Annotated in this window: 41 protein-coding genes and 6 pseudogenes; 20 read left to right on the forward strand and 27 right to left on the reverse strand. The window is 68.6% G+C overall.

The window, feature by feature from the left end:
• Window positions 1-172: 172 nt before the first annotated feature.
• Window positions 173-733, reverse strand: a complete 561-nt coding sequence (locus tag ACFYY6_RS35065; protein WP_389197306.1) for a hypothetical protein — start codon at window positions 731-733, stop codon at window positions 173-175.
• 210 nt (window positions 734-943) lie between these two features.
• Between ACFYY6_RS35065 and ACFYY6_RS35070 the strand changes: the two genes are divergently transcribed.
• The 3 genes from ACFYY6_RS35070 (at window position 944) to ACFYY6_RS35080 (ending at window position 4,668) form a co-directional block, all read left to right on the forward strand.
• A complete protein-coding gene (locus tag ACFYY6_RS35070) occupies window positions 944-2,224 on the forward strand; it encodes an endonuclease domain-containing protein (protein WP_389197308.1) in 1,281 nt (426 codons plus the stop codon).
• Between the two features lie 363 nt (window positions 2,225-2,587).
• Window positions 2,588-4,441 (forward strand): glycosyl hydrolase family 18 protein, encoded by a 1,854-nt coding sequence (locus tag ACFYY6_RS35075; protein WP_389197310.1) that lies wholly within the window; start codon window positions 2,588-2,590, stop codon window positions 4,439-4,441.
• Window positions 4,438-4,668 (forward strand): hypothetical protein, encoded by a 231-nt coding sequence (locus ACFYY6_RS35080; RefSeq protein ID WP_388653506.1) that lies wholly within the window; start codon window positions 4,438-4,440, stop codon window positions 4,666-4,668. The genes ACFYY6_RS35075 and ACFYY6_RS35080 overlap by 4 nt, the downstream gene beginning before the upstream one ends.
• A 358-nt stretch (window positions 4,669-5,026) precedes the next feature.
• Here the strand turns inward: ACFYY6_RS35080 and ACFYY6_RS35085 are convergent, their stop codons facing one another.
• The 4 genes from ACFYY6_RS35085 to ACFYY6_RS35100 form a co-directional block, all read right to left on the reverse strand.
• The gene (locus ACFYY6_RS35085; RefSeq protein ID WP_388653504.1) at window positions 5,027-5,323 is read right to left on the reverse strand and encodes a hypothetical protein; all 297 of its coding nucleotides are present in this window, start codon (window positions 5,321-5,323) and stop codon (window positions 5,027-5,029) included.
• Window positions 5,324-5,359: 36 nt separating this feature from the next.
• Window positions 5,360-5,752, reverse strand: coding sequence for a hypothetical protein (locus ACFYY6_RS35090; protein WP_388653501.1), 393 nt, complete (start codon window positions 5,750-5,752; stop codon window positions 5,360-5,362).
• Between the two features lie 38 nt (window positions 5,753-5,790).
• A complete protein-coding gene (locus ACFYY6_RS35095) occupies window positions 5,791-7,941 on the reverse strand; it encodes a DUF6351 family protein (protein ID WP_389197312.1) in 2,151 nt (716 codons plus the stop codon).
• 104 nt (window positions 7,942-8,045) lie between these two features.
• Window positions 8,046-9,188, reverse strand: coding sequence for a mandelate racemase/muconate lactonizing enzyme family protein (locus ACFYY6_RS35100; RefSeq protein WP_388653495.1), 1,143 nt, complete (start codon window positions 9,186-9,188; stop codon window positions 8,046-8,048).
• A gap of 236 nt (window positions 9,189-9,424) precedes the next feature.
• Here ACFYY6_RS35100 and ACFYY6_RS35105 point away from each other — a divergent pair, with 236 nt between their 5' ends.
• The 8 genes and pseudogenes from ACFYY6_RS35105 to ACFYY6_RS35140 all read left to right on the forward strand — a co-directional run bounded on the left by ACFYY6_RS35105 (window position 9,425) and on the right by ACFYY6_RS35140 (window position 20,511).
• Complete coding sequence (locus tag ACFYY6_RS35105; RefSeq protein ID WP_073791210.1) at window positions 9,425-10,426, forward strand: LacI family DNA-binding transcriptional regulator; 1,002 nt, start codon at window positions 9,425-9,427, stop codon at window positions 10,424-10,426.
• 123 nt (window positions 10,427-10,549) lie between these two features.
• Complete coding sequence (locus ACFYY6_RS35110; protein ID WP_388653492.1) at window positions 10,550-11,890, forward strand: ABC transporter substrate-binding protein; 1,341 nt, start codon at window positions 10,550-10,552, stop codon at window positions 11,888-11,890.
• Window positions 11,862-12,845 (forward strand): carbohydrate ABC transporter permease, encoded by a 984-nt coding sequence (locus ACFYY6_RS35115; RefSeq protein ID WP_199883382.1) that lies wholly within the window; start codon window positions 11,862-11,864, stop codon window positions 12,843-12,845. Before ACFYY6_RS35110 ends, ACFYY6_RS35115 begins: the two co-directional genes overlap by 29 nt.
• Window positions 12,842-13,720, forward strand: coding sequence for a carbohydrate ABC transporter permease (locus ACFYY6_RS35120; protein WP_073791207.1), 879 nt, complete (start codon window positions 12,842-12,844; stop codon window positions 13,718-13,720). Before ACFYY6_RS35115 ends, ACFYY6_RS35120 begins: the two co-directional genes overlap by 4 nt.
• A 103-nt stretch (window positions 13,721-13,823) precedes the next feature.
• The gene (locus tag ACFYY6_RS35125) at window positions 13,824-16,115 is read left to right on the forward strand and encodes a hypothetical protein (protein ID WP_388653489.1); all 2,292 of its coding nucleotides are present in this window, start codon (window positions 13,824-13,826) and stop codon (window positions 16,113-16,115) included.
• A gap of 12 nt (window positions 16,116-16,127) precedes the next feature.
• Window positions 16,128-18,350: an FAD-dependent oxidoreductase gene (locus tag ACFYY6_RS35130; RefSeq protein ID WP_388653486.1), complete on the forward strand. Its 2,223-nt coding sequence runs from the start codon at window positions 16,128-16,130 to the stop codon at window positions 18,348-18,350.
• Window positions 18,351-18,376: 26 nt separating this feature from the next.
• Complete coding sequence (locus ACFYY6_RS35135; RefSeq protein ID WP_388653483.1) at window positions 18,377-19,243, forward strand: NAD-dependent epimerase/dehydratase family protein; 867 nt, start codon at window positions 18,377-18,379, stop codon at window positions 19,241-19,243.
• 370 nt (window positions 19,244-19,613) lie between these two features.
• Window positions 19,614-20,511 (forward strand): annotated as a pseudogene (locus ACFYY6_RS35140) (IS5 family transposase).
• A gap of 10 nt (window positions 20,512-20,521) precedes the next feature.
• Here the strand turns inward: ACFYY6_RS35140 and ACFYY6_RS35145 are convergent.
• The gene (locus ACFYY6_RS35145) at window positions 20,522-20,953 is read right to left on the reverse strand and encodes a transposase (RefSeq protein ID WP_388653480.1); all 432 of its coding nucleotides are present in this window, start codon (window positions 20,951-20,953) and stop codon (window positions 20,522-20,524) included.
• Between the two features lie 465 nt (window positions 20,954-21,418).
• Here ACFYY6_RS35145 and ACFYY6_RS35150 point away from each other — a divergent pair, with 465 nt between their 5' ends.
• Window positions 21,419-21,676 carry a hypothetical protein gene (locus tag ACFYY6_RS35150; protein WP_388653478.1) on the forward strand — a complete coding sequence of 86 codons (258 nt, stop codon included), beginning with the start codon at window positions 21,419-21,421 and terminating at the stop codon, window positions 21,674-21,676.
• Between the two features lie 37 nt (window positions 21,677-21,713).
• On the opposite strand, the gene ACFYY6_RS35155 is transcribed toward ACFYY6_RS35150, so the two are convergent.
• The 3 genes from ACFYY6_RS35155 to ACFYY6_RS35165 are packed head-to-tail and all read right to left on the reverse strand — an operon-like array spanning window position 21,714 to window position 24,804.
• Window positions 21,714-22,823, reverse strand: coding sequence for a hypothetical protein (locus ACFYY6_RS35155; protein ID WP_388653476.1), 1,110 nt, complete (start codon window positions 22,821-22,823; stop codon window positions 21,714-21,716).
• Window positions 22,824-22,834: 11 nt separating this feature from the next.
• Window positions 22,835-24,088: a CynX/NimT family MFS transporter gene (locus ACFYY6_RS35160; RefSeq protein ID WP_388653475.1), complete on the reverse strand. Its 1,254-nt coding sequence runs from the start codon at window positions 24,086-24,088 to the stop codon at window positions 22,835-22,837.
• Window positions 24,079-24,804 carry a FadR/GntR family transcriptional regulator gene (locus ACFYY6_RS35165; RefSeq protein WP_073791144.1) on the reverse strand — a complete coding sequence of 242 codons (726 nt, stop codon included), beginning with the start codon at window positions 24,802-24,804 and terminating at the stop codon, window positions 24,079-24,081. Before ACFYY6_RS35165 ends, ACFYY6_RS35160 begins: the two co-directional genes overlap by 10 nt.
• 201 nt (window positions 24,805-25,005) lie before the next feature.
• On the opposite strand from ACFYY6_RS35165, the pseudogene ACFYY6_RS35170 reads away from it, so the two are divergent.
• Window positions 25,006-25,669, forward strand: a pseudogene (locus tag ACFYY6_RS35170) (transposase).
• Here the strand turns inward: ACFYY6_RS35170 and ACFYY6_RS35175 are convergent.
• The 4 genes and pseudogenes from ACFYY6_RS35175 to ACFYY6_RS35190 form a co-directional block, all read right to left on the reverse strand.
• Window positions 25,670-25,984, reverse strand: a complete 315-nt coding sequence (locus ACFYY6_RS35175) for a hypothetical protein (protein WP_389197314.1) — start codon at window positions 25,982-25,984, stop codon at window positions 25,670-25,672.
• A 67-nt stretch (window positions 25,985-26,051) separates the two neighbouring features.
• A complete protein-coding gene (locus ACFYY6_RS35180) occupies window positions 26,052-26,822 on the reverse strand; it encodes a transposase (RefSeq protein ID WP_389197316.1) in 771 nt (256 codons plus the stop codon).
• A 12-nt stretch (window positions 26,823-26,834) separates the two neighbouring features.
• On the reverse strand, window positions 26,835-27,014 hold the full coding sequence (locus ACFYY6_RS35185) for a hypothetical protein (protein WP_389197318.1): 180 nt from the start codon (window positions 27,012-27,014) through the stop codon (window positions 26,835-26,837).
• Between the two features lie 222 nt (window positions 27,015-27,236).
• Window positions 27,237-28,468, reverse strand: a pseudogene (locus tag ACFYY6_RS35190) (IS4 family transposase).
• 92 nt (window positions 28,469-28,560) lie between these two features.
• On the opposite strand from ACFYY6_RS35190, the gene ACFYY6_RS35195 reads away from it, so the two are divergent.
• The gene (locus tag ACFYY6_RS35195) at window positions 28,561-28,944 is read left to right on the forward strand and encodes a transposase family protein (RefSeq protein ID WP_389197320.1); all 384 of its coding nucleotides are present in this window, start codon (window positions 28,561-28,563) and stop codon (window positions 28,942-28,944) included.
• Window positions 28,945-28,998: 54 nt separating this feature from the next.
• Here the strand turns inward: ACFYY6_RS35195 and ACFYY6_RS35200 are convergent, their stop codons facing one another.
• The gene (locus ACFYY6_RS35200) at window positions 28,999-29,232 is read right to left on the reverse strand and encodes a hypothetical protein (RefSeq protein ID WP_389197322.1); all 234 of its coding nucleotides are present in this window, start codon (window positions 29,230-29,232) and stop codon (window positions 28,999-29,001) included.
• Window positions 29,233-30,062: 830 nt separating this feature from the next.
• Between ACFYY6_RS35200 and ACFYY6_RS35205 the strand changes: the two genes are divergently transcribed.
• Window positions 30,063-30,335, forward strand: a complete 273-nt coding sequence (locus ACFYY6_RS35205) for a hypothetical protein (protein ID WP_351635654.1) — start codon at window positions 30,063-30,065, stop codon at window positions 30,333-30,335.
• Window positions 30,336-30,385: 50 nt separating this feature from the next.
• On the opposite strand, the gene ACFYY6_RS35210 is transcribed toward ACFYY6_RS35205, so the two are convergent.
• From ACFYY6_RS35210 to rpmF, 5 genes are all read right to left on the reverse strand, one after another.
• Window positions 30,386-30,574 carry a hypothetical protein gene (locus ACFYY6_RS35210; RefSeq protein ID WP_351635652.1) on the reverse strand — a complete coding sequence of 63 codons (189 nt, stop codon included), beginning with the start codon at window positions 30,572-30,574 and terminating at the stop codon, window positions 30,386-30,388.
• Window positions 30,575-30,997: 423 nt separating this feature from the next.
• The gene (locus tag ACFYY6_RS35215; RefSeq protein WP_388653716.1) at window positions 30,998-32,011 is read right to left on the reverse strand and encodes an alpha/beta hydrolase; all 1,014 of its coding nucleotides are present in this window, start codon (window positions 32,009-32,011) and stop codon (window positions 30,998-31,000) included.
• 370 nt (window positions 32,012-32,381) lie between these two features.
• Entirely contained in the window at window positions 32,382-33,989 is a 1,608-nt protein-coding gene (locus tag ACFYY6_RS35220; protein ID WP_389197324.1) for an ABC-F family ATP-binding cassette domain-containing protein, read from the reverse strand.
• Window positions 33,990-34,017: 28 nt separating this feature from the next.
• On the reverse strand, window positions 34,018-35,100 hold the full coding sequence (locus ACFYY6_RS35225; RefSeq protein WP_351635642.1) for a radical SAM protein: 1,083 nt from the start codon (window positions 35,098-35,100) through the stop codon (window positions 34,018-34,020).
• Window positions 35,101-35,129: 29 nt separating this feature from the next.
• Window positions 35,130-35,441 (reverse strand): 50S ribosomal protein L32, encoded by a 312-nt coding sequence (gene rpmF / locus ACFYY6_RS35230; protein ID WP_388653719.1) that lies wholly within the window; start codon window positions 35,439-35,441, stop codon window positions 35,130-35,132.
• 849 nt (window positions 35,442-36,290) lie between these two features.
• On the opposite strand from rpmF, the gene ACFYY6_RS35235 reads away from it, so the two are divergent.
• Both ACFYY6_RS35235 and ACFYY6_RS35240 read left to right on the forward strand, forming a co-directional pair.
• Window positions 36,291-37,463, forward strand: a complete 1,173-nt coding sequence (locus ACFYY6_RS35235; protein WP_389197326.1) for a serine hydrolase domain-containing protein — start codon at window positions 36,291-36,293, stop codon at window positions 37,461-37,463.
• Window positions 37,464-37,694: 231 nt separating this feature from the next.
• Complete coding sequence (locus ACFYY6_RS35240) at window positions 37,695-38,678, forward strand: IS3 family transposase (protein ID WP_389197328.1); 984 nt, start codon at window positions 37,695-37,697, stop codon at window positions 38,676-38,678.
• 28 nt (window positions 38,679-38,706) lie between these two features.
• On the opposite strand, the pseudogene ACFYY6_RS35245 reads toward ACFYY6_RS35240, so the two are convergent.
• The 4 genes and pseudogenes from ACFYY6_RS35245 to ACFYY6_RS35260 all read right to left on the reverse strand — a co-directional run.
• Window positions 38,707-39,055, reverse strand: a pseudogene (locus ACFYY6_RS35245) (transposase); the annotation flags it as partial.
• 15 nt (window positions 39,056-39,070) lie between these two features.
• A complete protein-coding gene (locus tag ACFYY6_RS35250) occupies window positions 39,071-40,273 on the reverse strand; it encodes an IS110 family transposase (protein WP_389197330.1) in 1,203 nt (400 codons plus the stop codon).
• Between the two features lie 203 nt (window positions 40,274-40,476).
• Window positions 40,477-40,662: pseudogene (locus tag ACFYY6_RS35255) on the reverse strand (IS630 family transposase); the annotation flags it as partial.
• Window positions 40,659-41,198 (reverse strand): winged helix-turn-helix domain-containing protein, encoded by a 540-nt coding sequence (locus ACFYY6_RS35260; protein WP_389197332.1) that lies wholly within the window; start codon window positions 41,196-41,198, stop codon window positions 40,659-40,661. The gene ACFYY6_RS35260 and the pseudogene ACFYY6_RS35255, both read right to left, overlap by 4 nt.
• Before the next feature lie 112 nt (window positions 41,199-41,310).
• Between ACFYY6_RS35260 and ACFYY6_RS35265 the strand changes: the two genes are divergently transcribed.
• On the forward strand, window positions 41,311-41,907 hold the full coding sequence (locus ACFYY6_RS35265) for a TetR/AcrR family transcriptional regulator (protein ID WP_388653734.1): 597 nt from the start codon (window positions 41,311-41,313) through the stop codon (window positions 41,905-41,907).
• Window positions 41,904-42,269 carry a DoxX family protein gene (locus ACFYY6_RS35270; protein WP_351525422.1) on the forward strand — a complete coding sequence of 122 codons (366 nt, stop codon included), beginning with the start codon at window positions 41,904-41,906 and terminating at the stop codon, window positions 42,267-42,269. The genes ACFYY6_RS35265 and ACFYY6_RS35270 overlap by 4 nt, the downstream gene beginning before the upstream one ends.
• Window positions 42,270-42,854: 585 nt before the next feature.
• Here the strand turns inward: ACFYY6_RS35270 and ACFYY6_RS35275 are convergent.
• Window positions 42,855-43,370, reverse strand: coding sequence for a hypothetical protein (locus tag ACFYY6_RS35275; protein ID WP_351526137.1), 516 nt, complete (start codon window positions 43,368-43,370; stop codon window positions 42,855-42,857).
• A gap of 278 nt (window positions 43,371-43,648) precedes the next feature.
• Here ACFYY6_RS35275 and ACFYY6_RS35280 point away from each other — a divergent pair, with 278 nt between their 5' ends.
• The gene (locus ACFYY6_RS35280; protein ID WP_351526138.1) at window positions 43,649-43,858 is read left to right on the forward strand and encodes a DUF6207 family protein; all 210 of its coding nucleotides are present in this window, start codon (window positions 43,649-43,651) and stop codon (window positions 43,856-43,858) included.
• 181 nt (window positions 43,859-44,039) lie between these two features.
• Here the strand turns inward: ACFYY6_RS35280 and ACFYY6_RS35285 are convergent, their stop codons facing one another.
• From ACFYY6_RS35285 to ACFYY6_RS35295, 3 genes and pseudogenes are all read right to left on the reverse strand, one after another.
• The gene (locus ACFYY6_RS35285) at window positions 44,040-44,876 is read right to left on the reverse strand and encodes a purine-cytosine permease family protein (RefSeq protein WP_388653738.1); all 837 of its coding nucleotides are present in this window, start codon (window positions 44,874-44,876) and stop codon (window positions 44,040-44,042) included.
• Window positions 44,870-45,115 (reverse strand): hypothetical protein, encoded by a 246-nt coding sequence (locus ACFYY6_RS35290; RefSeq protein ID WP_388653740.1) that lies wholly within the window; start codon window positions 45,113-45,115, stop codon window positions 44,870-44,872. The genes ACFYY6_RS35285 and ACFYY6_RS35290 overlap by 7 nt, the downstream gene beginning before the upstream one ends.
• Window positions 45,112-45,307, reverse strand: a pseudogene (locus ACFYY6_RS35295) (hypothetical protein); the annotation flags it as partial. The gene ACFYY6_RS35290 and the pseudogene ACFYY6_RS35295, both read right to left, overlap by 4 nt.

Below are 45,307 nucleotides of genomic sequence, written 5' to 3' on the forward strand. Positions count from 1 at the left end.
TGTTGCAGGCCAGCGCCCGTCGTTCGTGGGTGCTGGCCTGCGTCATCGTGTTCACCAGGGGTCGAGTCAACAACAAGCAAAGAAAGCTACATAACCGCGGAACTGGACTCCGTCCTCAAGGGCTTCGACCACGGCTTCGACGAGACCTGAAGGGTAGGTCAGCAAGGGCAGGTCAGCGTCGAGTGACGGTGAAACCCGCGTCGTTGACGGCGGCGGTCCACACGTCGCGGTCGAACCACTTGGTGATGTTCGGCTGCATCTCTGTGATGGTGTGCATCCGGGCTTCCCAGTCGTGTCCGGCCGGGCCTCGGCTGTCGTCGCATCCGGCACAGCCGTCCTCGCCGTGGATGTGGCCGGCCATCCAGGCGTTGACAGCCACGTTGACGATGACCGCGTACAGGTCGCCGCCGGTCTGGGCCAGCGAGTCGGGCACCCCGGCGAGGACCAGGGCGAGCTCCGGATTCCCGATCGGCGGCATCGGAGGCTGCCCGGCGCCCTTCTCGTTGCTGCTCTCCTCGAAGGAGGCCAGGCTTTGCGCTAGGCGATCTGCCGTGACGGAGGCGTCGAAGTACCGCCAGGCGGAGCGCACCTGGATCCCGAGCCGGTCGGCCACAGTGTTGATGTTCTTCTCGATGGTGTCCTCAACGGTCGACGGCGCGAGCGTCACCCCTCGGTGGGCCAGCTCCGCGAGCGTCTGGGCAACGGCTTCCTTGAACGCCTTCGTGTTCCGCACGAGAGCATCGTAGGCAGGCAGGAGCAGCCGCCCGACGACTTCGCCTGAACCGACCGCCTGAGCGGGAGTGCCCCGCCGTAGAAATTCTGGCCCGTGTCAAGCCGACGGGAATCGGGAAAGCAGACCCGCACTCGCACGGCCACACGGTCACTCGTTCACGCATCCGAGTGGACGGTGGAGGCTGTCAGACCCCGCTGTCACCATCCGGGCATGACTCCGATCAGCCCCCAGCTCGCCCGCACATACTTCGCGGAGATTTCCGCCGGCTCCGCGATCCCACTCGATCCGGACGACCTTGTGCGGATGACGCGGGTACGCCAGCACGGCCACGTCGTCATCGGTGATGTCGCGATCCGCTGCTACAAGAACAAGTCGAAGTGGAGGTACGACGAACGCGACATCCGCCGCGCTGCCCAGGTGTTCGCCGACCTTCGCCTGGACCCCGACGATGTCGTCGAGATCCACTTGCCTCCCTACCGCGACCACGATGAGCGAGACCCGGAGGAATGGGGCGGGGCCGACTGGCGGAGGAGGATCGCCTACCGGATGTACCGGCACGCCCGCGTCAAGCACCAGAAGGAGCGGCACTACGAAGAGCGGGACGACAGCTGGCGGCGGATCGGGGCCGACGGGCTGCCCGGCGAGCTGACCTGGGAGGAGTTCACCACGGTCTGCGCCGGAGATCGGCAGAACGTCGCCAACACCCGGCCGCTGGAGCTGATGACCCACCGCGGCGGGAATCTGTTCCTGCCCAGGGCCTACGTCGAACTTCTGGACCGCTGGGAACAGGTGACGGAAAGCTTGCTCGCCCGGGCCCGGATCTGCAGCCGCTGCCGCGCCCAGGGCCCACGCTGGGGCGCCTGGCGCGCACCGAGCCCGCTCGGGTACGTCACCTTGTGCCCGCCGTGTGCGGGAGCGGCCTTCCAGCGGTACACCGGGCACCTGCGAGGCGTGCTGTACGAGTCGGCCCGCACACGCAGCACCCGCGCCGACGGCTACCTGTGCCGCCTGTGCGCGGAATCTCGGGCGGCGGCCTGGGATCACTGCCACGATCACGGCTACATCCGCGGCCCGCTGTGCGACAGCTGCAACACCTACGAGGGAAAGAGTACCGCGCATTCCTTCCTGCAGGACAAGGAGGGCGCCGCATTGCACCTGCTGGAATGCCGCAGCTGCCTGGACCGGCGCACCCTGCCCGCCCGCTACCACGCTGCCCTCGCCCGGATGCACGTGGAGGCAACCGAGCGCCACACCGTCCATACCCGCCGCTGCAGGCACGAGCCGTGGATCGAGCGGGTGGAACTCGTCCACGGCACGTACCGCTTCGAGCTGTCCTGCTGGTGGCACGAGGACACGTGGACGAAGGACATCACGGTCGCCGAGGCGTCGGCGCTCGTGCGGGACTTCGTCGACCAGGCGCTCGCGGCCGCGCAGCCTGACGGCAGGGTGCCGACCTCTCGCTCGGCGTCAGACACGACGTCCCGCGCGTGACCACCCCGCGATACGCCAGCGAGCCCCGGACCACTGGTCGGGTAGCCGCAAACCACTGCTGATCTCCGGCTACCCGACCACACCTGGGTGTGACTTAGCACTTCACTTGGCCGGTTGAGCGACTTGCCCGGGCGGTACCGGAGAGTCGTTCTTTCGAGTGAAGATCGAACTTCGGGCCGAAACGCTGATGTTTCGTCATCGACGATGCCTGGAACACGTCGCTCGGCGGTCCGGCAGACCATCACGCGAGCGGAACGGATCCGGGCACATATTCCCCCGGCCCGGCTGCCCCTGTCGCGGTCTGCCCGGTGCCCGGCGGCCGACGTCCGCATCGTGTGCAGCCGAGAGTATGAGGATTTCGTCATGAGTGAGCTGGTCAATGCCTCCGACCCGGGTATCGAGGTCAACGGCGAGGTACTGGGCAAGGGCGCGGCCGAGAAGACCTACCAGGAGAACGGCTTCGACCCCTCGAGGGAGGACAGCAGGCTGTCCTACACCCCGCGCCGGGCGGCGAAGACGGTCTTCAACACCTACCAGGGCGGCAACGGTCTGGCCCTCTCCGGCTACGTCGCGTCGGACTCCGCCTACGACTCCCGACTCGACGGCGACTTCAGCCAGGGCGGGCAGGGCGCGGACATCGCCCGTATCCCGGCCGGTGCCTTCGACGAGCTCGTCATCGGCGGCGTCGGCATCGTCGGCGACCAGGGCGAGCGGAAGGATCAGATCGACCGCGCGGCCCAGGACTTCAAGCTCGGCACCGACAGCGGCCAGGCCACCTTCACCGACAGCTGGGGCGACGTCCTCGCCTACATCGGCTACGGCTTCGACGGCTACCTCGGCGACGACGCCGCCGCGAACTTCACCCAGGACAAGGCCCACGGCCTGCTCGGTGCCGTCGCCGGCCTGAAGAAGAAGAACCCGAACCTGAAAATCGGACTCAACATCGGCGGCTGGGAGATGAGCGAGGCCTTCCACCACATCGCCAAGGACGCCGCCTCGCGTGAGCGGTTCGCCGATTCCCTCGCCCGGATCTTCACGGCCTTCCCGATGTTGACCGCCGTCCACCTCGACTGGCAGTACCCGAACTCCGCAGGCGCAGCCAGTAACGAGTACGGGCCCGAGGACACCCAGAACTACGCCGAGCTCATCAAGGCGGTCAAGCAGAAGCTCCCCCAGGCCACCATCGCCATCACCGCCCCCGCCGACACCGACGAGATCAAGGCCATGAACATCCCGCTGCTCATCGACGCCGGCGCGCAGCGCATCGACCTCCTCGCCTTCGACAGCTTCGGCACCCTCTGGGCCCCCGCCCTGGACCACCACACCCCACTGCGCCACGCCTCCGGTACGCAGGAGCCGCGCAGTGCGGACGCCGCGGTGACGTACCTGGTCGACGAGCAGAGGGTCGCCCCGGGCGTCATCCATCTCGCCTACGCCACCCACACCCGTAACGCCCGGCAGGCGAAGGTCCAGCAGACCTCCCCGCTGAAGGGCACCTACGACCCGAGCGCGGACACCACGGTCGGCTCGTTCGAGTCGGGCAAGAGCGAGCTGGCGGACGTGCTGCGCAACTACCTTGACCTGCAGGCAGGCAAGGGCCGAAGCGGCTTCACCCTCTGCACCGACACCGCCGCCGACGCCGACTTCCTCCACAACCCCGACAACGGCGTGTTCATCTCGCTGGACACCCCGCGCACCGTGAAGGCCAAGGCCGAGTACGCCCGCGCCAAGAACCTCGGCGGCCTGTACGCCTACCGCGCCGACGGCGACACCGGCCTGCTCGCCAACGCCGCCCGCGAAGGGCTCGGCCACACCGCCACCACCACCGTCATCGACATGAAACCCCACTGTCCGCGCCGCGCGGGCCGCATGGCCCGACGCCCTGCCCCTCGCCGTACGCCTGTCCGTCACGGACTTCGTCCATGGCGGCTGGACCCTCAAGGACACCATCCGTCTCGTGCCGCTGCTCGCCGCCGACGGCGCCGACCTGATCGACTGCACCTCCGGCGGCATCACCCGTCCCGAAGCCCGCCCCACCGGCCCGGCCTGGCAGGCCCCCTACGCGGCCATCGTGGACGAGGTCCCGGTGCTCGCGATGGCGGCCGCCGTCGCGGAGGGAACCACCATCATCTCCGGCGCTGGGGAACTGCGCGCGAAGCGAGTCGGACCGGATTGCCTCCACCACGCGGATGCTGCGGGCGTTCGGGGTGCCGGTGAGGGAGACCGACGACGGCATGGTCATCGAGGGGGCCGCGCGGCTGCGGCCGGCGCGGGTGGACTCGCACGGTGACCACCGCATCGCGATGACGGCGACGGTCGCCGGAGCGTGCGCGGCCGTGGGGACCACTGTGACCGACGGCTGGGATTCGGTGGCGACCAGCTACCCGGGCTTCGCCGCGGATCTGGTGCGGCTGACCGGGGCGTGTGCCGGTCCTGGCGCGTAGAGGGGTAGTCGTTGAGGCGGTCCGCTCCCACGATGCGTGGGAGCGGACCGTTCCTGTTGCCGGGGGTCTACCAGGTGTACCGATGGTACTCGAACTCGGCGGCGAACGTCTCCTCGACGGCCTTGCGTGCGAACGGGTGCTCCGGTGCATCGTCGGCCCGCTCCCGGTGTCGAAGTAGACCGGGCCCGGTTCGGTGCCATCGGCCAGCAGGACGCCGGGCCGGCCCTCGTGCTCGGGATGTGCCAGCGGGCGTTGGCAAGGCCCCCGGGCCCGGCTTGGTAGGTGCTCATGGCGGGCAGGCCGAGCCGGTTACGCAGCTCGACATCCCGCAGCCGTAACGGCGTGAACAACGAGTCCATCAGTGTTCGCCTTCCGGTGAGGTCGGTGTGGCGGTGAGGTGCTCGGCTGCCGTGGCGAGCGCGCGGTCGTAGGGGTCGGGGTCGCCGTCGGGCAGCGGTTCGTACAGGTCCCGGGTGTCGAGTTCCACCAGTGCGTCAAGAAGCCGGGCGGTGCCGGGGAAACTGTCCGGGGCAGGCACCGGCAGCCGGGGCAGTCGGAGGAGGGAGCCGAGTCCATGGTCGGTGAACAGCGGCATCTCGTGAAGCGGCCGGGCAGGCAGCCCGGCCCGGACTCCGGCGGCGCGCAGCGCCTTCACGGCATCGTTCGCCGTGTGGCCGGGGCAGGTCAGCTGTCAGTGCGCCTTGTAGAGTGCGCCGGCTGTCCGCCCGGCCGGCTCCGGCAGCGGGGTCAGGGCGGGCAGGTGCGTGGCGAGCAGGGTCTCGACGGCGGCCAGGCGTTCGTTCTTGGTGGCCAGCGTGTGCGGCAGGCGTCGCAGGTGGTCGGCGACCAGGACGGCCGCGGCCGGGGTGGGGCGGCGGTTGTGCCCGGCGCCGGTCACCGCGAGAGCCCGCAGTCCTGTGGCGTGCACCCGGGCCAGGGCCCGGTGCTTGGGCTGGGCCAGGACCTGGGCCCGCTCCCACACCTCGCGGTCGCGGGCGCTGAGCAGGCCGGCCTCCCCGCCGACGGGGCGGTAGCGTTCATACCAGCCGTGCGCCCACGCCCCACGTCCCGTACGCGCACTCAATAACCTGCCCCCGTTTTGGCTCACCTGCCGCGATCCTGTCACTTCCGGTCGAAGGAGAGCCATGTACCGGCGAGGTCCTGCTGGCCCACCCCGGGCTTGGACCAGTCGCAGACACCGTCCCGGAAGATCGCCGTAAGATCCTTCAACTCGCCTTCGGTGACCGGCACTCGGTAGTCCGATCGGTCCACGGGACGCTTGCGGCACTTGACGATGTCGTTGTCCACATCGGCCCCGGCCACCATCCGCGGCGAGGTCCACACCGGGTAGAGGGTGTTGCACTCGGTGTTGTCGATGCCCTCGACCTGGGGCTCCTCGATCTTCTTCGCACCGATGCCACGGGTCCAGCAGGCGTCGGTAAGACCTTGCGGCTTGTTGCGGACGATCTTCTCGATGGGCGTCTCGTCGCCGGGGTCCGCCTTGATGCCGGTGAGCCACTGGTCCATGTCAGACAGCATCCCGGCAAGCGTGAATCCGTGCCCGCTGGAGCGGGTGAGCATGATCTGGTTGGCGTGGGTGCCGTTGGCCTTGTCCAGGCGCGCCCGGGTGGAGAAGGAGTGGAAACGCATGTGCATGTCGCCGGTGGCCGCGTCGTCGGTGTAGTCGCGGTAGTCGATGATCGGGACGTCGGCAAGGCCACCACCGCCGTTCAGCATGCGGCCCGTGCGGTAGGCGAGCCGTACCGCCTTGAGATCGGCGACGGTGCGCGCCGCGGCGGGCTTGGCGTCGTCGTCGAGGCCGCCGATGCGCCGGTTCAGGTCGATGAACTGGGCCATGTCGATGGTCCCCTTGTTCAGGGCCTCAAGTCCGTACTGGATACCGGTGTTGTCGAGCGGCCTGCGCGCCTTCCCGGTCTCCGGTACCTCGCCGTAGACGTTCACGGTGTGGCTGTAGACATCACAGCGGGCACCGTCCGGGTTGGTGCCGGGGTTGTAGCGCTGTGCCGCGGGCAGCTGGGACGGGCAGTACACCGTGGGGTCGATGCGGCCGGCGGCGCGGGCCAGGCTGCCGATGCTCTCCCACTTGCCGAACCCGGAGACCGCCCGCTGCTGCTCCTCGGTGAACGCGTCCGGCGCGACATCCTTGAAGTAGTGGTTCAGGAGCTGGGCGTCGCTGAGCGTCTGTATCGTTCCGAAGCCGACATCGGGAAAGCTGCAGCCGGAGAGGATGCCGTCCAGCAGACCCGGGTAGTTGTCGGCGATCTGATGAGTCTGGTACGAGCCGCCGGAGCAGCCGTTTCCGATGGTGAAGGCCGGTTCGCCGTACGTCTCCACGAAGCGTTCCTTGACCATGCTCATGGTCTCGGCCGCCAGCACATCGTTGCAGTTGTTGCCGAACACGTTGAGCGTGGACGAGGCGACGCCGTAGCCCTTGCTCAGATACGCGTCGTTCATGATACCGACGGTGTTTCGGCCCTGGACGTACCAGCCACCGTTGCAGCCCCCGCCGAAGCCGTACACGAGGCGCCCGTTCCAGCCCGGCTCACGTTGCAGCGGGTCGGGGGCGGCGGACTGCGGATCGTGCAGCACGGCCGTCTCGTAGATGCCGCGGTTGATGGTGCCGGTCTCGACGCGGACGATGTACGGCACCTTCTTGCCCGTGCTCGTCGTGGCCGTGGCCAGGTCTGCGGGGCGGGCGCTCTCGTCGGGCAGCGGAACGAACTTGCCGGCCGTGGTGCGGTACATGTAGTCGACGCGAGTGCTGACCGAGCAGTCCTTGTCGAGCGGCTGCCCGAGGGTGTCGCCGGTCACCGTCTTGAACTCGGCGGTGTCGCAGACGAACGGCTGCTCGTGCGGCCCGGAGAACATCGGCCCCGTGATGGGGTGGTTCTTCAGGGTCAGCTGTCCGGCGTCGGCGCCCGGAGCCCGGGCCGTCAGTGTGTTGTCGCCCTTGGACAGCTCCTTCACCACGCCCATCAACGCATGGTCGCCGGAGGGCCGGAAGCTCGACGTCACGTCCCGGCCCGCCACCTCGACCCGGACTCCGTCGGCCGCTACGGAGGCGGGCACCTCGACACGTATCAGGGCGTCGTCTCCCGACACCATGCCGGGCCGCGACGACACGGCCGTCACCTGTAGCTTCTCGCGTTCCTGACTGCCGGCCGGCGTCGCCGAAGCGCCGATCAGCACACCCATGAACGCTGTGCCGACAAGGACCAGTTCGACCGGTCTCGCGGCTCGTGTGAATGACACCACGGAATTACCCTCGCTTCTGAAGTCTGAGGTCGTGCTCGGAGATGGTGCTCGCAGTACGGACACGGGCTTCGGGCCCGCGCGGCCGACCGGCTCCGGCCCGGCTACCAGTTGGTGAACGCACCGTCCGTCGTGCGCAAGTGCGGGCGCTCGGCCGCCGTGGCCTGGTAGCGGCGTGCCGCCTCCCGGTCGATGTCGACGCCGATGCCCGGCAGTTCGCTCAGCTCCACCCGTCCCGGCACGATCGTCGGCCTCGCGGTGAAGAGGGCGGCGATGGCCGGGTCGGGGTCGGTCTGGTGCTCCTGGATCGCCATATTGGGGCAGGCCAGGTTGAGTTGGAGCGAGGAGGCGGCGGTGACCGGGCCGAGCGGGTTGTGGGTGGCGAGCTTGATGTGGTGGGCCTCCGACATCGCCGCGATCTTCTTCGCCTCGGTCAGACCCGCGGCCACCCCGACGTCCACTCGCGCGTAATCGATGAGGTCGTCCTCGATGAGTGTCCTGAACTCCCATTTGGATCCGTACTGCTCACCTGCGGCCAGCGGCACACCCGTGCGGGCCCGCAGCATGCGATAGCTGTCCGGGTTCTCACAGCGCAGTGGGTCCTCGACGAAGTACGGGCGGGCCGCCTCGATCTCTCGGCACAGGGTCAGCGCCTCCGGCGGATCCAGGCGGGTATGGACGTCGAGGATCAGCTCCACCTCGTCGCCGACCGCGTCCCGGACCTCGTGGAAGAGGCCGACCGAGTCACGCAGGCAGCGGCGGGCGTCGAGCGTGCCGTCGGCGTCGTGCGGCGAGGCGAACCGCAGATGGCGCCAGCCCTCGGCGACCAGGCCGCGGCAGCGGTCCAGGAACCGAGCGCGGTCGTCGTAGCCGTCACCGACATGCACATAGGCGGGCACGTGATCACGCACCCGGCCGCCGAGGAGTTCGTGCACCGGTACGCCGAGCGCCTTGCCGCGGATGTCCCAGAGGGCCACGTCCACCGCCGCGATGGCGGCTCCGAGTATGCGGTCGGCGGGGAAGAACCCGCGCCGGAACATCACCTGCCAGAGGTGCTCGATGCGCCGTGGGTCCTCGCCGGCGATCAGCTCCGCGAGGTGGTCGAGACCACCCGCGACCGCTCGCTGACGCGACCTGATGCCGACCTCGCCCAGACCGTGGATGCCCTCGTCGGTGTCGACCACGACCAGCATCATGCTGTCTCCGTGGTCGGGGAGAGTCAGCACTTCCAGGCCGGTGATCTTCATGCCACTCCTCTATGAAAACGTTCCCGCAATTTCAGTGCCGTTCTTGAGAACACATCATTGGCAGCAGTTCGGCCGCAAGGCAAGACCCATGCATGCAGCAGGTTTTCCTCGGCGAAATACTCCTGACACATGTCTTGACACGCACCGGGAACGTTCGCAAACATCAACCGCATTCGCAGGATCCAGATGCGAGAGGACCGGGATCCCCCGGCTCAGGACGACGAGGAGGCCCACCCGTGGCAGTAACGATCCGGGAGGTGGCGAGCGCCGCGGGCGTCTCGGTGTCGACGGTGTCCCGTGCGTTCACCGCACCCGACCAGGTGCAGCCGACGACCCGGCAGCGCATCCTCGACGCCGCGGCCGAGCTCGGCTACTCCCCCAACCCGGCGGCCCGTTCACTGCGCGGCAGCGGCACCGGTACGCTCGGCCTGATCGTCCCGGACATCGCCAACCCGTTCTTCCCGCCGATCATCAAGGCGATGCAGGCCCGCGCCCGGCACCTGGGCTACACGGTTCTGGTCGCCGACAGCGACGAGCGCGAAGCCGACGAAATGGCGGCCATCGCGGCCGTGTCGAAGCGGGTCGACGGCCTGATCCTGTGGGCTTCCACCCTCACCGAGGACCGGCTCCACGAACTCGCGGGCCGGATGCCGCTGGTGGTGGTGAACCGTCACGTACCGGGCATCCCCGAGGTCCGGATCTCACTGGCCGCCGGCATCGCGCAGGCCGCCGAACAGCTGAAGGCGTACGGCCACCGGCGCTGCGTCTTCATCAACGCGTCCCGCGCCGAGCTGAGCCGCGGCAAGTCCATCCAGGAGTCCTTCGAAGCGCTCGACCTCTCCCTGTCCGAGCTCGGGCCGTACGAACCACGGTTCGAGACGGGCGTGCACGCCGCCACCCTCGTCGCCGCCCACGAGGCGACGGCCGTGATCGCCCACAACGACGTTGTCGCCCTGGGCGTGCTGCACCAGATGGCCAACCTCGGTGTGAGCGTCCCGCGCGACGTCAGCGTCATCGGCATCGACGACACACTGCTCGCCTCCGTCTCCACCCCCAGCCTCACCACGATCCGGATCGACCCCGAAGAGATCGCCACACGTGCGGGGGATCTCCTGATCGAGACGATCGCGAACACAACAGGCCGCACCGGACGGGGTCCCGATGCCGCCTCCCCCATCGTGGAGATCGGCTCCCGCCTGATCCCCCGCGCCTCGACGGGCCCCGCACCCGCCCACTGACCCACCCGCGGCGCACACCACCGCAACGACCAAAGCACTGCACAACGCCGCACCGAACCCACTCCTGCCCTTCTTGGAGCCGTTATGCCCAGAAACTCCCGCTGTGCGGCCATACTTGGCTGCATGGCGCTGACCGCGACCCTCGCGGGCTGTTCCTCCCTCACTCCGAGCAGCGCCGGCGGGGACGGCGATCTCGTACTGCGGGTGCAGGGCATGCCGCCGGCCACCGACAAGCCGGGGGTCGCCCTGTTCAAGAAGCAGGTGGCCGACTTCGAGAAGGCCAACCCGGGCATCAAGGTCAAGGGTTCGACCACGGTCTTCGACCCGCTGACGTTCTCCGCGAAGCTGTCCGGCGGCAATGTCGAGGACGTCATCAAGGTGCCGCTGACCGAGCCGCAGCGGCTCATCCAGCAGAAGCAGGTGCAGCCGATCACCGGGCAGCTCAAGGAGTGGGAGCACTTCAAGGAGTTCAACCCCCAGGTGCTCCAGCCGCTGACCGACAGCGCCGGCGACGTGTACGGCGTACCGCAGAACCCGTACGCCCAGGGGCTGGTCTACAACCGCGAGCTCTTCGAGAAGGCCGGCCTGGACCCCGACCGCCCGCCGACCACCTGGGCGGGGGTCCGTACCGCCGCCAAGAAGATCAGCGACAAGACCGGCAAGGCGGGGTTCGTCCATGAATCCAAGGACAACCAGGGCGGCTGGCAGCTGACGATGCTGTCGTACGCCTTCGGTGGTGAGCTACAGAAGGAGCAGGGTGGCAAGTACACCGCCACGCTCACCGCGGAGCCGACGAAGCAGGCGTTGCGGCTGCTCAAGGACATGCGCTGGAAGGACGACTCGCTCGGCAAGACCCTGCTCAACAATCAGAACGACGTGATCAAGCAGTTCTCGGCCGGGCAGGTCGGCATGTTCATGGGCAGCCCGGGGACGTACCGGCTGGCGAAGATGCAGTTCGGCATGGAGAACACCGACGCCTTCGGAGTGGCCCCGATGCCGCAGTCCGGCGGCGACGCGACGCTCACCGGCGGCGACATCTACATGGTTCCGAAGTCCGCCGACAAGAAGCACGCGGCAGCGGCCGTGGAGTGGCTGACGTTCGCCTATGCCAAGCCGCAGTACAGCACCGACATCGCCGCCGAGCAGGCCAAGACGCTGTCCGCCGACCCGAAGTCCGCGGTGGGCGTGCCGACGCTGCCGGTCTTCGACAGGAAGCGGCAGACCGAGATCGATGCCGCGATCAAGCCGTACGTCAATGTGAAGCTTCAGCACTTCAAGCCGTACATCGACGGCCTCTCCACACTGAAGCTGAAGCCGGAGCCGCCGTACCAGGCACAGAAGCTGTACACCGTGCTCGACCCGGTGGTCCAGGCAGTGCTCACCAAGCGCGACGCCGACATTGACGCCCTGCTGCCCGCGGCCGAGAAGGACGTCAATGCCAAGCTCGCCGCGGACCAGAAGTAGCCGGCCCGTGGCTCTGCTCACTCCGTCGCGGCGCCCGGCCGCCGTGTCCAAGGAGCCCGTGCCGCGCGCCCTGCCTCGGCAGCGTGGCACCGGCGCCCGCAAACAGTTCACCGCCTGGCTGTTCCTCGTCCCCGCACTGCTGATCTTCGGGCTCTTCGCCTGGTGGCCGATCGCGCGCAGCCTGCTGCTCAGCTTCCAGAAGACCAACCTCGTCGAGCCCGCGGTCTGGATCGGCCTGGACAACTTCCGTGCCCTGTTCGACGATCCGCTGCTGGGGACCGCCGTCGGGAACACCCTGTTCTTCGTGGCCCTCGGCCTGCTGATCGGGTTCCCGGCGCCGCTGGTCCTGGCCGCGATCATGTCGACGGTGCGGCGCGGCGCGGGCGTCTACCGCTTCCTGGTGTATCTGCCGGTGGTCATCCCGCCGGTCGTGGCGATCCTGCTCTGGAAGTGGTTCTACGATCCCGGGAGCGGGCTCTTCAACAACGCCCTCGGCAAGATCGGGCTCGGCCCGTACTCGTGGCTGGAGTCCTCCGACAGCGCCATGCTCTCGCTGGTCCTGGAGGCCACCTGGGCGGGCATGGGCGGTGCCGTTCTGATCTACCTCGCGGCGATGGTCGGCATCCCCGGCGAACTCTATGAGGCCGCCGAGATGGACGGTGCCGGGATCTGGCGGCGCATCTGGCATGTGATGCTGCCTCAGCTCCGTTCCGTCATCGGGCTGTTGCTGCTGGTCCAGCTGATCAACACGGTGCAGGTCTTCACCGAACCGTATGTCTTCACCGGCGGCGGGCCCGAGAACTCCACCCTCACGGTCCTGCTGCTGATCTTCCGGTACGCCTTCCAGGACGGCGAGTACGGCCAGGCCGCCGCGCTCTCCTTCCTGATGGTGCTCGCCCTCGCCCTGCTCTCCGCGGTCTATCTGCGGGCCACCCGCAGCTGGAGCACGTCATGACCACGCTCACCACCTTCGTCTCCACCAACGACCGCCAACGCCCCGGCGTGCGCGCGGCAGTGCGCTCCGTCCAGGTGTTCACCCTGATCCTGCTGCTGCTCATCGGCATCGGACCGCTGTACTGGATGGTCAAGGGCGCGGTCTCCCCGCCCACCGAGCTCACGACCCAGCCCCTGGCCCTCTGGCCGGACCGGCCGGCTCTGGGCAACTTCTCGACGGCGTACACCGATCTGAGTGTCGGCCGCTATCTGATGAACACCCTCCTGGTGGTCGGCGGATCGTGGTTCGTGCAGCTCTTCGTCTCGGCCACGGCGGGCTTCGCGCTCTCGGTGCTCAGGCCGAAGTTCGGCAAGGTCGTCTACGGGGCGATCCTCGCCACGATGTTCGTGCCGTACACGGTGAACATGGTCAGCCTCTTCATGACCATGATCGATGTACCGTTCCTCCACCTCAACCTGGGCGACACCTACTGGGCGATCTGGCTGCCGGCCGGCACGAACGCCTTCACGGTGCTGCTCGCCAAGCAGTTCTTCGATGCCCTCCCGAAGGAGCTGTTCGACGCGGCGCGGGTCGACGGGGCAAGTACCCGGCAACTGCTCACCAAGATCGTGCTGCCCATGAGCAAGCCGGTGCTCGCCGTGATCAGCCTGCTCGCGGTGATGCACTCCTGGAAGGACTTCATCTGGCCGCTGGTGGCCATCACCGACCCCGAGCGGCAGCCGATCAGCGTCGCGCTGTCCCAGCTCGCCACGCAGGCCCCGCAGGACCAGCTGATCGCCACGATGGTGCTCGCCGTCGCCCCGCCGGTGCTCGTCTTCGTCGTCTGCCAGAAGTACATCGTCGCCGGGCTCGGCTTCACCGGGGTCAAGGGCTGACTTCCGCCGGAGACGGCGGCCGAGCCCCGGCTCCCCCACCGCACCTTCCGCTCCGAAATCTCCGGAGCATCCGGAACACCCAGACCAAGAGAAGGGCACCTCCATGTCAGTCGCCCGGCGCAGATTCATCCAGGGCACGGCCGTCGCCACCGGCGCCGCACTGTTGCCCGCCGTTCCCGCGTACGCCGCGGACCCGGTCACCATCGAGGCCGACGGCATCACCCTGGTCGGCCGTGGCGACGGCAGCGTCCTCGTGCGGGACGGTGCGGGCACCGACCGCATCCTGCTCAGCCACTTCATGATCAAGGACACCTCGCTCGGCCAGCAGCGCACCTTCGGCGGCACCCCCGCCCGGATCACGCTCCCGGACGGGCGGCCCGCGATTCAGGTCACGTACACGATGGGGAGCAGCGCGTCCGGAGTCACGGTGCGCGGCACCTTCGACGTCACCTCCCGCAAGGCACACATGAAGTGGGAGGTCGGCGGCTCCGGCACGCTCACACCGGCCGGCTTCATGTTCTCCCGCACGGTGTACGGAGCGAGCGCGGCGGAGTCGTACGAAGCCCTGACCGTCTGGGAGAAGGACCCCCGGGGCGGCATTCCGTACGAGGTGAACGCGGGCGGCGCGTACGTGGAGACGTGGGCCGGGTCGAAGGGCTTCTTCTGCCTCCCGTCCACCAACCCCGCGAACACGAACGCCACATGGGTCCATTCCCCCGGCACCTCGACCGGCGCGGGCACCGCGGTCACCGAGGCCGATCTGGTTCTGGGCGATCTACGGCCGCGCGGGGCGGGAACGCTCGCCGCCGAGCGCCCGCTCGGCGTGGAGGTGTGGACCGACCAGCCGTTCAACCTCTACAAGGCGGCCGGGCAGACGATGACGCTGAAGGCGCAGGTCGTCAACGGCTCCGCCACGGCCAGGAAGGTGACGCTCACCTGGTGGGCGCGGGACTTCGGCGGCAGAAGGATCGCCGGGGGGACGCTCCGCAGGAGTCTCGCGGCGGGCGCGGCCTGGAACGCCTCCTTCGCTCTGACCGCGCCCTCGCAGAACATCGTGTTCACCGGGGTGGAGGTGGTCAGCGGCAACGACCGGGCGCTGGCCCGCACGAATCTGAGCGTGCTCCCGGAGTTCGCGTACAAGGCGGGCAAGGAGTCGATGTTCGGCCTCGCCAACTACCCCTGGCTGCTCGAACCCGACAAGGACGCCGTACTGGGGCTGGTCAGGACGCTCGGCATCAAGTGGATCCGCATCGCCTACGCAGGCGCCCCGGGCATCGACACCGCGACCCTGGACGCGAACGGCATCGGGCACAACGTGGAGCTGAGCGGCATCCCCGTGGGCGGCAGCCCGGAGCAGATCGCGGCCTGGGCCGACACGAATGTCGCCAAGGCCCTGGCCGCCGAGGCCGCGTACTTCGAGGTGAGCAACGAGGTCAACCAGCCCTGGATGTCGGGCCGCGGCGCCGACGCCTACGTCCGGGACGGTCTGCGCCAGGTCACCACGCGCCTCGACGCGGCGGGCTCGCGGATGAAGGTCATGAACGCCGGCCTCGGCGGCATGGACTACGTATGGACCGAGAACTTCCGTGCCGCGGGCGGCTGGGACCTCATCGACGCCTTCGCCTTCCACCCCGGTCGCGGCAACTTCACGCCCGATTTCGCGCCGCCGCCCGAGGAGTGGACGCAGGGACCGTCCGGCTCGTACTGGAACTTCCTCGGCGCGCTGCGCAAGGCGAACCAGGTCCTTCAGGAGTACGGCGGCGACAAGGAGCTGTGGCTGACCGAGGCGTACGCACCGACCCGGCCCAACACGTGGTGGAGCGACACCTACCGGCACGCCGCCGAGAACACACTGCTCACGCTCGCGCTCGCCAAGTCCGAGAACGTACGCGCCGTCAACTGGTACCAGCTGCACGACTCGGTGCTCTACCACCCGCAGGAGGCCGACCCCGCCAACCCCGAGTACCACTACGGCCTGATGAACCGCGACACCAGCGCCAAGCCCTCGCTCCTCGCCTACGCGACCGCCGCCCGGGTCTTGGACGAGGCCGAGTTCGTCCGGCATCTCGCCTTCGCCGACCAGGACATCAAGGGACTCCTCTTCACCACTCCCGGCGGACCGGTCTCGGTCATCTGGAGCCGCAAGGACGGATACGTCCTCAACTCCGAGCACGGCGAGGACCCCTGGTTCGCGTCGCCCGAGCCCTGGGTCGACACCTGGACGACCAGGACCCCGGTCGTGGCCCACGCGGGGACGGTCGACGGCACGGTGCGGGAGCTGAACTGCATCGGCCAGGAACGCTCCCTGAAAGCCTCCGACGGCAAGGTCACCCTCACCCTCGACGGTGCCCCGCGCATCTACTACGGCCTCGCCACCAATCCCGACTGGAAGTAAGTGACGTTCGACATGAGGAACGAAACCGCACGGCACGACATCACCGTCGTCGGCGGCGGCCTGGCCGGGGTCTGCGCGGCGATCGCCGCCGCCCGGCTGGGCCGTACCGTGGCACTCGTCAACAACCGGCCGGTGCTCGGCGGCAACGCGAGCAGCGAGGTCCGGGTCTGGGTGTGCGGCGCGACCGGCCACGGCAAGAATCACCATGCCCGTGAGGGCGGCATCATGGGCGAGCTGCTCGTGGAGAACCAGTTCCGCAACCCGGACGGGAACCCCTACTACTGGGATGCCGTGGTCCTGGACGCCGTGCGCGCCGAGCCCGGCATCACGCTCTATCTCAACACCGACGTGCGCGAGGTCGACGCCGAAGGTCCGGACGAGGCCCGGCGAATCACCTCGGTCACCGGTTGGATGATGGGCTCGGAGCGGCGGATACGCTTCGAGAGCCCCCTCTTCCTCGACTGCACGGGGGACGGCCTGATCGGCCACCTTGCGGGCGCCCACCACCGCATCGGCCGGGAATCCCACGCCGAGTACGGCGAGTCATGGGCTCCGGAGGCGGCCGACGACATCACCCTGGGATCGACTCTCCTCTTCTACACGAAGGACGCCGGCCATCCGGTCAAGTTCGTGCCGCCGGACTTCGCCAAGGACATCACCCGGACCTCCATCCCGCAGCGCCGCGTCATCAAGTCCGGTGACAACGGCTGCGCGTACTGGTGGATCGAGTTCGGCGGCGAGCTCGACACCGTCCACGACAACGAACGCATCCGTGACGAGCTGTGGGCGGTGATCCACGGCGTCTGGGACCACATCAAGAACTCCGGCGAGTTCGACGCGGCGAACATGACGCTGGAGTGGGTGGGTTCGGTGCCCGGCAAGCGCGAGTACCGACGCTTCCTCGGCGACTACGTCCTGCACCAGGGCGACATCCTCGGCCAGACCGAGTTCGACGACCGGGTCGCGTTCGGCGGCTGGTCCATCGACCTGCATCCGCCCAAGGGCATGTACGCCGACGAGGGCGGCGCCAAGCAGCGCTACGCGGACGGGATCTACCACATCCCCTACCGCAGCCTGTACTCGGTGAACACGACGAACCTGCTCTTCGCCGGACGCAACATCTCCGCCAGCCACGTCGCCTTCGGCTCGACCCGCGTCATGGCGACCTGCGCCACGATCGGACAGGCGGCCGGCACGGCGGCGGCACTCTGCGCCACCGGAGATGTCACCCCGCGCGAACTCCCCGTACCCGAGCTGCACCGGGCGCTGCTGCGCCAGGATGCCTCGCTCATCGGCCTCGCCTCGACGGACCCGGAGGACCTGGCCCTGCGGGCGAGGGCCACCGCCTCATCCACCTTGAGCGGCTTGGCAGTCGAGGACTCCGACGAGCTATGGCCGCTCGCGGCGGACGCCGGACTCGTCCTCCCCGCGGACCCGGACCTCTCCGGCGTGGAACTGCTCGTCGACGCCGACCGCGACACCGAGATCGTGATCGATCTGTACGACCCCGAACTCGGCCAGAACTACGTCCCGCGCCGCCTCGTCACCTCCACCACCCTGCCCGTCGCCGCCGGTGCCCGGCAGTGGCTCAAGACGGGCCTGGACTGGTCTCCCGAAACCCCGCGCAACGCCTTCCTGGTAGTCCGCGCCAACGACGCCCTCGCTCTGCACCGCTCCGACCGCCCGACCCCCGGCGTCCTGTGCTTCACGCGCGTACCGCTGCGCCCGTCGGACGAATCGCCGCAGCCGCTGCGCGAGTGGACGGACACAGGTCTGCTGCGCCGCACCTTCTGCCTCCGTACGGGAGAGACCGCGGCCTACTCCCCCGCCAAGGCCACCGACGGCTATGCCCGCCCGTACGCGGGACCGCACATGTGGGTCTCCGCACCACTGGCGGACGTCCCTTCCCCCTGGCTCGAGCTGGCCTGGCCCGAACCGGTCGCTCTGGGCCGGATCGAGGTCATCGCCGACGACGACGTCAACGAGGACCTGATCAACTTGCACCACCACCGCACGCCCTTCGACACCCTCCCCACCCTCCTTCGCGACTACCGCGTCGAGGCACTGGATACTGACGGCTCCTGGCGCGTCATCGCCCGTGCGGCGCAGAATCGGCGGCGACGCGAGACGCACACGCTGGCGGAGCCGGTCACCACATCGGCGATCCGGGTCGTCGTCGAAGCCACCAACGGGGCGGCGGCGGCGCACGTCGTCGCCGTTCGCGCCTACGAGTAGAAGCACCGACGCAGGAGAGTGACCGGATGGTCAAAAGAGCGATGGTCACCGGGGCCGCCGGGCGGATCGGGCGAGCGGTCCTCGCGCTGCTCGCCGAGCGCGGGATCGAGGCGAACGCCTTGGTCCTCGATGATCCCGGGGATCTCGCGGCGCGCCTGGTCGCGACCGGTGACGCGGCCGACGCGAAGACCGTGCGGGCTGCTCTGGAGGGCGCCGATGCGGTCATCCACCTGGCGGCGATCCCGACTCCCGAGCGCAACACCGCATGTGAGGTCTTCGCGGGCAACAGCCTCTCCACCTTCACCGTCCTGGAGGAGGCCGGCCGGGCCGGGATCCGGCATGCGGCGGTGGCAAGCTCCTGGGGTGTCACGGGCCTGCCCTGGACGGATGTCGCGGATCCGCATCCGCCATACGCGCCGGTCGATGAGGCGATGGCCTCCCAGGTTGCCGACCCTTACGGCCTGTCCAAACAGGTCGACGAGCTGACAGCGCAGATGATGGCGCGGCGGTACGGAATGAGCGTGGTGTGCCTGCGCTATCCGTACGTGGGCGGATTCGAGGAACGGCTGCACGCCCATGCCGCCCGGCTCACGGCCGACCCGGCCGCGGGGGCAAGAGACCTGTGGACGTACCTCGAGGTCCATGACGCAGCGAGGGCCGCGCTACTGGCCTTGGACGTACCCGGCCGTACGGCGCACGCGGTACACCTCTGCGCCCCCGAGATCATCGTGCCGTACCCGACGGAGGAACTGCTGCGCCGCTATCACCCCACCACCGTGCTGCGGCGCCCGCTGCCGGGTCGCGCGGCGCCGGTCGACACCTCGGCCGCGCGCAGGCTGCTGGGGTTCACGGCACAGAATCTCCTCGGTCACTGGGCGGTTCCGCCGAGTTGAGATCACGACGGCCGTCGGACCACCGCGGATAGGAGAGAACAGGACGTTACCTGAGTCCGAGTGACGTACCGAGTGATATCCGCGATGACTCCACCAAATCATCGTCAGCCGGGCGAAGGTGGTGCTAGGTGGCAGTTCGCTGGTCTGCGGAGGAGCCAGGCGACCTGACTCTCGCGGAACGTAGGGAAAACCCCCTGCCGAGGCAGGCGTTGGTCCCAATGCGCCGAGTGCGCCGGGAACGGCAGAGTCCATCCATGAACATTTCTCGGCTCCGTAGAAGCACAGTCAAGTCCGGTGTGCTCACCTTGGTGTGCGCGGTAGCCGCACTGGCGGTGATCTTCGCGTCGAGCTGTCCGCAACGATCACCGCCATGTGTGTCTGCGTGTGCAAGGCCTCCTATGACTCGTCGTTGACGGATGCTCAGTGGGCGGTGATCGAGCCGCTGCTGCCGGTGCGGGACCCGCGCCGGGGCGGCCGTCAGCTGAAGTTCCCGCGTCGGCTGATCGTGGATACCGTGCTGTACGTGCTGGTCAGCGGCTGCGCGTAGCGGCTGGTGCCGCACGACCTCGCGCCGTGGGACGCGGCCTACCGGTGGTTTCGCGCCTGGACGGCGGACGGCACCTGGGACCGGGTCCACGACGCACTGCGCGAGCGGGTCCGAGTGGCGGACGGCCGGGACCCGCAGCCTTCGGCGGCCGTACTGGACTCGCAGTCCGCCCGTAGTCATCAGAGCGGTCAGGCCATCGGCTACGACGCGGGCAAGCGCGTACGGGGGCGCAAGCGGCATCTGCTCGTAGACACCTGCGGGCTCGTGCTGCGGGCGGTCGTGCACTCGGCCTCGGTGCAGGACCGGGCGGGCGCGAAGCTGGTTCTCGCCGGGATCCGGAGCCTGTTTCCGCAGGTCGGGCTGATCTGGGTGGACGGCGGCTACGTGAACGTGGCCGAACGCGGGACTGGTCGGCTGGGCGGCCGAGCGCGAGAACCTGGAGATCGTCGCGGTGCCGCGCAACGCGGATGTGAAAGGGTTCCAGGTGCTGCCCCGCAGATGGGTGGTCGAGCGGACATTGTGCCCAACCTCCTGGCTGGGACGGTGCAGACGGTTGGCACGGGACTACGAGCGCAAGACCGCGCACGCCGAAGCAATGATCAAATTCGCGATGATCCGACTCATGGCCGCGCGCCTCGCCGGCGAGGAGATCGAACCACGCGGCCCCATCGAGACCGAAGCGGCCCGCCGCCTCGCCGACGACCTCAAGAGCCAGTACTGACTTCGGCGTGTCAGGGTGATGTTGGGGTGTCGGGGGTCAGGCCGGTGCCGGCTATGAAGCCGTCGAGGGTGTCGGGCCGGTACCGGAGGCGATTGAATCGGTTGCGGACGAGGGCTTCGAGTCGGTCGAGGGCGACGACGGCAAGGTTGGCCAGGCTGTGCTTGACGTGTGCCCAGACCCATTCCACGGGGTTGAGGTCGGGCGAGTAGGCGGGCAGCAGGAACACCGTCAGCCACTCGCGCTGGTCTATCAGCTCGCGCATGGCGTGGGAGACGTGGGTGTTCAGGCGGTCCCACACCAGCACGATCGGCGCCTTGAGAAGCTGATAGGCGCCGTCGATCAGGGCGATGAAGTCGCGCTCGCCCATGCTGCGGCATTTGCCCTTGCCCGCAGGGTGGGTGCGCAGGCGGTGGCACAGCCGGGTGCGGGAGCCGGGCCGCATGGCGATCAGCGACGAAGCCTACGGCCAGGACCCGCAGTTACGCGCACGCCTGGAGCGGATCGGCATCGGCTACATGATGGCCGTCGCCTGCTCCACCCGGGTCCGGATCAACCAGGGCCGCACCCCTGTCCGCGCCGATGTCCTCGCCGACCGCTTGCCCGCCTCTGCCCGGCAGCGGCACAGCGCCGGAGCCGGCGCGAAGGGCCCGCGCTCCTACGACTGGGCCTGGATCCACACCGGCACCGGCGTCCATCGCCACCTGTTGATCCGCCGCAACCGGACCACCAGTGAACTCGCCTTCTACCTTGCTGGTCACCTACCCAGGTCACCCTGCACGAGCTCGTCCGCGTCGCCGGTGTCCGCTGGAGTGTCGAGGAGTGCTTCCAGGCCACCAAGAGCCAGGTCGGCCTGGATCACTACCAGGTCAGGCACTGGACCTCATGGCACCGGCACATCACGCTCGCCATGCCGGCCCTGGCCTTCCTGACCGCCCTCGCCGCCGACGCGAACCCCGCCCCTGCCGATCCGCAACATCCCGCCCGCAGCCACGACCCGATCATGCTGACCGTCCCGGAGATCCGTCACCTGCTCGTCGCCGTCTTCATCCCTCCGGCCATGACTGCCGCCAGACTGCTGCATTGGTCCACCTGGCGCAGACGCCACCAGGCAACAGCCCGACGCAGCCACTACCAACGACGATCCGCCGATGGACCCGCTGGATAGATCACGAAACCGCACTGGAGTACTAGCCGCAGCCGGGTCAGCGGCTGTGGCGCGGCGGCAGGACGAGCCGCGGATTGGGATTGAGGAGGACCTCTGCGGGACCGAACTTCTGGGCGAGTTGGTGGATTTCCGGATCGTCGAGGAGAAGCAGGTGACCGTTGTCCACGAAACGCTCGCCGTCGAGGGTGATGGTGGGCGCGTCGAACTGGCAGTCACAGTGCGCGTGTCCGGGACCGTTGCGGTCGATCGTGCCCTGTGTGGTGAGGCCGTCGAGGCCGAAGTAGAACGCTCCGGCATGCTTCTCACGTTCGAACTGGGTGCCGCCCGCGGACCGTACCTTGGGGTTGAGGCCGATGAGAGCGTGCCGCATGTAGTAGCCGTTCGGTGCGTAGCGGCGCAGTTCGGCGGCAGCCGCGCTCCCTTCAATGGCGGTCACGCGGTTGCCGGCCAGCTCGAGAGTGATTCGCTCGGCGGGTACACCTGTGACCGTGGACTCCTCCATCACGACGACACCGTCGGTCTGGTCGGGGTAGAAGTTGGCGCCTCCGTAGGGAAAGGGCCGCCACATGCCGCTGGTGAGGGGGGTGCTCGGGTGACCGGGGGTGGTGAAGGCGCGGAAGGTCACGTCTGTCCCCAGGGTGGTGGTTACCCGTATTTCCTGGGCCGCAGTGATCCGGGCGTATGCCCTGGCCTCCAGCGCGAAGTACAGCTCAAGTGGGAACCGCGCCCCGGTGGCCAGCGCCGCAGCGGTCGCTGTCTGGTGCAGTGAGACGAACCGTGCCTTTTGCTTGGCGATCTCGTTGAAGAAAAGCTGGGTTGTGTGCACTTCGCCCCACCAGGTCAGCGAGATCACCACGTCGGCGGCGGCGTGTGCGGAGGCCGGCAGCGGTGAGGGCGTTGCGGCGTCCCACCCGCCGGCGCTGAACGGCGGCAGGGACAGTACATGCACTTCGGCGTTGCGGTAGGCGGCCGCCGCCGCGATGGCCTGGATGACCACCGGGTCGGTGCCGTGCTCGGCCAGGATCAGCACTTGCTCGCCCGCCGCGACTGCGGCGTATTCCAGCAGGTTGTAGACACCGGGCATGAGTTCGCTGATCGACAGCGGTGCTGCCGTCGGTGTGTCGAGGTAGCTGAAGGGGGCGGTCATGGTCATAACATTCACTCTCCGGTGCGTATGGGTGTGCGAGTTCGCGAGGTGGCTTGCAGACACAGGTCACGGCCTGCGCCAAAGCCGACGACGGCCTGGATGAGAGTCAGGGCGACCAGCAGCAGGAGTGGCAGCGTCCATCCGCCGGTGAGGTCGTGCAAGACGCCGAGGAGGAGCGGCCCTGTGGCGGCCACGAGGTATCCGACGGACTGGGCCATCGAGGCCAGGGCGGCCGCCTGTGATGCGTCCGCCGCACGCTGGCCCTGGAAGGTCAGGGCCAGGACCAGGCACGCTCCGCCTCCCAAGCCTGTGAGCACGCTGGATACGACGGCCCACTGGGGGGCTACCGCCAGCAGGGCGAAGCCCAGGGCGCCGATCGTCGATGCAGATGCTGCCAAGATCCGCTGGTCCTTCCACCTGCGGGCAAGGAGGGGGAGCGCACTGCTGGAGAGGAGGCCGATGATCTGGAAGAGGAACAACTGCCATCCGGCTGCGGCCTCCCCCACCCCGTGATCGTGCACGATGCTGGGCAGCCAGGCGATCGTGCTGTAGAAGCCGAGTGACTGCAGCCCCATGAAGCCGCTGACCTGCCATGCGAGGGAGGAACGCCAGGGGATGCGCTCTCGCGACGCACGTGCTGGTGCCGGAGAGTCCGTACGCCGGTGCTGCGGCGCCCACACCACGAAGGCCAGCACGGCCAGCACGGCCCAGCAGCCCAGGGCAGTGCGCCATCCGCCGGGCAGATGGTCGGCCAGCGGGACCGACACCCCGGACGACACGGCGGCCAGCAGGCCCATCGCGGTGACATAGAGGCCGGTCACCTGGCCGATCCGGTCCTCTGGCACGGTGCTCTTGACGACCGAGGGCAGCAGTACGTTGCCGTAGGCGATCGCGGCTGCGACCACCACAGTGCCCACCCACAGGAAGACCACCCCGGGCAGGGAGCGCACCAGCAGCCCGGCTGCCAGCACTGTCAGCGAGGCGCCCAGAGCCTGCGGTGCCCCGTAGCGGTGCGCGGTGCGGCCGACCAACGGGGAGGTGGCGGCAAACGTCAGCAGCGGAAGAGTGCCGAGCAACCCGGCCCAGGTACCGGACAGGCCGGTCGTTTTCTCGATGCTGGGAAGCAACGGTCCCACGCCGGTCAGTGCGGCGCGCAGGTTCCCCGCGACCAGCAAAACACCTATCAGCAGCCACACCGTGGACCGCCTGCCCGGCGCAGTCTGCCTCGCCTGGTCCAGGGAGTGGTGGGAGTGGCTCACTCGCATGCCGACCGGTCCCGTTCGACCGCGCTGTCCTGCCCTGCGGCCAGCCGGGCGGTCATGTGCACCAACATGGATGCCGCATGGCGGGCAGCGACCACATCGCCTGCGCTGATCGCCTCGACGAGTGCGCTGTGCCAGTGATCGTGCTTGGCAGCAACGTCGTCATCCCATGGCAGCACCGTCAGGAGAGCTGACAGGGCGCTGCCCAGGTATTCGTACAGCTCCACGAGCAGCTCGTTGCCGCTGGCCTGGACGACTGCGAGGTGAAAGGCGACATCGGCGACGGCGACCTGTGCCATCGATCCCGAGCGGTTGCTTTCGCGGGCCGCGGCGAGGAGTTCTTGCAGCCGAGCGGTGTCTGATTCCGATCGTCGTTCGGCGGCCAGTCCGGCGGCGTGCTCCTCCAGAACCGCCCGCAGTTCCAGGACGTCCGCCGGCGCCGTGGCGGCCGCCCTGCGCAGTAGAACCGCCTCCAGCTCACTGGTGACCCGGACGTAGGTACCATCCCCGACTCGCGCCTCCAGCAGGCCGAGATGGACAAGTGCTCGCAGTGCTTCGCGAATGGTATTTCGGCTCACCTGGAGTGTTTCGGCCAGTTCCTGTTCGCCCGGGATCCGTGTCCCCACCGGCCACCGCCCGGACGCCAGTTGTTCCCGCAGCTGGTCAGCGACTTGCGCAGCCAGAGTCGACGCCCGGCGCGGCTGTCGCAGCCCCTCCATCAAAGACCTCCAAATGTTGGACATTAGAACATCTAGAGAGAAACATGAGGCAGCGTCACCGCGCCAGCACTATGTGATGCAGGCCACATGGATGTTCCTGAGTGCGCAGATCGCGCCCTATCGCTGCTTCGGAAAAATCGGCGATGCTCCCGGGACTGGGCGGTGCCCCTCAAATGATCCCGAGTAGTGGATCAGGGTCGGGTGATACGTCGCCATGAACTGTCCGATGTGGAGCGGGAGTTCGTCCGGCCACTGCTGCCGGTGTCACTGCGGGGCCGGAAGCGGCTGAATGACCGAACGGTGCTCAACGGGATCGTGTGGAAGTTCCGCACTGGGGGTGGCCTGGCGGGACGTGCCCGAGCGGTACGACCCGCGGGCCACACTGCACACCCGCTTTCGCCGGTGGAACCTGGACGGCACGCTCGAGGGCATGCTCCGGGCCGTCCCGGACCGGTCCGGGGCACCCGTATCGCTTCCATCACGGCGGTGAACCGGGTGCGGTCGTTGGTGCTCCCGCCCGTCACGGTGAAGTCGAGCGGGCGGCCTGCCCATGTCCTGGGCGACAAGGGCCACAGCTCCAGAGACACCCGCACCTGGCTGCGACGGCGCGGCATCAGCCACACCGTCCCGGAGCGGGCCGACCAGATCCGCAACCGGCTCCGACGCGGCAGCCGAGGCGGACGCCCGCCGGCCTTCGACAAGCAGCTCTGCAAGCAGCGCAACGTGTCGAACGCTGCTTCAACCGCTTGAAGCAACAGCGAGGCATCGCGCGGCCCGCTACGACAAGACACCCGAGAACCACCTCGCCGGCCTCCACCTGGGTGGGGCGGTGATCCGGATACGCAGCCTCCGCCCCACACCTTGATCACGACTCAGGACAGGCCCTGGCGGCCACGAGTCGCTCGAACAGCCACCGGGGAAGGCGGGTGAGCGCAGCTCGGAGCACCGTCCTGTGTCCCCGGCCCGGCTTCAGGGCAGCGGTGACGGCCCGCGTACGCGCCAGCCACCAGTCCACAGGCATGGTGCCGCCGGGCAGGTCGTTTCGGGTCGGAAACAGCCGGTCGCCGGGCGCCCCTGCTTCACCGGGCGTGCGCAGATTTACGGGACCCATCACGGGGATCGCCTGGCCGGCGGCGCGGGGCCAGGCGTCTTCGGCCCACTGGGTGATCGCGTGGACCATGGCTGTGAGGTAAGTGCTGTCCCGTAAATGATCTACGGCATGCTGGTTGATCAGCGTTGTTTCCCGGTCATCCGGCGAGGGTGAGGTTGTGGAGGCGAGCGATGCCGAGCATGGCGTGGCGAACGCCGTCGCCTTTCAGGCGGCAGTCGCGGAGGATCTTCCAGGTCTTCATGCGGGCGAAGGCGTGCTCGACTCGGGCGCGGACCTTGCGGTGCGAACGGTTGTGCTCTTCTTTCCAGTCCGGGAGTGCGGCCTGACCCCGTTCGCGGCGGTGCGGGATGACCAGGCCGGTGCCGCGGTAGCCACCGTCCGCGATCGCCGTGGTCTTACCGACAGCGGCCTTGGCGCCGGACAGCTCCCACGCCTTGCAGTCGTTGCGGTTGCCGGGCAGCGGCAGGCCGACCGCGACGACCAAGCGGGTACCGGCATCGATGACGACCTGGTGGTTGGTGGAGTACCGGTAGTTCTTCGACTTCTCGGCGACCGAGTGGTCCCGCGTGGGGACCAGGGTGCCGTCCACGGTCAGCACGGTGTACTTGCGGAACCGCTGGCGGGGATGGAGCGCGAGCGACGGGCCGAGATGGTCGACGATCCGGTCGGCCGCGGACTTCGACACCCCGAACAAGGGGGCGAGTTGGCGCAGGGTGAGGTTGGTCCGCCAGTACGCGGCGACCAGCAGGACCCGGTCCTCCAACGGCAGGCTCCAGGGCCGGCCCTTGCGGACTGGGTCGGCACCCTCACGCCGTAGCGCGGTGACCAACTTGCCGAACTGCCGAGGGCTCACCCCAGTGAACGGGGCTATCCAGGACGACTCCGACGCCGTGATCACACCAGCCACGGCGAGATCATCTCACCCCTGACCAGCAGTTACGGGACAGCCCTTAATGGACCCGCCGGTCTCTTTCTCGAACACCGCGAGCGCACCGCTGTCCAGCACGAGGTACCGGTACTCGAGCCCTTCTCCGTCCTCGTACTCGTAGTGTCCCTTGTCACCGCGGTCTTCGCTGTTGAAATGAATTCGTATCGACATGGCGGCACCTTAAGGCGGCTCCTAGGGCCAATACCGGTGATTTAGGTGTTTTTCTGGTGCTTGCTGGTTGGTTTGGTGGGTGGGACGAGTGTGATTGCCCTGGTGGGTGGTCGGGGCGGGTTGCGGTGGTGGGTGTGTTTGAGGTGCCAGTTGGCCATCTTGCGTTTGATGACGCGTGGGTTGGAGCGTTGCCTGCGGGGTGGCAGGAGTCGTTCCAGCAGCTCACGGATGGTGTGGGTCAGGGCCTGGCTGAGTCGTGAGGGGGGAAAGTGCCGCCTGGTCGGTGACGTGGCGGCGGGCGATGCGAAGAGTGCGGGTGAAGGACAGCCGGTCGGGGTCGAGGCCGGTCTGGTGAGCGGTGTGGTGCATGACGTCCCGAAGTGCGTGGTGGACGAGGAGGAAGCCGTAGATTTCCTGCTCGACGCCATCGGGGTATTGCGATCTCAGGACCAGCTGACGGCCACCTTGGTGGGTCTTGATCTCGTCCAGGGTGTTCTCGGTCTCCCAGCGCTGATGGTAGAGGCCCGCCAGATCGGCAGCAGAGGCCTCCTGCGGGTTGCAGACGGTCGTGATCAGCCGGTATACGGTGCCGTCGTCCTCACGGCCGAGGGTGTACTCGATGACGCGGACCCGGACCGGATCTTGGCGCTTGCGGTCGCCTGCCGCGACGATCTCGGACAGGTAGGAGCCGTCCTCGAAGGCTTCGAGGAACGGGAGCACGATGTTCTTGCGGACGCGCCACAACAGGTCCGCGCCCGTGCCCGAAGCGGCCCGCCACAGCTCGAATCCGGTGATGCCGCGGTCGGCCATCAGCAGCATTCCCGGCCCGAGCCGGCCCAGCAGGCCGGGAATCAACTGCTGTTCATGAACCGACAGCGGGCCGGTTGCCGCGGCGAACACCGCGTGTGTCCCGCACTCCACCAGCGCAGCGACCCTCACCTGCGGGTAGGCACTGCGCTGCTGTCCCCGGCCGGATCCGGGACGGCCGAAGTACGTGCTGTTCGCCTTGGTGTCCGGGACGTCGAAGACGGTGCCGTCCACGGCGACCAGTCGCCACCCGCGATACCAGGCACCGGCCGTGTCCTGGACGGCCACCGGTCGGCACACCCGCGCGAACAGTGCCTTCAACGGCTCCGGCCCCAGCCGTCTGCGGGCTCTGCCGATCGCACCCGTCGTCGGCACGTGCCATGGCTTCTCCCACTGCCGCACCCGTTCCAGGCCCTGCGTCAGCAGCCGGGCGACTTCCTCATAGCCCTGCCCGGAGAACAGGCACATCGCGAGCACGAAATACACCACCACCCGGGCCGGCAGCAGCCGGGAACGCTGTTCCCGGCGCCCGCACTCCGCGATCACCTCATCCACCACCCCGGGTGGAAACACCCGCGTCAACCCCCCAAAGCGATCCGGTCCGACAACCGCTCACCCGACGACTTCACCTGCCCAGGCCTTGGCACAACACATCCAACGACCAACACAGCTCAAAGTCACCGGTATTGCCCCTAAGGGCTGTCCCGTAACTGCTGGTCAGGGGTGAGATGATCTCGCCGTGGCTGGTGTGATCACGGCGTCGGAGTCGTCCTGGATAGCCCCGTTCACTGGGGTGAGCCCTCGGCAGTTCGGCAAGTTGGTCACCGCGCTACGGCGTGAGGGTGCCGACCCAGTCCGCAAGGGCCGGCCCTGGAGCCTGCCGTTGGAGGACCGGGTCCTGCTGGTCGCCGCGTACTGGCGGACCAACCTCACCCTGCGCCAACTCGCCCCCTTGTTCGGGGTGTCGAAGTCCGCGGCCGACCGGATCGTCGACCGAGTCGAGCACGCCTTCGCCCGCATGAAGACCTGGAAGATCCTCCGCGACTGCCGCCTGAAAGGCGACGGCGTTCGCCACGCCATGCTCGGCATCGCTCGCCTCCACAACCTCACCCTCGCCGGATGACCGGGAAACAACGCTGATCAACCAGCATGCCGTAGATCATTTACGGGACAGCACTTAGGGACGCGGCGTCCGCCGACCCGTGCCGAACTCGCCGAGCGGCGCGACGAGGCCGGGATCGGTCACGGAGGGCTGGTCGTCGAAGGCCACGGTCGCGTGCGGGGCGGGGGCGGAAACGGGCTGTCCGGGGTCCGCCGCGGACGCCTGGCCGGTGGCCGCGGCCGCGGCCGCGATGACGACACCACCGGCCACAGCCATGGCACCGGCAAGCAAAATGATCTTCTGCTTCATGCTGGCTCTTGCCTTTCGCTCTGCTCGACATTTCCCGCTTCTCGTTTCTGGACCACCGAGGGGGTCCAGGCGGGGGCGCTGTGCGTCGACGGCGGGGTTGTCCGCCGGCGCGGGGGCAGCGCCCCCGCGGCAGACCCAGTCGATCACGGTGGACGGGCACGATCCCAGGCAGTTCCACCGGCAGAAATACGGTCGGCGTTCTTCTGCCGGGCCTCGGATCTACCGTGCCGACGCAGTTGCTGCTGCACCGTCGGGGTCGCGGTTCCGGTGCCGGGTGTCCGTCGCGGGTGCCCGTCGGCGTCGTTGCCGCCGCGGACCGTCGCATGCGCTCGGTCCGGCTCGGCCAGGACCTCGCCACTGTGCAGCAGTGGATGTGCGAGCAGGCCCTCGAACCCACGGCCGGGGACGAGAAGCGCAGAGTGGTACGCCGGACCGCCTGAGCTGCACGGGACCGACCCGGTCGAGACCCCGTGGATGCAGGCCTGCCCCGACCGGCTCACCATCACCCGCGACGGCGCCGTCGATCCACCAGGGCCACCACGCGCTGTCCCGCCCCACCGCCACCGAACCCCGGCCCGCCGCCCGGCTCGCGCCCGGCGCGTTCGCGCTGCCCCTGATCAGGACGGCGACCCTCGATGAAGCCGCCCGGCACGCTCCGGGCGCGGACGGACCGCTGCCGGCCAACTGGGAGTTGCACCGCACGCTGACGGAAAAGCTGGAGAGCCGGCAGAAGGAGGGCACGCTGCGCGAGAGCCCGCTGCTGCTGGTCGAGTGGCTGGCGTCCCGAACTGTGCGCCTACGTCGCCGGGCAGGTCGGGGACCGGGCCCGAGTGGAGCGGTGGCTGCGTGACTTCGGCGATGAGGTGTACCGCCGCCCCCGCCCGCAGGACTCCGCCGGAACCGAACGGCTCGTCCGCATCGGCGCCCTGTACCTGAGGTACCTCCGCGACGGCCACCAGGGCGAGGACGCACGGGAGATGGCCCTGACCCTCGCCCTGTGGGCGGGCTCGCAACTGGCGGCGCTCATGCTCGACGACCCCGAGCGGATCGGCGCGTACCTGAACGCCCGCGATCACACGTTCCCGCCGCCACCGTCGTCCTGAACGGACACCAGGGAAACGTGAACAGGTACCGATGCGGATCCGGGTCCTGTTCAGCGGGCGGACTGTGTGACGCCGCTCGCGAGCTGGCCGAGGAAGCTGATGATCCCCTGGCCCACGGGCGTCGGAGCGATGAGCACGCCCAGGGTCAGGACGATGATCACCGTGAACTTCTCGTCCAGCCGACTGCGCGCCTCGGTACGGCGGCGCGGCCGGAACACGATGACGACCGCGAGCAGCACCGCTACGTTGACCCGTAGATGCGGCCCCGGGCGCACCTCCCGTGCGGGGGGCTCGGCTCCCGAGCCGCGGCGCGGCGGGGCCGGCCCGGGGGGAGCATGTGTGCGTCGTCATCGGGTGGCGAGGGCTGCGATGGCAACGGCGGCGCCGAGGCACGTCACCAGGAGCGTCGCACCACCCATGGCGACCGTCAGCGGCGTGGCGAGGGTGGGGTGCTGGTGCGTCATGTAGGCGAGTCCGCCCATCGCCAGGCCGATGACGACGACCAGGACCAGCAGCAGGGTCAGGATCAGCAGGATGCGCAGGGCACGCTAAGACACGATAGATCTCCGTTTCGTTCGAAGACTGCGAACGCCTCCCCTGCAATGACCTGGCCCTTCCCAGCCTCGCCGCGACACTGTGCTGCTACGAGCGACTTCTCCGGCTCACCGCACAGGACACTGTCTCAGCAGACGGCAGAGCCAACGGAAGCGGGTCCGGCGGGCGTCTCGGGAGACTTCAGCCTGTGGCACCAGTTGGTCGAAGCCGTGGAAGCCGCCTGACCATATGTGCAGTTCGGCATCTCCGCCGGCTTGCCAGATGCGCGTCGCGTACTGGATGCATTCGTCACGAAAGGTCTCTGCGGCACCGGCGTCCACATAGGCGGGCGGCAACCGGGACAGGTCCGCTGCGCGGGCGGCCGCGGCATAGTACGAGACCTGCGAGCTTTCCCGTTTCTCGCCGAGAAGAGCGGTCCAACCCAGGCTGTTGGCACGGCGGTCCCACACTCCCAGTCCGGTCATCTGGTGTGCCGAGGGACTGTCGTTGCGGTCGTCGAGCATGGGACACATCAGCAACTGGCCAAGGATGGCGGGGCCCTTTCGGTCGCGGGCCATCAGGGCCAAAGCAGCCGTGAGGCCTCCGCCGGCGCTGCCGCCAACGGCGATGACACGTTGGCGGTCCACGCTGAGCATGCCGGCATGGCGGGCGAGCCACATCAACCCGGCGTAGCAGTCCTCGATCGCCGCTGGGTACGGGTGCTCAGGTGCCAGCCGATAGCCGACGGATACGACCGCCAGCTCGAGGGGCTCAGCCCACTCGTGGAGGATCGTCTGCATTCCGGTGCGGTTGGATCCGCCGATCATGCCTCCGCCGTGCATGTGGTAGATGACCGGCGCTTGTTGGCGTAGGCCGGTGGGGCGTGCGAAGAGGAGCGAGACGTCCGGTGCTCCGTCCGGACCGGGGGCGAGGAACTCTTGGATCTCGAACCTGCCGTGATCGCGCAGCTCCTCGAGTGAAGGGTCCGTCGTGGTGAGTTGCGCACGCCACCGGGGGATGTCGTCGGCCGACGTCGGCGCGTTCTCCTGGGGCGTGCCCAGGTTCTCCAACTCCGCGTTGAGTTCGGGGGCGAAGGGCACGGGCGGCGCCGTGAGCCGCGTCTGATCTCGGTTGCTGTTCATACTCTTTCTTCCTCTCGATGTGTTCGCCGAAGATCTCGGAATTGAGCGGGCAGTGCAGTGCCGTGATCCAGGTACGACGTCGTGACTGAAGAAACGGCTGATCGGTTGGCTTGCCGCAGAGGGTGTTGATGCCGAGCACCGCCAGGTCACCCAGCCGTATCTGACACTCACCGAACTCGCCGTGGAAGATGGCGGATCCCGCAGACGAAGACGGGGCTCACCCAGCCGTACGCCACGGCCCCACGGCACGGTGAGCGCGTGATGGCGCGCGTGGATCGGCGCGTGACAACGGCGCGCGAACGAGGAGGCGGGGCAGTCATGTGACGACCCGCCTCCTGGCCCGCTTGTCGTAGTGCCCGATCCCAGACGGTCAGATGCCCAGGTCCCGGCGCTGATGCATCCGTCCGTTTCCGTCGAGCTCGATGATGGTGTCGACGCCGATCCGTTCGAGGAACGCGAAGTCGTGGCTGACGACGAGAAGCGCGCCGCGGTACGCGTCGAGGGCTTCGGCGAGTTGCTCGACGCTGGCGATGTCGAGATTGTTCGTCGGCTCGTCCAGGATCAGCATCTGGGCAGGCGGCGCCGCCAGGAGGAGCCGGGCGAGCGAGACCCGGAATCGCTCCCCGCCGGAGAGTGTGCGGACGGGGCGGTCCACGCTGTCACCGCGGAGGAGCAGCCGGGCAAGCTGGTTACGGATGGTGCCGGCCGGCGTGCCTGGGGCGACAGCCTGTACGTTCTCCATCGCGCTGGCGTCATCATCGAGCCCATCGAGACGTTGCGGGAGGAAACCGATGAGTTCGGTGACAAGGCGGCCGCGCGGTCGCCCCGGAGTCGGCTCGACACGCTGAACGAGCTGCTCGATCAGGGTCGACTTCCCGGCGCCGTTCGCGCCGACGAGCGCCACCCGTTCCGGGCCCTGTATCACCACGGTTCGGCCCTCGTCCTCCAGTTCCGCCAGCCGTCGTCCTCGTGGGACGTCCGGATCGGGCAGGACGAGATGGATGTGCTCCTCGTCGCGGACGCGTGCGTCCGCAACATCGACGGCGGCCTGTGCGGCTTGGACTTTGTTGTCGAGAGTGGAGCGCAGTGATCCCGCGGATGCCTGAGCCTTGCTGGCGCGGTTGCCGGCGAGGATCTTCGGGATGCCGCCGTCCTTCTGGGTCTTCTTCCCAGTCCGCTCACGGCGCGCCAGCTTCGTCTCCGCCTCGATGCGTTGCCGTTTCTCGACTTTGAGCGCCTGCTGGGCTGAGCGTGCGGCCTGCGCCGCGGCCGCCTGCTCCTGCTCCTGGTGCTCCTTCCATGCGCTGTACGGGCCGCCGAACGTGTCCAGGGTGCCGCCGTAGAGCTCGGTCGTGTTGTCCATGTGCTCCAGCAGTTCGAGGTCGTGGCTGACGACGACGAGCGTCCCGGGCCACTGGTCGACGAACTCGGCGAGCTTGGCGCGCGTGGCGCGGTCAAGGTTGTTGGTGGGCTCGTCGAGCAGAGTGATCGGAGCGCGACGGATGCGCAGCCCGGTGATCGCGATGAGCATGCCCTCTCCGCCGGAGACCTCGGCCACGCGGCGGCCGAGGTCTGCGGCGGAGAACCCGATCTGGTGCAGTGCTTCGTCGGCACGGGACTCGATGTCCCAGTCGTCACCGATCGCATCGAAGTGGCGTTGGTCGACATCGCCGGACTCGATCGCCTTCATCGCGTCGAGGATCTCGTGGACGCCGAGCAGCTCGGCGATGGTGGTGTCCTGCCGCAGTGTGAGCGTCTGCGGCAGGTAGCCGACCTCGCCCACGGTGTCGATCTGCCCGGCAGTCGGCCGCAGGTCACCGGCGATGAGCCGGAGCAGAGTGGACTTGCCGGCGCCGTTGCGGCCGATCAGCCCGGTTCTACCGGCAGTGAAGGTGCCGTTGACACCGGCGAGCGCGACGGTGCCTTCGGGCCACTCGAAAGTCAGATCGCGCAGCACGACGGCGGACTTCGTAGACATAGTCAGTGCTTCTCTCTTCTCTCGTCCGTCAACCGACGGGCGTGACGGGGATCAGTTCTGTGTCGGCTGAGGCAGCCCCCGGGGAAGGCGTGGCGAAATACCTCGCGTGCAATTGCCCGCAGGCGGCCTCGATGCCCGTGCCGAACTGGCGCCGTCTGGTCGTGTGCACGCCGCGCGCGGTGAGCCCGCGCACGAACTCGTCCACGCGGGTCGAGGACGGTGCGCGATACTCCGGCGCCGCGCCGACCGCTTCGTTGTAACGGATGACGCTGACGTGGAACAGCTCGGGCCTGGAGCGCCGGTGGACCAGCTCGGCGAGGGCAGCGCGGTGGTCGTCGCTGTCGTTGACGCCGGCAATGAGCAGATAGGCCAGGTAGACCTTGCGACGACGCGTGGCAGCGTGCCGGTCGAGGATGTCGAGGCTCTGCGCGAGCGGGAACGTCTGCTCGAGCGGGATGATCCGCGCCCGCTCCTGCGGAAACGGCGAGTGCACCGAGAGCGTGATCGTCACCTGCGGGTGCTCATCCACGAGGCGGGCGAGATTCGGTGCGAACCCGACCGTGGAGACTGTGACCCGTCGCGCGGACATGTCGGCGTAGGCGGCGTCCGTCAGCAGCGTCAGCGCGTCGAACACATGCGGGTTGGCAAGGGCCTCCCCCATGCCCATGAACGCGACGCTGGCCGGCCTCGGCAGGCCCGTGCGCGTCCAACGTGGATGCATCACCTGTGCGACGATCTCGTCCGCTGTGAGGTTGCGTATCAGGCCGACCGCCCCAGTGGCGCAGAAGGTGCAGCCCAGACCGCATCCGGCCTGCGACGAGACGCACATGGAGTCCCATCCGGCTCGATAGTGCGAGACAACGGTCTCGATCCGCGCTCCGCCGTCCGATGCGAACAGCACCTTCTCGACCTGCTCGTCCCGTTGCACCTCCAGCGGAGTCAGCGGGTGCAGCAGCGGCCCGAACCGCTCCGCGAGCTCGCCGCGAAGGCGCGCCGGGAGGGCGTGGACATCGGCGAAGGTCTCGGCCGTCGAGCTCTGCCACGCGGTGATGAGCTGGTGAAACCGGAATGCGGGCATGCCCGTCTGCGCGAGGTGATCGCGAATGCGCATCCAACGGCTCCTTGGGGTCAGGACGGTGCTCATGCGTCACCACCGGTAGGAGGCAAGACCTCACGCCCCCGGTAGAAGCCGCAGTGCTGGCAGGCGCGATGCGAGGGCGTGGCCTTGCCGCAGGCGGGATTCGTGCAGGTGGCAAGGGCCGGAGCGCCGGTCTTCCAGTGCGCTCGACGATGACGAGTGCGGGAACGCGAGGTGCGATGTTGCATGGGAATGCCATTCGTGAACGGGTTGTGTGAGCCAGCGGAACTGGCAGGACAACCGACCACGGGGCCGTGTGTCGATGCGGCGAGAGGTGCGAGTGGAACTGGCAAAGAGCCACGCTCCTGCGGCATGGGAGCCGCTGCCCGAATGCCGGGCGGGAGGAGGTTGCATTCTCAGCAGGTCGTAGTCGCGCGTTCGCAGTCATGCACCCGGGACCAAGGTCGGTGCGATGCGATGCGAACGTGCCGGCGAGATTCACGCGGCGGTGTCAACGCCCGGAAGGGCGGACTCACGCGCGTGCGTCGAGAAACGATCGTTCACCGATGTGGACGACGCCCACACGAGTGAAAGCCACCGGCAGTTCGGTGGCTAGAACCTGTCTACCTCAATCAGTCCCATGCCCTCCATCGTATCAGCCTTGCGTTGCCGGTCAGTACGCAGCCGTATTCGTCAGTGACGTGTGCAGGAGCCGGCGGTCCGGACCTGCCTCGGCTCTTCATCAGTACGTGCTCGATGGTCGTGCTGTACGCCCACGCCGGCCACCAAGCCGGAGCCGCCGCCGTGCGCGAGACGGTTCACGGCGCACCAGAGATCGGCCTGCGCCAACCGCGGGCGGGGTTGTAGTCGACGTCGCGGGCCCGCTGCGAGACCGGCGAGCACGCCGACGTCCACGAGACGAAACCCGGAAAGAAGACGGCGGGGAAGGCCCCGGCGAAGAAGCAAGCGAAGCCGAAACACTCCTAGTCTTCCGAAGCCTCTGGCAGGGAGTCGGTCTCCTCGACGGTCGTGGCGAACAGGGCGTCGTCCGTCGGCGACGTCTCCGCCCACCAGGGGGTCGACCCCGACGGCTTCCGGGGCCGGGCCGGGGGCGCTTCCGGGTCAGGGCCGGGGCGGATGCCCTCCTCGTGGACGATCCCGGCGGGCGCCTGCGGGCCGCAGGATGATCGACGATCACGCACCGACACCATCGAGGAGCGCTCATGCGTCCGCGTACGCCCCGCACTGTTCTCACCGCCGCCATCATGCTCGCCCTCACGGCCGGGCCTTTGGCGGCTCCCGCCTCCGCCGCGACCCCCGGGGCGGTCACGCGGGCGGTGAGCGGCCCCGACGCCGATGCCCTGCGCGCGGCCATCTCCGGTCTGCCCGATGCCGACGCAACGGCCGCGCTGGTACGGGTCGGGGGCACGGACGGCAGTTGGCGGGGCAGTGCGGGGGTGCACGACCTGGTGAGCGGCCGGGCGGCCGACCCCCGTGCCCTTTTCCGGGCGGGTTCGACGACGAAGGTGGTGACGGCGGCGGTCGTGCTGCGGCTGGCGGCACAGGGCAGGGTCGATCTGGACGCGCCGGTGCAGCGCTATCTCCCCGGGCTGCTGACCCCCGCGTTCGAACCCGTCCCGGTACGCCGGCTGCTGAACCACACCAGCGGCATCAAGCCGGGCGAGGGCTGGGGCGACGACTTCAAGGACCAGTACGCGCACCGCTTCGACATCTTGACACCCGAGCAGGTCGTGGCGTCGGCGGTGGCTCAGGGGCCCGCGTTCGACCCGGGTGAGCGACAGGAGTATCTGAACATCAACTACACGATCCTCGGCATGCTGATCGAGAAGGTGACGGGGCAGTCGTACGCCGCTGCGGCCGAGCGGCTGGTGCTTCGTCCGGCCGGTATGCGCGACACGTACTTCCCGGGGACCGATCCGCGCATCCGGGGACCGCACAACCGCGGCTACGAGTCAGTGCCGGGGCCGGACGGGACCAGTCGGCTGGTGGACGTGACGGAGTGGAACCAGGCGGACCGCTGGGCGGCCGGCGACATGATCTCCACGACCGCGGACCTGGAACGGCTCGTCACGGCGTTGTTCCGGGGGCGGATCGTGCCGCAGCCCCAGTTGCGGGAGATGTTCACCCTCCCGCCGGGGATCGGCGACGCCACCTACAGCGCGGGACTCCAGCGGTTCGAGTACGGGAACACGGTCTACTGGCTCAAGTCGGGCGCTCGCTACGGCTACAGCACGCAGATCGCCGCCACCGCGGACCTGAGCCGCACGCTGGTCTATTCGGTCAACTCCACGAACGCCAAGGGCTCATCGGGGAACCCCGTCGCCCAGCGCATCGTCGAGGCCCTGCTCCGCCAGGGGAAACGGAAGCACTCGTGAGCGGCCCCCGGGCGTCCGCCAGGCCGGCGGCGTAACCCGGCGCCGCCAGGCGGTCCGTTCACCCTGATTCCGGGCTGAGAGGGGGTACCGCAGACTTGGTTGTCTGACTTGTCTTCCCAGGTCAGAGGTTGTCCGCGATGTTGTCCGGGCGTTGTCTGCTGGTTGTCTGCGGACAACGCGCGGACAACCGACGGACGACATCGCGGACAACGTCCGGGCCCGGCGTGGCCGGTGACCTTCCCGGCAGGTCGCGCCCCGGGTCGCGCCCTGGATCCTGCCCTGGGTCGCGTCCTAGTCGCCTACATCGACCAGTACAAGGAGACGTTCGGCGTCCAGCCGATCTGCGACGTTCTCGCCGAGACGGACGCACCGATCGCGCCGAGCACCTACTACGCCGCCCGCACCCGCCCGCCCTCGGCCCGCAGCCTGCGCGACGAGGAACTCACTTTGCAGATCCGCCGGATCCACGAGGCCAACTACGGTGTCTACGGGGCACGCAAGGTCCACGCAGCCCTGGTACGCGAGGGATTCGAGGTGGCCCGCTGCACGGTCGAGCGTCTCATGCGAGCGGCCGGACTGCGCGGGGTGATCCGGGCGAAGAGCCCGCGCACCACCCGGCCGGCTCCCGAGACCGCCCGGCCCGCCGACCTGGTCGAGCGGCAGTTCACCGCGACCGCGCCGAACCACCTGTGGGTAGCGGACATCACCTACATCCGCACCTTCTCCGGCTGGGTCTACGCCGCCTTCGTCATCGACGTCTTCTCGCGCATGGTCGTCGGCTGGCAGGTCGCCACCAGTCTCTACACCGACCTCGCCCTCGACGCGCTGGAGATGGCGATCTGGCGCCGCCGGCACACCGGCGCCGACCTCACCGGCCTTACACACCACTCGGACCGCGGAGTCCAATACCGAGCTCTCCGCTACACCGAACGTCTCGAACAGGAGGCAGCCGTGGCCTCGGTCGGCTCCAAGGGCGACTCGTGTGACAACGCCCTGGCCGAGGCGTTCAACAGCCTGTTCAAGGCCGAGCTGATCCGCAACAAGGGACCGTGGACCGGTATCAACGACATCGAGATCGCGGTCGCCGAGTACATCGACTGGTTCAACCAGCGCCGCCTCCACGGCGAGCTCGGCCACGTCACCCCCGTCGAACACGAGGCCGCCCACTACCTCGCGGCCGAGCCTCCAGCATCACTCCAGAAAACCAGTTACTGAGGTTGAACTCGTGGTGTCGCATGGTCGGTCAGGTAAGCCTGATGGTCAGGCCGGTCTCGGCGAGGCAGCCGTCTATGAGGTGGCTGCGGTACTGGATGTGCCGTAGGCCGCGTCGGATGCGTTGGATGAGGTGTTCCGGGGTGGTGAAGGCGACGTTGGAGAGCCAGCCGCGTCGCAGAAGTGACCAGATGCCTTCGACGGGGTTGAGGTCGGGTGCGTAGGGCGGCAGGTAGTAGATGGTCAGCCAGTCGGGGGGCTTCGGCGAACTCCCGGAGCCCGGCGGCCTTGTGGACGTTGAGATTGTCCCAGATGAGCACGATCGGGCCTCCGAGTTGCTGGTGGGCGGCGGTCAGCAGGTCCCGGTAGTCACGCCAGGAGTCTCAATGATGAAGTCAAGTCGCCAGAGTGACTGGCGGGGCGGAGGTGAAGACCCGGTTGTCACGCAACAGCGCCCACAAAACGCTGGCCCGTCGGCGTGCCAGGGCGATGACCGCTTGGACGTGCTTGCACCCCTCGCCGCGCTTCTTGAGATAGAAGTCCCGGTTCGGGCCTTCGCGGATGATGCTGGTCTGCGCGGACATGTAGAACACCCGCCGCAGGCGGCGACTGTAACGCTTGGGCCGGTGCAGGTTGCCGGTGCGACGGCCCGAGTCACGCGGAACGGGCACCAGCCCGGCCGCCGAGGCCAGGTGGCCAGCGTCTGTGTAGGCCGACGGGTCGCCGGCGGCGACGACGAATTCGGCGCCGCGTATCGGTCCGATGCCGGGCAGGGACTCGATGATCTCTGCCTGCGGGCGAGCTCGGAAGGTGTCGCGGATCTTCCGGTCGGTATCCTTCAGACGGTCGTCCAGGGCCAGGATCTGCCCGGCCAGGTTCGCCACGGTCTGGCCCGCGGCATCCTCGCCGGGCAGCGCGGTCTGCTGGGCTTCGGCGGCCTCCAGCGCGGTGCCGGCGACCGTGTCGGCGCCTCGGACGCTGCGGTTGGCCAGCCAGGCCGTCAGCCTCGCACGGCCGCGGCGCCGGATCGCAGCCGGAGTCTGGTAGCCGGTCAGCAGGACCAGCGCGCCCTTGTGGGCGGAGTAATCGAAGGCCGGCTCCAGGGCAGGAAAGACGCCGGTCAGCACATCCCGCAGCTGGTTGATCATCCGTACCCGGTCGGCCACCAGGTCACTGCGGTGAGCGGTCAGCAGGGCCAGGTCGGCGGCCAACTGGGCGGGCGCGTCGATGGTGGCGAAGTCCCGCCGGTGGCGGACGGTCTCCGCGATGACGTAGGCGTCGCGGGCGTCGGTCTTCGCCTCGCCCCGGTAGGCCCCGGCCATGCGATTGACCGTGCGGCCGGGCACGTAGACGGCCTGCTGGCCGTGAGCCGCGAGCAGGGCCAATAGCAGTGCGGAGGACGTGCCGGAGATGTCCACAGCCCAGGCCACCTCGTCCGCCAGCTTCAGGATCTCGCCCATGGCGGTCAGGATCGCCGACTCGTCGTTCTCGATCTTCTTGGACCACAGCGTGGCGCCGGTCTTGTCGACCACCACCGCCCAGTGATGCCCCTTACCCGCGTCGATACCGGCCCTGAGCTGGTCCCGTTGCTCGTTCACTCGCACCTCCTCGTTCCGCACCGCGTGCCGTCGGCCCGAGGAACACCCCGCTGTCATCTCCGTAATCAGCGACCGCATACTGCGCGCACATCTCAATCAGCAGCCAGGGCGCCCCGGAGAGCCGGGCGGCCACTCCTGGCAAGCCACTGAAGGCAAAAGCTCTTTAGCCACACCCGTCCCTCCCGGGCCGCCCAACAACTTACGGAAAAGCTCTTGCGCCCGTCGCGGCGGCCGTCGTCCCGGCCTGGCCGGTAGATCAACCGGGACCGGTGGCCGGGCTTGTAACAGGTCAGGGCGGCAATGGAGACCCGTCTCCCGGACCGGCCCCGTACCCGGACCACCGGGGTCCGGCCGCGCTGGGACCAGGTCTTCGCCTGCGGCGGCGTCATAGAGAAACCGGCCTCGTCCTCGAACACGAGCCAGGCTCCACGAGCCGCCGCGAGCCTTCCGCGCAGGGCCACACCTCCTTGACCCACCCGGCCACCGCATCGTCGTCCCGCTCGATGGCGCGCCGGGCCGGGACCTGGCAGGACCAGCCGTTACGCACCAGCAGCTTGCGAACGCCCTGAACGGTGTAGGTCATATGGAAGCGCCGGCCGATCACCGTCTTCACACGGCTCAGGGTCCAGCGCTGATCTTCCCACCCATGCGCGGCCGGCCCCTTGGCCAGCTCCGCCTCCAGCTGCGTGAACTGCTTCTCGCTCAGCCTCGGCAGCGACGCCGGCCCCTGCGACCGCAGAGCCCGCGGACCGCCCTCCTCCCACGCCGGCCGCCATCGCTGCACCGAGCGGACACTGACCCGCAAGTCCCTGGCGATCACCGAACTCGCCTCGCCCCGGGCGAACCGACCCGCCGCCTGAAGCCGTAATTCCTCCCGGAACAACTGCCGTTCGGCGGTCAGCCCGCCCCCTTGTGGATACCGCATGCACCGGTGATACCGCACGAACGACAAGCCGTCAGCCCCTACGACACCACGAGTTCAACCTCAGTAACCGACACTATTGCGTCGGCGTAGCCGCGCCGACTATCTTCTGAACATGTTCACTGAACGCGTTCAGGCAACTCGCGCCGAACGAAAACAGCGGACCACCACCCGCATCATCGAGGCCGCCGAAAGACTCTTCCAGGAGCGTGGCTTCCAGGGCACAACGGTGCGGCAGATCGCGGCGGAAGCGGGTGTTTCCGTGGGTGCCGTCATGGCAGTGGGAGACAAGGAGTCTCTGCTGAGCCTTGTCTACGACCAAGCCATCGCCGCCCGCATCCCCGCGCCACCGGTGGCGGAGTCCGCGGCCTCCGCGGTCGACTACCTGGCCCATTACTTCGACCCGTTCCTCGATTTGTTCGCCGAGAACGAAGAACTCGCGCGCGCGTACTTCCGGACCCTGACCCGTGGTCAACCCGAGAACGCGGCCCTCCGCGGGCTGCGCACGCTGACCGAGCACAATCTCACCGCTGCGATGGTGAAGGCGGGAATACCCGACCCCCGCGCCCGGCACGGTGCGCAGGTGATGTTCACCAGCTACCTGGGTGAGCTGATGCTGCTTGCTGCGGGGTCCACCGACCGGCAGCAGACGGCAACCGGGATCCGGCGCACCGCCGAATTCGTCACCGTATACGAAGAGGATGGCCGATGACCCTCTCTGAACTCCCGTCTCCCGTCTGGCCGATCCTGATCCTGCTCGCGATACAGGCAGGCGACGCCGCAATGATGCTCCGTCCACCGAGATTCATCGTCGACTGCCTGGACGGCATACGGTTCCCGCGCGACTGGTGGTGGGCGCTGATCACCCTTAAGGCAACATCCGTAGTGGGGCTCATCGTCGGGCTCTGGGTGCCCGGCGTCGCCATGACCACCACTGCTGCGATCGTTGTCTACTTCCTGGCGGCCGCTGCATCCCACATTCGCGCGCGAGCCTTGAACTCCACGTTCTGGGTCAACTGCCTGGGAATGCTACTGCTGTCCCTGGCTGTGCTCATGGTGAGCTTCGCGCCATGAACCGCCCGGTGCAGACGGACCCGCAGGGTGATGGGTGAGCAGCCGGCCACTGCGGCCGCCTGTGCCCCTGGCTGCAAGGATGCTGACTCCAGTTCAGCCGGATGGGCAAGCGCGCGGGTTCAACAATGGCTGGATCGCCGGCCGCATCGGGCTCCGGCACACCATGGCGGCCGTCGGCGCCGTCTTCCTTGTCGCCGCGATCGACTCCGGCCCCGCCCTCCGCCTCTTCTCCCTGACAGCTCACTCGCAGGCGCGGACGCGCGGGCGTTCCTCACCCCCTGCGCGCGGCGGTGGATGCTCATCGCCGGCGCTGTGCCGACGCTCGTCTACCTGGTCACCGCGCTCGCGGTCCCCCAGTCGCCGCGTCCCCGCGCGGGCGAGCCACCGAAGCACGCAACCTGCTGTAAAGGCTCCAGGACATCACGGGGTTCCGGTATAGGAGCGGGGGCCGGTGGCGTCCAGATCGAGGGTGCGGGAGCCTAAAAGGTCGTCGGTTATGGAGGTGGGACGGCCGTCGGCGCGGTGCGCGTAGTGGCGGTGGCTGAGGGAGCGGCCCCCGAAATGCGATCTCGCGGCCTCCGCTGGTCATCCGGGCGGCACGGCCGACGGCGTCGTAGCCGTACTGGGTGATCGCGCCGGTGGGGTGATGCGGCGGGCCCGGCGGCCCAGGGTGTCGTAGGCGTAGTTCATGGCGCGGCCGTCGAGGATTTTGGTCTTGGTCCGGCCACGCCGGTCGTATGCGTAGAGGATCTCGCTGTCCGGTCCGGCCGCGTGCAGCAGGCGTCCGGCCCGGTCGTACGCGTAGGTGGTCACCTTGCCTGCCACGTCCTTGCGGACAACTTGGCCGAGCTGGTCGTAGGTGTAGGACACGGTCCGGCCGAGTGCGTCGGACCGGGCGGTGAGCTGCCCGGCGGCGTCGTATCGGTAGGTGAGGGTGCGGCCGGAGGACAGGTGCCGGTACATCGACGGGGTGTGCGGCAGCACGCCCTCGGAGACGAGCCGGTACATGACCTGGTGCAGCGTGACGCCGCCTTCGTAGCTCTCCACGATCTGGCGGGCCCGGTCCACGACGGCCGGCCACCGGATCCGTTCATGTGCCATACGGGTACTTGTACCCGCCCCTGCCCCGAAGACCGCAGGCCCGCGCAGCGGTGCAGCCTTACGGGGGGTCCTGGCCGCTCGCTGGGGCATTGGCGCGGCTCCCGGGCAGTGGTGCAGCCGGCCCGGTCCTGTCGGCGGGCGCGGCTGCCCTTCGTGTCTACGGGCCGGGGGCGAGTCGTGCGAGCGGTACTGGTCGGGTCGGTGACCGGGCTCCCTCGTACGGATGCTCCCTGTCCGGCCGGCCAACCGCAGGCACGGTCGGCGCCGTCGGTGAGGGCATGCAGATCGACGAACAGCACATCGCCGGGCCGGGGCTCGTAGTCCTGGACATCACCGCCGCGGACGAGAGCACCCTGCGCGCGGTGTTGGAGGGCCTCCAGCGGCAGTGGGCAACCTCCGGTATCGCCCCGGTGCGGCGCCTTCCGGGTGAGCCCGGGGTCCGGGCACGGGTGTACGCCGACGTGCATCGCCCCGGCCCGGCTAACTAGTGCCGCATCAGGCAACGTTCGCCCCGTCGCGACGCCCGGCACGCCCTCTCGCCGCACCGGCCGAAATCCCAAGTACATCCAGTACGAGGGCTTCCGGCCGGCACACCGAGAGCACGTACCGGACGCGCTCCTTGACGGGCAAACGTTGCCTGCCGCGGCACTAGCCCCACCCCCGTCTACCTCACGTGATGGCCCTGCCGCGCGGGGGAATCTGCCTTCGCTGGCAGCAGGGCCCATACGCGACCTGGTTTTGGCGCACCCGGTCGAGTTGGCGGGAGCAGAGGGAGCGGAAGAGGGCCGTGTATGTCAGGCCGCCGACGAGTGGGCCGAGCAGCGCGGACACGTCCGCTCCGTTCAGCGTCGACGCGACGGGCCCGACGTACAGCGAGTTGAGGCACAGGAGCGCGACGCCGGTGCCGAGGAGTTGGGCGGCGACCCCGGCCATGTTGATGCCGCCGTGGTACCAGTAGGCGCTGGTGGGGGTCTCGTCGTGGAGTCCGGGGCCACGGTAGTGGTTCCGGCGCAGGATGACGTCGGCGACGCTGATGGCGAGGCCGGGGCCGAGGACGGCGACGGTGAGTTCGAGGACCTCGTTGAGCGCGTCGAGGAAGTCGGTGATGAACAGTGCATAGACGGTGATCGCGGTGGCGGCGAGGCCGTCGAGCAGGACAGCGGCCCACTGGCCGATGCGGATGCCCACGGCCTGCAGGGCGAGGCCGGAGCTGTAGGTGGTGAGGATGTTATTGGCGACGGAGCCGAGAACGATGGCCAGCAGGAGCAGTGGGTAGAACCAGCCGGGCACGATGTCCTTGAGCGAGGTCTGAGGGTCGGTCATGTCGACGGCGGTGCTGGCGAGTACGCCCACGATGCTGAGCAGGACGGCCGACGCGAAGCCGCCGAGCGTCGTCCACCATGCCACGGCTCGCGGGGAGGTGTCGGCGGGCAGGTAGCGGGCGTAGTCGGCGCCGCTCCCCCACGACAGCGGGACGGACGCCATGATCGCGAAGCCGATCAGCATTGCGGCACCGAGGTCAGCGCCGCGCAGTGCGCTTCGGGGACTTGGCCGGGTTCGGCGTGGGTGACGACGAAGGCGGCCAGTAGCACCAGCGTGGCTGTCAGTGCGGCGGTGAACAGGGGGCTGAGGCGCAGGATGAGGGCGTGGCCGTAGACGCTGACGAGCAAGGTCGTGCCGGCCAGTACGGCGACCACGGCCGCCTCGACCGCCGTCGTGACCGTAATGCCTAGTACTGCAATCACAGTTGCAGGTTGTGGCCTCGGCGTTTGTAGTGACTGCGCCGGGCCCGGGTCTGGCTGAGGCGTCTCCACCATGACCAGCGCAGATGGTGCTGTGGCATGAGGCGGTGCGGGCAGAGGACCAGGCCGATGAGGCGGCGGATCTCCGCGACGGACAGGGGTATCAGGGCGGTTTGCCCTAAACGGCAGCCCCTT

Source organism: Streptomyces sp. NPDC001750, assembly GCF_042892615.1.
Lineage (GTDB): Bacteria > Actinomycetota > Actinomycetes > Streptomycetales > Streptomycetaceae > Streptomyces.

Excerpts from the sequence above, each read along its gene's own strand:
- rpmF (WP_388653719.1), bottom strand. The coding sequence starts at position 35,441 with ATGCCGCAGGAGCGTGGCTCTTTGCCAGTTCCACTCGCACCTCTCGCC.
- ACFYY6_RS35235 (WP_389197326.1), top strand. The coding sequence starts at position 36,291 with ATGCGTCCGCGTACGCCCCGCACTGTTCTCACCGCCGCCATCATGCTC.
- ACFYY6_RS35100 (WP_388653495.1), bottom strand. The coding sequence starts at position 9,188 with ATGAAGATCACCGGCCTGGAAGTGCTGACTCTCCCCGACCACGGAGAC.
- ACFYY6_RS35130 (WP_388653486.1), top strand. The coding sequence starts at position 16,128 with ATGAGGAACGAAACCGCACGGCACGACATCACCGTCGTCGGCGGCGGC.
- ACFYY6_RS35275 (WP_351526137.1), bottom strand. The coding sequence starts at position 43,370 with ATGGCACATGAACGGATCCGGTGGCCGGCCGTCGTGGACCGGGCCCGC.
- ACFYY6_RS35280 (WP_351526138.1), top strand. The coding sequence starts at position 43,649 with ATGCAGATCGACGAACAGCACATCGCCGGGCCGGGGCTCGTAGTCCTG.
- ACFYY6_RS35215 (WP_388653716.1), bottom strand. The coding sequence starts at position 32,011 with ATGAACAGCAACCGAGATCAGACGCGGCTCACGGCGCCGCCCGTGCCC.
- ACFYY6_RS35200 (WP_389197322.1), bottom strand. The coding sequence starts at position 29,232 with ATGAAGCAGAAGATCATTTTGCTTGCCGGTGCCATGGCTGTGGCCGGT.
- ACFYY6_RS35260 (WP_389197332.1), bottom strand. The coding sequence starts at position 41,198 with ATGCGGTATCCACAAGGGGGCGGGCTGACCGCCGAACGGCAGTTGTTC.
- ACFYY6_RS35270 (WP_351525422.1), top strand. The coding sequence starts at position 41,904 with ATGACCCTCTCTGAACTCCCGTCTCCCGTCTGGCCGATCCTGATCCTG.
- ACFYY6_RS35220 (WP_389197324.1), bottom strand. The coding sequence starts at position 33,989 with ATGTCTACGAAGTCCGCCGTCGTGCTGCGCGATCTGACTTTCGAGTGG.
- ACFYY6_RS35110 (WP_388653492.1), top strand. The coding sequence starts at position 10,550 with ATGGCGCTGACCGCGACCCTCGCGGGCTGTTCCTCCCTCACTCCGAGC.
- ACFYY6_RS35285 (WP_388653738.1), bottom strand. The coding sequence starts at position 44,876 with ATGCTGATCGGCTTCGCGATCATGGCGTCCGTCCCGCTGTCGTGGGGG.
- ACFYY6_RS35135 (WP_388653483.1), top strand. The coding sequence starts at position 18,377 with ATGGTCAAAAGAGCGATGGTCACCGGGGCCGCCGGGCGGATCGGGCGA.
- ACFYY6_RS35175 (WP_389197314.1), bottom strand. The coding sequence starts at position 25,984 with ATGGTCCACGCGATCACCCAGTGGGCCGAAGACGCCTGGCCCCGCGCC.
- ACFYY6_RS35185 (WP_389197318.1), bottom strand. The coding sequence starts at position 27,014 with ATGTCGATACGAATTCATTTCAACAGCGAAGACCGCGGTGACAAGGGA.
- ACFYY6_RS35165 (WP_073791144.1), bottom strand. The coding sequence starts at position 24,804 with ATGGAGGGGCTGCGACAGCCGCGCCGGGCGTCGACTCTGGCTGCGCAA.
- ACFYY6_RS35115 (WP_199883382.1), top strand. The coding sequence starts at position 11,862 with ATGCCAAGCTCGCCGCGGACCAGAAGTAGCCGGCCCGTGGCTCTGCTC.
- ACFYY6_RS35075 (WP_389197310.1), top strand. The coding sequence starts at position 2,588 with ATGAGTGAGCTGGTCAATGCCTCCGACCCGGGTATCGAGGTCAACGGC.
- ACFYY6_RS35265 (WP_388653734.1), top strand. The coding sequence starts at position 41,311 with ATGTTCACTGAACGCGTTCAGGCAACTCGCGCCGAACGAAAACAGCGG.
- ACFYY6_RS35145 (WP_388653480.1), bottom strand. The coding sequence starts at position 20,953 with ATGCGGCCCGGCTCCCGCACCCGGCTGTGCCACCGCCTGCGCACCCAC.
- ACFYY6_RS35125 (WP_388653489.1), top strand. The coding sequence starts at position 13,824 with ATGTCAGTCGCCCGGCGCAGATTCATCCAGGGCACGGCCGTCGCCACC.
- ACFYY6_RS35160 (WP_388653475.1), bottom strand. The coding sequence starts at position 24,088 with ATGCGAGTGAGCCACTCCCACCACTCCCTGGACCAGGCGAGGCAGACT.
- ACFYY6_RS35155 (WP_388653476.1), bottom strand. The coding sequence starts at position 22,823 with ATGACCGCCCCCTTCAGCTACCTCGACACACCGACGGCAGCACCGCTG.
- ACFYY6_RS35070 (WP_389197308.1), top strand. The coding sequence starts at position 944 with ATGACTCCGATCAGCCCCCAGCTCGCCCGCACATACTTCGCGGAGATT.
- ACFYY6_RS35225 (WP_351635642.1), bottom strand. The coding sequence starts at position 35,100 with ATGCGCATTCGCGATCACCTCGCGCAGACGGGCATGCCCGCATTCCGG.
- ACFYY6_RS35120 (WP_073791207.1), top strand. The coding sequence starts at position 12,842 with ATGACCACGCTCACCACCTTCGTCTCCACCAACGACCGCCAACGCCCC.
- ACFYY6_RS35150 (WP_388653478.1), top strand. The coding sequence starts at position 21,419 with ATGCCGGCCCTGGCCTTCCTGACCGCCCTCGCCGCCGACGCGAACCCC.